The following is a 57,671-nucleotide window of genomic DNA, read 5'->3' as shown; positions in this document are numbered from 1 at the left end:
AAATGATCAGCGCGGAGAACAAAGTAATGTAAAGCGGCTGACGCGGCGACAAAGCAGCCTCGATTTCACGCAACCAACCCAGACCGGGTGTGCTGGAGAACCAATTAGCAATTGTCGCTGGCAACAGAATAATGGACGAAGCGAAGATCGGAGGGATCACGCCAGCCATGTTCAGTTTCAGCGGCAAATGCGAGCTTTGACCACCATAGATACGGTTACCTACTTGCCGTTTGGCGTAGTTGACCGTAATACGACGCTGACCACGCTCGACAAAGACGACGAAGTACGTGACGGCGGCTACTAAAACGAGGATAAACAGTGCCGATAGAATCGACATGGAATCCGTACGCACCAGATCAAGCATGCCGCCCAAAGCATTGGGCAAACCCGCTACGATACCGGCGAAGATCAGGATGGAAATACCATTACCCAATCCACGTTCAGTGATTTGTTCACCCAGCCACATGACGAACATGGTGCCAGTGACCAGTGTTACCACTGTCGTGAAGCGAAACAGCATCCCTGGGTCGATAACCAGACCGGGCTGCGATTCTAGAGCGATGGAAATCCCAACTCCCTGGAACAAAGCCAAAAAGACCGTTCCGTAACGGGTGTATTGCGTGATCTTGCGACGACCCGACTCACCCTCTTTCTTGATTGCTTCCAGCGTGGGCACCACAGCGGTCATCAATTGCATGATGATGGACGCAGAGATGTAGGGCATGATTCCCAGTGCGAACACTGAGAATCGCTCTAAAGCACCACCGGAGAACATGTTAAACAAACCCAGAATACCACTCTGGTTTTGAGTAAACAGTTCGGACAAGGCATCAGGATTGATGCCTGGTACCGGAATGTGCGTACCCAAGCGGTAGACAATCAGGGCGAGCAACAGGAAAACGAGACGACGTTTCAAATCGCCGTAGCGCGGACCCGACTTACTCTGTGCCTGAGCTTTTGCCACCGTGACCCCTTTTTATTCCAGCGAGCCGCCGGCTGCTTCGATCACGGCGCGAGCGCCGGCCGTTGCATTAATGCCTTTCAGCGCAACTTTACGGGAAAGTTCACCGGACTTGATGACTTTAGCGTAACGCACCATTTGGCCAACCACGCCAGCCTGCTTCAGTGCCTGGACGTCGATAACTTCGGCATCCATTTTTTGCAGTTCGGACAGACGTACTTCTGCGTACAGGTGGTCGTCCAGGGTGGTGAAACCACGCTTGGGCAAACGACGTTGCAAAGGCATTTGACCGCCTTCGAAACCGACTTTATGAAAACCACCCGAGCGGGATTTTTGGCCTTTATGACCACGTCCGCCGGTTTTGCCCAAGCCGGAACCGACACCGCGACCAACACGACGTGCTGCGTGTTTGGCGCCAGCGGCGGGCTTGAGATTGTTCAATTGCAATTCAGACATCCCGATTCCTTTCAGGCTTCCGAGACCGTAACCAGATAATCCACCTTGCGGATCATCCCACGAACCTCAGGAGTATCAACCAATACACGGCTGGTGTTGACTCGGCGCAGACCCAGGCCGCGAACGGTGTCGCGGTGGCTTTGCTTAGTACCGATGACCGAACGCACCAACGTAACTTTGATTTGTTTCTGTGCCATGACTTACCCCAGAATTTCTTCAACTGTCTTGCCGCGCTTGGCAGCAATGTCAGCCGGTGTCGAGCAAGCACGCAAGCCGTTCAAAGTAGCGCGAACCATGTTGTATGGGTTGCTGGAACCCAGGCTCTTGGCTACGACGTTGCGCACGCCCATCACTTCGAAGATAGCGCGCATTGGGCCACCGGCGATAACGCCAGTACCTTCAGCGGCGGGCGAGATCAGAACGGTAGCTGCACCGTGCTTACCCACTACGGTGTGATGCAAAGTGCCGTTTTTCAGAGGCACTTTGATCAGACCGCGACGGGCCTGTTCCATTGCCTTTTGAACAGCAACGGGTACTTCGCGGGCTTTGCCCTTACCCATGCCGATACGACCATCGCCATCACCGACTACGGCCAGCGAAGCAAAGCTCATGGTGCGACCACCTTTAACGACTTTGCTGACGCGGTTGACCGCAATCATCTTTTCTTTCAGGCCGTCATCGCGCTCTTGCTCTGGAGCCTGTCTGCCTTGTGCTTTAGCCATTTGATAATTCCTTTAGAATTTCAAGCCGGCTTCACGCGCGGCCTCGGCCAGCGCTTTCACGCGGCCATGGTAACGGAAGCCCGAGCGGTCAAAAGCAACCGTCTCGATGCCCGCAGCCTTCGCCTTTTCGGCGACGCGCTTGCCAACCAGGCTGGCTGCCGCTACGTTGCTGCCAACGGCCAATTCTTTGCGAACTTCGGTCTCGACAGTGGAAGCACTGACCAGAACGCGGTCGCCTTCGGGCGAGATGATGCTCGCGTAAATATGCGTATTCGTGCGATGCACCGACAGGCGGTGTACGCGCAGTTCGGCGATCTTGCGGCGAGTAGCCACTGCACGACGCATACGGGATTGTTTCTTGTCCATGATTCGTCCTTGCCTGCGGGCTTATTTCTTCTTGGTTTCCTTGAGGATGACGCGTTCGCCGACATAACGTACACCCTTGCCTTTGTAAGGCTCTGGTGGACGATAGCCACGAATTTCAGCGGCAACCTGACCAACCACCTGCTTGTTCGAACCCTTGATCACGACTTCCGTCGGAGTTGGGCACTCGGCTTTGATGCCTTCAGGCAGGTCGTGCACGATGTCGTGCGAGAAACCCAGTTGCAACTTCAAGGCATTACCCTGGACGGAGGCACGGAAACCCACGCCAACCAGACTCAGCTTGCGTTCGAAACCGGCGCTCACGCCAACAACCATGTTGTTGACCAGTTGGCGCACGGTGCCGGACATTGCGTTTGCGTGACGAGTTTCGTTCGCAGCAGCAAAAGACAGCTGACCGTCTTGAAGTTCAATGGTGACGTCGCCAGTCAGAGTTTGAACCAAAGTGCCCAGAGGGCCTTTGACCGTGATCTGATCAGCGGCAATAGTCGTTTCTACGCCCTTGGGCAGGGAAACGGGATACTTAGCGATACGTGACATATGATGTTCTCCTTATGCCACGTAGCACAGCACTTCGCCACCGACGCCAGCTGCACGCGCCTTGCGATCGGTCATCACGCCGCGAGACGTGGACACGATGGCAACACCCAAGCCGTTCATGACTTGAGGGATGCTTGTGCTGCCTTTGTAGATGCGCAGTCCAGGACGCGAAACGCGGTCGATGCGCTCGATGACTGGCTGGCCGGCATAGTATTTCAGGGTGACTTCCAGCTCTGGCTTGGCTTTTTCGCCAACGATGCGGAAATCTTCGATGTAGCCTTCGTCTTTCAGCACAGCAGCAATAGCTGCTTTCAGCTTCGAGGAGGGCATGCTAACCGATGTCTTGTTGACCATTTGCGCGTTACGCACGCGGGTCAACATATCGGCGATTGGATCGCTCATGCTCATGTGTATTTCTCCTACCAGCTGGCCTTGGTCATACCGGGGATCTCGCCGCGCATTGCCATTTCGCGCACTTTATGGCGAGTCAAACCGAATTTCTTGAAAACACCACGAGGGCGACCGGTGATAACGCAGCGGTTGCGTTGACGGGTCGGGTTCGCGTTGCGTGGCAATTGTTGCAACTGCAAACGAGCCTCGTAGCGCTCTTCGTCAGACTTGGACTGGTCGTCAATAGTCGCTTTCAGTGCTGCACGCTTGGCGGCGAATTTCTCAGCCAGCTTGGCGCGCTTGATGTCGCGATTGATGAGGGAAAGTTTAGCCACGTTGCGCCCCTTAGTTGCGGAACGGGAAGCTGAACGCGCTAAGCAGCGCCTTGGCCTCTTCGTCCGTCTTGGCAGAAGTAGTGATGCTGATGTTCAGACCACGCACTGCGTCGATTTTGTCGTACTCGATTTCAGGGAAAATGATTTGCTCTTTAACCCCCATGTTGTAGTTGCCACGGCCGTCAAACGCACGACCCGACACACCACGGAAGTCACGAACGCGTGGCAGAGCCACAGCGACCAGACGATCCAGGAATTCGTACATGCGTTGACCGCGCAGGGTCACCATACAACCGATCGGGTAATCTTCGCGAATCTTGAAACCGGCAATAGCTTTGCGGGTTTTCGTGATAACGGGCTTTTGACCAGCAATTTTGGTCATGTCCGATACCGCATTCTCGATAATCTTCTTGTCAGCAACCGCTTCCGAGACACCCATGTTCAGAGTGATCTTGGTGATGCGGGGTACTTCCATGATGCTCTTGTACTCGAACTGCTTTTGCAGGTCGGCAACCACTTTTTCGCGGTAGAACTCTTGTAAACGTGCCATGTTATCCGCCCCTTAAGCCTTGGCGCCAACGGCCTTGCCGCTGGAACGATAAACACGCGTTTTCTCGCCGTCGATCACCTGGATACCAACACGGTCGCCCTTGCCGGTTTCTGGGTTGAACAGCGCAACGTTCGAGATGTGGATAGGCATGGTCTTATCGACAATACCACCCTGCGTGCCAGCCATAGGATTGGCTTTAACGTGTTTTTTGACTACGTTGATGCCTTCCACGATAACGTGGTCTGCATCGACGCGTTGCAGCACTGTGCCACGGCGTTTTTTATCACGGCCAGTCAGCACAATAACTTCGTCGCCTTTACGAATTTTTTGCATTTTTTTCGCGCTCCTTACAGCACTTCGGGAGCCAAGGACACGATCTTCATGAACTTCTCGGTACGCAGTTCACGCGTAACGGGTCCGAAGATACGGGTGCCGATGGGTTCCAGCTTGGCATTGAGCAATACGGCGGCATTGCCACCGAAACGAATCAGCGAACCGTCTTTACGGCGCACGCCCTTAGCGGTACGAACCACTACAGCGTTGTAGATTTCGCCTTTTTTGACGCGTCCGCGCGGGGCCGCTTCTTTAACGGTAACTTTGATGATGTCACCAATTGCGGCATAACGGCGCTTCGAGCCGCCCAGCACCTTGATGCACATTACGGAACGCGCACCTGTGTTGTCGGCCACGTCCAGCGTGGTCTGCATTTGAATCATGATTTTTCCTGTTCCAACTTAATTGCAACGATCCAGCCAAAATGACTGGGTCACACAACCAGTTTTGGTCCCGTCAGATTCGGATCCAGCCAGTTCGATACCGTAAACCCGATCTCGATCTGGTCCGGCAAGCCGAACCCTAGGTTGAAATCTTGCGAGAGACAAAACGTTGTATTACCAACTTCAATCCGGATAGGCGTCTAAGCCTCTCCGGTCAAAATAAAGAGGTAAGCCACATATACTAGCAAATAAGCCCCAGAAAAACAAGGATTTATTTGCTAAGGCCTTGGCGTGACGGCGTTTTCGCGCAACAACGCATCCAACTGGGCGCTATTGCTGGTTCGCGTTACCCGCCGCAAACCAATCCCCAACTCCCGCAGGCTTTGCAGGAACGCGGTCAGCAAGTGCCGTCCTCCCACTTCAGTCTGCAAAGTTTGGGCTCGCTCATCGTCCAGGACAATATATTTGAGCGCCATCACATGGAGCCACAGAATCGATTCGGGCTGTTCCAGAACACGACGCAGACCAAATTGCACACCCAAGGGACGCAATGTATCCACAAAAGCGACCGTTTCGACATCGTATTCGCTCAGACAGTAAGCATCCAGTTCAATAATCAAACGTTGAGCCTTGTCACCAGCTTTGGCCAGAACCTCGGCCACCTGATCCGCAAAGCCGGGCTTGATCACCGAGGCCCAGGAGACGCGAACACTCAAACTGCCCTCATTGCTGGCCAGCCAGTCACTCGCCAGTTCCATCGTGCGCAAGTCACACAGCCCTGACAGACCCAGACGCACCGCCACCGGAATGAATAAATAGGCCGGTAAACTGGCCTGACCTTGCTGCTCAGGCAACAAATTCAAGGTTGCATCGTAAATCTGACCAGCCTGACCCCACACCTCGACGCCCGGTTTCACATTCAATTCAATGCGGCCTTGCTCCAGACCGCGCTCAATACGCGAATGCCATTCCTGCTCGCCAATGGACGATCCCGCCTCGGAATGGACGCCTTCGGAGGGACGGTACTCCACCTCCTGGTGCCCTGCCCCTTCAGCACGCATCAACGCATTGTCCAAACGCGTCATCACGGCGCTAAGCGTGTCCTGTCCTTCGTAGTTCGTCATCGCCATCGACCAGCGGCACAGACTGCCATCGGGCAGGGGCTGGCGCAGTTCCTGCAAAGCGTTACGCAACTCCTGCGCAAAACCCATCACCTGAGGACCCGTCTGGCCCTGGAGCAGCACAATAAAGTCAGAGCCATTCAGGCGGGCCAGATTGCCTGAGTCCATGCCATTTTTCTGCAATAGTTCAATACAGCGCTGGGTGATCAACTTCAACCAGGCATCCACCGCATCGCGCGACAAAGACGTATTCAATGGCAGTAAGTCCCGCTGACGGAACAGGAGCACATGGCCACCTTCTTCCTGCTGAAGAACCTGACGGAACAGGTTCACGAAATATTTGCGGTTAGCCAGGCCCGTTACCGGATCACAGTTCAACTCCAACTGCAGCTGCTCGATTCGGGCGTTTTGCTCCTGGCTACTGACACGGATGCGTCTTCGCACGGTGCTTAAGGTATGTGTCACGGCTTCCAGCTCGGGAATCGTGCGTACTTTTTTGCGGCTGGGTACAGATTCACTTTGATCCATCTGCTGCAACTCGAACTGCACGTGTTCGCGCAAGGCACGACGCAACCAGGCCATGACCATCAAGACAAACACACCCCAGGCTATTCCAGCGCCCAACACCAGCAAGGTCACGCGCACAAAGCTTTTCCACAAACTGGCACGGGCGTATTCGTCAGCGGGTTTTACCTCAATAGTGCCGATCTGGTTCCAGCCGTTGCTGACATGAGCCGAGGCCACAGGCACCTCAATCGGCAAGGAGTTGGCAAACCACGCAGGCGAAGATCCAGTGAGCTCCTTTTCTTGTTGAGTGCTACGCTCCACCAAGATCGTACCGGAGGTGTCAGCAAAACGAATACGCTCAAATTGCCCGGTATCGTACAGAGCAGCAATCAGCAGCTCTTGGGTCACCGGATCCTGGTTGCTGGGTTGGGACAAGGTCAAGGCCAGCGAAGTCGCGGCCGACTCACCCTGAGCCTGCAACTGACTGCTCAAGTATTGCCTTGCCGAGTCAACGCTGAACCACAGCGTGCCAATCAAGATAGCAAGAATCGCGCACGAGACACTTAGCAGGAGCTGTTTAAGTAAAGACATAACGCTTCCGTATATTCCATAAATTCTGGTCTAGCCCACCCAGCAAGGGTGTCCTGAGAGCTGTTTCCGATCAGGGTTCAAGCCCTGGGGCCGGTACATCATCAAGGAACAAACCCTTCCTTACGCATTTTTTCCAGCAAACCACGCCAGCGGCTGATACTGTCTACCGAACCTTTCTGGGCGTTACCCACATACACCCCTTGGGAATTGAAGCTGAACACGGGGGTCAAATCAGGACGCTGGCTGGCGGGACGAATCGAGCCACTTAAATTATCCAGCAATAAAGGCTCGGACTGCGGTGTGGGGTAGTAGCCCAGCACCATGTGCGCAATACTTTGGCCACCTACTTGTGCCCGTACATAAATCAATCTTAATTTTTCATTGGGCACACCCAGGTGTAACAAGGAAAAATATTTGCCAATCACAAAATCCTCGCAATCGGCCGCCATTTTGCCCAGCGTTTCAATCGGTGTTGCCCAATAATCCAACTGCCCCCAGATGTGAATATCCTCACCAGCCATCGCATTCGCGTTCCAGAAATCGTTGACGACATCCAGTTGGCGGCGCTCGCTTTGCCCGCGGGCGGAGTCCAGGTTAACGATCCAGCGATCTACAGCATTTCCAGCACGGGCGCCAAAGCGGGAGACGGCAGTCTGGCGAATCTTGCTTGCCTCGAATTGCAAGGCTGGCACCGACAAAGGCAGCCACACCAAAACAAGCAGCGCAATCAACGCTAGCAGCGCAACCCTAGATCGAAGAAAAAGGCGTAGCCAGGCAAAAGACAAGAGCACGTCAATCCCAAATAAGCAAACCCTTATAACGGCCTTATAGCGTGCCTATTTAGTAGGCGCTTGGCAATCGGCAAAGTGCCTGAATCCTCTATATAGAGAGCAGGCTGTTAAACAGTCTCGAATCACCATCCCTGCAAAAAGAAACAGCTGGTCTGCAAAACCGCAGAGCCACCGCCTACCAGCCCAGCTTGGCCAGCCGTCCTACCGCATGCACCCTCTTTCCAACGACACATCACGATCATAATCACAAATACCAAGCACCCACTATTGGCGCTGACGACAAGCTGCAAACATAAAAAAACCCCACAAACTCAAAAAGGTTTGTGGGGTTCGGACACTACCCACAGGTAGTGCCTATTCGGTGAACAGCTTAGAAATCAGAAGACTTCAAAGTACCGTCTTTCAGCGAGTTGGCGATCTGAGCGGCCTTCTCTGCGTCAAAGTCGATGTTGTCCAGAATGATCTTCTGATCGATCTGGCCATTCCCTTGAGAGCTGATACCGATTTCCATCTTGCCACTGTCGGACTCTTTTACGGACAAGTACTTGCTCAGGTTGGCATCGCTACCGTCATAACCACTTAACAGATCGCTAATGTCCAAGGTGTCTTCACCAGCCGCACCAAAGTCCATCACACGATCTACAGCAGGCTTGGCAACACTACCCTGGTCTCCGGCATTCCACTGGAAGGTGTCATTGCCAGCACCACCGAACAGGATGTCGTCACCAGCACCACCGATCAATGTGTCGTTACCACCCTGACCATACAAGATGTCGTTACCACTACCGCCATCCAGGGTGTCATTACCACCACGGGTGTCACCAGCCACATTGAAGGCTTCGTGATTTCCCTTGATGTAGGCGTACAAGTCGGTGTTGCTTGGAGCAGACCCATTCTTGAGTTCAAGGAATACCTCCAGCGCCTTCAAGCCGGCTCCATCGGGCAAGTCAGCAGGACGACCGCCTGGGATTTCATGCCATGGCAAGACATCACCATCGGTATTAATCGCATCACCAAAGATGATGTCGTTACCGTCACCACCCAATACAGTGTCATCACCCACATCCAGCAACTCGCTGCTGCTCGAACCACCCTGCAAGGCAGCAGCCAAGTCTTCAGCGGTATGCACGATGTCAGGTGTGCCGGCAGGGCCAGACACCCAGCGTCCCTGCCAGGACCACTTACCTTCTTGCACCCAGACATCCTTATCACCGATAGAAGATGTGTCATCGAAGAACTGCAGATAGTCTTGGGCCACACCGCTGCCAATACCGATACCATGCACCGCGCTCAAATCGCTTAAAGCCTCAAACGCGTCGATCGACTGCTCCATAATCGTAGCAGTTGTCGAACTGCCGCTTCCTTTAACCTGCTGACCATCCATGTAATACGTTGGATTGCCGTCGGTCAGGAAATAAGTCAGATTTTCAAACTGGGCACCAGTAGTCTGCTTAGCAGCTTGTTCATTAAACCATTTCACGGTTTCATTAAAGGCAGCCTCATAGTTCGTACCCTCATACGCGCTCAGATTGTTAAGAGCATTAATCAAAATATGCACATTATCTGTGGTGAGATTATCCAGCTTCACTACTGAGGTAGCTGTTTGGGCAAAATCAACCAACACCACATTTACGATGCCATCGTGGTCCTTCAAATCCTCGGCCAGATTCTTCAAGGCATTGATAGCCAACTGCATACGGGTCAGACCTGGAGTACCAGATTCATTTGCCATACTGCCGGACGTATCTACCACCAATGCAATGTTGTAGTTCTTACCGGGCTCAACATTCGTAACCGTGCCGCCTACGTCGGCCAGAATAATGTCATCACCCTGACTGCCCTGCAGCGTGCCACCACTGTTGTCACCATCATAGACTTCACCGTGGTGCAGCGTGAGGCTGACAGGAACCTGGACATCCTCAAAGTTTCCGTCCACCGCTACTACCTTGGCAGTCAGATCTTTAGTGCCATCGGTTGTCACCGTCACCGAACCTTTGCCATTTCTGTCCAGCGTTACCTCGTAGGCCTGACCGTCGATTTCTACCGTTGCCGTCGGGAAGGTAGTCTCAAAGTCATACTTGCTAGGATCAGGCGGATTCGAGGTTTCGATATCAAACACAACCTCGGATTCCATGCCAGGAATACTGGATGCATCATCATTGATCACCTCTTTGTAGGAGATGGAATGCACCAGATAATCATCAGTCGGTCCAGGTGCCGTGAACTCTGCTTTCGTAAAGTTTAGTCCACTGCCGGGTTCAAACGTGTATGCCAAATCGACTTTGTCTGAGCCGCCTGCTACCCGTTCGGTCTTGGTCACATCACCATTTGCATCGTAATACGTAACCAAGGCTTGGGTGTTGGAGCCACCACCAGAAATGATGGCCCAGCCAACTGAATTACCCGCTGCATCAAAGAACTCAACCTTCGCTTTTTCAGAATTGGCTCTCCAGGCAAACTGAACATCAAAGGACTTAACCTCATTGTTGAATTCAACCGTGAGAGTCTCCCCATAGCCAAGCTCTTTGTCGTCGCCATTCCCAGCCTGTCCAGACACACCAAAGCCATCATGGTCCGTACCTGTCACTGTAGAGACATTGGTCGCCTGGCCAGTTGTATCTGTAGCCGTCACGGTAAAGCTGTCAGTGTTCCCGACATTACCCACATCAATTGTCGAGGTCTTAGTGACCGTTGCCTTAATGCTGACCGTCGTTGGGTCAAAGTCATCCACAATGACGGTACTTGCAGAATCCTGAGTACCCACAGACAGATGATCAAACGCATCATTAGCGTCCACAACGCCCGTAATCTCTACCTGCAAGCCCTCATTAGGCTCTTTGTAAACGTCATCTACCGTATTAACAGTAAATTCTGTTTCGGACGTCCCGCCCTGAATAGTCACACTATCAGGCAAGGTGCCGGTATCGCCCGCATTGGCGGCAGCGCCACTCCAATCAAGAGTCACATCGATACTTTGACCTGCTGGCACTGTGACCGCATTGCCCGCACCATCGACTAACTGCACGGTATAACGCAGCTCCCCACCCTCAGATACGCTGTTTTGATCAACACTAATCACGGCGTAAACAAAGCTTGTATCGACGATCAGAGCGTCGGCCTCCAAGGTGCCTTCATGGGCATTGATCACCTCGGTGATCTCAACCGTGAAGTCCTCAGGACCTTCATAGACCTTGTCATCGGCCGTCACCACACGCAGCTGTAAGCCGCCGTTGGCAGGCACTTCATACTCCGCATTCGGATCCACATCGACCCAGTTGCCAGCAGCATCCTGAACCTGCAACGTACCCACGAAGTCATCCGCATCGGCCTTGCCGTCCAGGCTCAAGCCCAGCTTGACCTTGGCCACCTGATCCGTGTCACCACCGTCACGGCTGACCGTGAACGTACCGGCCTCACCTTCGGTGATGTCCGTCTGGTTAGCCACGATATTGACCGTCGCCAACTCATCATCATCCTTGCCGTCATTATTGCGGTCATCAACAATTGTGCCTGTACCTTCACCCTGGACTTTATCAACAGGGGTACCGTTCTGTGTCTCGCCTTCTTGCGTAACAGTCAAGGTGAAGTCTTCTTCACCTTCAAAAACATCATCGTCTTTAGTATCTACAGTTACCGTGACGTCAGTGACACCGGGAGGCAGTGTGAAACTGTATGTGCCATCACTATTTTGTGTGACAGGCACCGTATCACCATTGGGCAATTGCACAACAGGGGGCTGATCAAGAGCTATATCGCCATCGTCCGTGGAGCCATGCCCCAATTGCAGCGTAACCGTGGTCTCGTTGTCGACTGGTTTACCAAAATTCACGTTGAAGATACCCGAACCTCCCTCACTGATGACCGTGTCGGACACAGTAATCGCAGGTACATCGTTATCTTCAACGGTAGTCGTTACCGGATCGCCGTACTCAACCTTCTCGTAGTTGCCGCCCGTGCTGCTCTCAATCCCGACATTTTCCGGGATATTGCCTTGCACCGTCCCATCATCAGGACGAGCTGGATACGTGACAGAACCGCTAGTCTCACCTTCTTTGATGATAATTTCCTGACCATTAGTCAGTTTAATCACCAAGTCTCCGCCTTGCGGAGGATTTTCAACTGTTGCGGTAATGGTGATGTCCTCACCTTCTACAACCGTATCGGGGCCTTCCAAAGTAATTTTTGTAGCATCATCATCGTCCGTGATGGTGCTGCTGGATGTACTGCTCGTATCCAGATTCTCGTAGTTACCGCCCGTTGTCGTGCTGATACCAATATCCTCGGGACGATCGCCTTGTGTGTAAGCATCATCTGGATAAGGATTATCAACAAGCACCCGGCCTTCCGTACTGCCAACCGGAATCGTAATAGTGCTGCCATTGGTCAGCGTGATGATCAGATCTTGCCCAGTAACTGGGTTATCGACGCGCGCAATGATTTCAAATGGCTCGCCTTCCGTGACTCGCTCTGGTGTTTCCAATGTCACAGTCGATGTGCCTGCAACGAGAGTTGGGTCCGTCTCATCGCCACCACCACCGCCAAAACGAGGCAATTCTGTGCCTAATACGCCTGGTTTGGGATACTCCAGGGCTAATGGTCGGGTTGTCTCAACAATACTGACCAAACGCACAAAACTACTTCCGCCCTCTCCGCCACCCGTCAGCACAGCAGCGGTAGGATCTAACTGTTCAAATGGGTCATTACCCGCTTCCAGTGCTGCCAGTACTGCAGCAATCGCTGGATCATCAGGATTGGTCAGAACGGCCACAGCAGGATCGACATCCGTCTGGGCAATATCGTCACTCAGCAAGAATTCCCGATTATCAGAAATGGTCATAGGCGGCCCGCCAGGAATCTCGAGCTCGACAAATGCGCCTGTTTCGGTAGTGATCTCAGCGTTTACGGGAACACGCATTCCCTCTTTGAGCGCTACTTTTGAGCCATCGCTGGTACGCATCCATGCTGTACCTTCAACGCGTGTCACTAAAACAGTATCCAGTGCCATAATTGTCTGATTCCTAAAAAAGACCGTCGCAATGCGACCATCTGAAATTGGCTTTCTTTGGTATGAGAATAGCGAGTTGATCTGCTATGTGATATTGGCGCTGCCGCCAGTTCGCCGCTTTACTTGCGATTCTTTACGCAAGTTGACAATGCAGGACTGGACGGCCCAAACAGGCTTATGAAATGCCGTGTACTTTTAGCGCCAACATTAAACGATCAGTTACACCAAGCTTTTCAAAAATAGCTTGAAGGTGGGCACGCACTGTTCGTTCAGTAATGCCAAGATCCTGGGCAATCAATTGATTGGAGTGCCCCAACGAGGCGCGTTGCGCCACCTCGATTTCACGGCTGGTCAAGTTGCTTTCCCAACCCGTGCGAATTTCCAAGTGACGAGTCACGTCACTGAGCAGGCGACTCAGCAAAGACTCTCCCACCCAAACCTGGCCCGAGGCCACGTGCTCCAACACTTGCTCCAGCAGAGCCGACGAGCTGTACGCGTGAATATAAGCTCGGGCGCCCAACGCCAATACGGCTTGCCCTTCAGAGTCGACAGGCCGAGGGCTGGCGACCACCACCTTCATCCCTTTTACTGCCTGTACCCATTGCGGGTGATTCCATAACGCAAGCGCACTGTCAATGACGACAAGCTCACGATGTTGCTGTTTCCACCGTAACAAATCCTCCATACCTCGCCCTCGGGCAGGCAAGTAGGTTACGGAATTCTGGTGACTCCAATGCTGCCACAAGGCTTCATCGTTCGTCAGAAATAAAACCGAATTTACTTGTCGCATACCGCTTTTCCCTTACTGGTAACACGAGCTAAAAAGCCATCAGCTCTGAGGCTGACGTGGGATTATTTATCCTCTATCGTCAGCACTACTCCCCCCGTACAGGCCACCCCTGCCGCTTTAACGCTCTGTAAAGGCGTTAGAGCGGGCCCTGAGAATGGGTTTGAGTAAATACTGCATGACAGTGCGTTTACCCGTGAGGATATGAACCTCTGCCACCATGCCAGGCAAAATAGGCCGATTATCATCACCCACGTAAACGGTATCAGTGCGCACTTTGGCTATATAAAATGAATTACCCTTTTCATCGGTAATCGTATCGGCACTGGTTTGCTCCAACACTCCGGCAAGACCGCCGTAAATCGCAAAGTCATAGGCAGTAAACTTAACTTCAGCAGATTGACCCGGGTGAAGAAATCCGATGTCACGCGGCTGGATACGCACCTCCAACAACAAGGAGTCATCAGTCGGCACGATCTCCAAAATATCCTTACCAGGTTGCACAACCCCCCCCACCGTATTAGCGGCAAGAGTTTTAATCGTCCCACGTACTGGCGAGCGCACTTCAGCCAATCGGACACGATCCGCCAATGCGCGCTGCCCTTGCTCTAAAGAAGCCAATTTGGCGCGAGTTTCTGCCAGCTCTGTACGAGCCTGGTTACGGAATGTAATTTCAACATCACCGATCTTGTTCTGCGCCTCTTGTATGGAGGCCTCGATCCTGCTTATTTGCGCCGTAGCGGCTCGTTGTTCTCCGCAATAACGCGCTACATCGCGCTGCAAGCGCAACAAATCCACTTCAGAAACAGCCCCGCTTTTCAGCAAAGGCCGCGTCATTTTCAATTCTTGCGATGTCAGGCCACAGCTCGATGCCGCCTGATCCCGATTGGCCTGCGTTTCTCGTAGCTCTTGCTGGCGTTGATGCAGTTGCTCCTGAGCGACAGAGATATTGGAGCGCAGCTCCTCGGTACGAGCTTGCCAGACGCGACGCTCCATTTCAGCAAGATCCGGCGCCTTTTCCACAACCTCGGCAGGCATATCCAGGGTTTGATCAGCCGCAATGGCCTCAAGCCGGGCCGCCTTGGCCAACAACGACAAGGACTCTGCCTCATTCTCACCCAAGGAAGACGATGCTCGCGTGGGATCAATGCGCAATAGCACTTCGCCCTGCTCAACGGATTGCCCGGGCCTGACAAGAATTTCCTCAACAACACCACCATCGAGGCTTTGTATGATCTGTACCTGCCGAGAAGGCACCACCTTCCCTTCTCCACGCACAACCTCGTCAATGTTGGCCAGACTTGCCCAAACAATCAGCACGCAAATTGCCAACAGCGTCAACCAGATCAACAAACGCGAACCGCGAACCTCTTGCTGACGTGCCGTCCAAGCTGCATTTTTGAGAACACTTCGGCTTGGTGCAGGCCCAGCATCGGCCTTCAGCCTTGCCCGTATCCGGGAAAACAAACTTTTTTTCGTCATGTCGCGCTCCGGGCCTTGCCAATCTGCCCACTACGCAATGCTGTAATGACCTGCTCCTTGGGACCATCGGCCACAATTCGCCCCATATCCATGACAATCAAGCGATCAACCAAGTCCAGTAGCGCTGTACGATGCGTGACCAGCACCACCGTTTTGCCTTCACATTCAGTGCGCAAACTATTGCGCAAAGCGGATTCGCTTTGATTGTCCATGTTGCTGCTAGGCTCATCGAGCAACAGAATAGAGGGGTTTCCCATCAAGGCCCGGGCCACCGCAACCGCTTGACGCTGACCGCCAGAGAGCGAATCACCACGCTCGCCGATCATCATGTCGTAGCCATCTGGGTGCCGACGAGCAAAATCATCCACACCCGCCAACTTGGCGGCAGCCAACATCTGATCATCCGTAACGTAGGGCGAACCCATCGTCAGATTATGTTTCAAGGTGCCATAAAACAGCATCGGATCTTGTGAGACATAGCCCATAGAACGACGCACATCAGCTGGGTCAATCTGCTGATTATCGATACCGTCTAACACAATCGTGCCCGAGGTCGGTTTATACAAGCCCAGAATTAACTTGGACAACGTGGTCTTACCTGAACCTATACGCCCGATAATGGCCACTTTCTCCCCTGCCTTGAGGGAAAAACTAAGCTGATTGATCACATTCTGAGTTGCACCGGGATACGCGAAACTAACACCACGGAACTCGATGGCACCTTCAAGATAAGGCCGAGGCACAAAATTGCGATCATCAGGGTGTTCGACCGGCAACTCCATATACGTACCAATCGAATCCAGCGACGTACGCGCATTCTGATATTGCATCATCAGCCCGGCCACTTGCCCAAATGGGGCAAGACAACGGCCCGCAATCATGGAGGAAGCAATAATGCCCCCCATCGACAACTGCGCGTCCTGAATCAGATATACACCGATGATAATCACGCAGATCGTGACCACTTGGGTCAACATCTGCACGGTGCTTACCGTTACAGCCGAAGTCATCTTGATTCTGGCCCCTTGTCGAGCCAGGTACTCTGTAGACTGCTCCCAAGCGCGCTGGGCATTGCTCTGCGCATTCAATACCTTCAAGGTTTCAAGCCCAGCCAAGGACTCCACCAGGCCTGCGTTGCGCTGTGCAGCCGCTTGAAATGTTTGCTTGGTCAACCGCTCCATCCGAGCCTGGGCAAACCAGGACACGGCAAGAATAATGATGATAGCCACGACCGGCGGGATTAACATCCAAGGCGATATCCAGGCCAGTACCGCAAGAAACAGGACGACAAATGGCAAATCAACCAGCGTTGTCAGACTGGCAGAGGCAATAAAATCGCGCACAGACTCAAACGAGCGCAAATTGGCGGCAAAAGAGCCCACCGAAGGCGGCCGATTCTCCATGCGCAAATCCAATACCCGCTCCATAATCCGTGCTGATAACTGAATATCAACCCGCTTACTGGCCGCATCAACCACATACGCGCGTACGCTGGTCAACAGAAGGTTCAGCACGAGCACCAAACCAATCCCTATAGACAGTACCCACAACGTTTCTATCGCATTGTTAGGCACCACGCGGTCATACACATTCATGGTGTACAAGGGGATCGCCAAGGCAAACACGTTAATCAGAAACGCCGCTCCGAGCGCATCCCGATATAACTTCCAGTTTTGCGATACGGTCGCCCAGAACCAATGCTTGCCTTTCAGGGGCGTTATACCCTCTGTTGCTCGCACCTCGACCCGGAAGTCAGGTTGTACAACCGCGAGCAGGCCAGAATACAGCTCCTGCAATTGCTCCAGGTCAATTTCACTGGGGCTGCCGCTTTCTGGAAAATGCACAAGAGCACGATCATCCTCGAAGCCCAACAACACGCAAGCCCGACTATCGTTCAGCAGCAAAATGGCTGGCAACAGATTGGGATTGAGTTCGGCAAAAGAACGGCGCCAAATACGCGAGGTGCAATGCCCACGCGCTGCAGCCCGACTCAAAAGAGCGGGCGTCAGGCGTCCCTTCTGCAAGGGCAGACCCGTAGACAGATGCTGGGCCGTACATGGATTGCCGTGAATACGGGTAATCTCTACCAAACAATTCAGTAACGGATCATCATGAGTCAGATGAGGCGGGATACTGAATGTCTCGCTCTGTGGTGTTGGATTTTCAGATGAGTGGTTCGTCGTCATTAATCAAATCCAGCGAATCTCGCAGGCGCTGACGGGTTTGTTTGCGCTCGTTTAATTTAGCCAAGGCTTCAGGGGGCAAATCAGTCATGCGAAGAACGCCATTCGCAATCAAGGCGTCAATCAAGTCTTCCAGAACCCGAATAAAACTGGCATCCGAGACTGACAGCTCTTGTTTATAGCCCTCTTCTTCTGGACTCATATAGCCCCCTAACCTTCAAGTACGCTCAAGCAAAACCAATTAGTTCAGCCCAGCTGTTTTTTCACGCAAGACCGGCGGAGCCATATCGTCACGATAGTCAACTGTTATCGGAGTCAGATTGCTGGTATCCGGTACAGGTGCCATACATGCCTGAAAGGCCTCTTCGGGGAAATCCAGTTTGGCGGCTTCGTCAGGTTGCTCCGAGTAGGGCTGCGCCAAACCAACCGCTGATACCAGACGATGCGACAGCATCAACCAGCTGTACTCGGCCTGTTGCAGGTCATAGGTGGCATTGGCCAACGCACGACGGGCATCAAACAATTCGTTTTCAGTATCCAACAAGTCCAGCAAGGAACGCTGGCCAATCTGAAATTGCTGCATATAGGCCACACGAACTTTAGACGTAGCCAGCTCATGTTGTTGCAGGAAAGGCAACTGGGCACGCAAACGTTGAACGTTGTTCCACGCTACGGACAAGTCCTGTTGCACGTTGCGGCATGTATAGTCGCGAACATCCCGCGCGGCATACTGCTGGGCAGTGGTCTGACGAATGCGCGCCATATCTGCCCCACCCCGGAACAGGTTATAGGACAGCACTAACTGCACGTTGGAGTTTTGGGCATCACGGTAAGACGATCCGGGTGGATCATTTTTATCTTTACCTGTTGCCGCACGGAACTCAAGTTTTGGGGACATACGCCCTTGAGCCACATGCTTGCCAAACTCAGCCGCTTGATACAGAGCCTGTTTAGCCAAAATGGAAGGACTGTTGCGCAAAGAAGGCAAGAAATCGCTGGTTTTTGTGGGCAGGGATTCGCTCAAGGAAGGAGCAGGCTGCAACACCTCAGGAGCCGCTACCCCGACGATACGACGATAGCGCTGCAAAACGTCATTCAAGTTCCCGGCCTCGGTCATAACGTTACTTTGTGCCAAAGACTGGCGGCCATATGCCTGTTCCAGATCAACACCACGCCCGACGCCCGAGCTGGAGCGCTCCTCGATCTGCTTCAGGATATTCAAGTGCAGATTGTAATTTTCACGCGCCAACTTTTCCATTTCGCGGTATCGCAGCACGTCAATATGAGCATTCGCCGCCTCCAGCGCCAAGGAATCTACGGAAGCCAACAAATCATAGTAGGTGGCCAGTTTTTCGTAGCCCAACTGACGCACCTGATTAATCGACGAGAAACCATCAAAAATCAACTGGCGTAACTGCAAGCTATAGCCACTGCGAGACCAGTTCACAGACGATGCACTGGATGTGCTACCACGCCACTCCCGACCTACCCATCCTTCGGCATTGACTTCAGGCAATAACGCACCACGGCTGACATTCTGCCCTTCCAACGCAGACTGGAAGTCTTGGAAGCGAGCGCCAAGTTCGGGGTTGGACATGATTGCCCGCTCGATACTGTCTTTGAAGCTCAAGCTGTTTTCCTGCGCATGAACTGGCTGAGCCAGCACAAGCGCTGTCAGCAGCGAACTTACCGTTAGAGTTTTTTTACCACGCACGTCGGCCTCCGTAAGATCCTGTGCTGCGCCCACAACGGAGAACATCACCTCAGCGTTGTAACGCATTGCCAGATCAAATTTAAGTACAAAAATGAAAGAAGAATGGGTTCGGTGTGCCGCCTAAACAAAGCGAAAGAAACACCCCCCGAGGGCCCAACACCTATGTATTGCACATGGGCTTTACATCTAAGGCTGGTAAACACATCACCAGCCGCAGCAGTATGTTCATAATGGACCGGGGCAAGACAAGGCGGAGCTACAGGCTTCTGGCCTGTATTCTTGGAGCATAACCTTGTGTCTAATTGTGACTTTTTGCACGAAAACACACTATGATCGTCACACGAGTCACGGGACAAATTGTATCTTAGATTACAAGGGCTTTCGTCGATGACAATGTTAAAAATGATAAATAGCCTGTGACAAAAAGGGCAACAAAACTCTGAAATTAAACGATTTTAAGAAATCAGGGGCTTAACAAATAATAGCGTCATCATGCCCTACTTCTAGATTTCTCCGTAAGAATCTACAAAATCTTTCACCTTAATAAGTATTTAGGTTACATCAACACCCAACAAAATTTTTAACATGCAATAAAAATAATTTTCTTGTCATACCTCTCGGCAACACGCTTATTGCAAATGCCACATTTGTAACTTTTACTTATGACACTGCAATGACCCCTACCCGCCGTATCAAGCAAAATCTAAAAAGAAATTAATAATCAAAAACTTATAACAGTATTTGAATTTCTACCCAGGTTAACGGGCACACCCGAAGCAAAACCAATCTCACTCTACAGGCAGGAAAACGGGCTGATAAACAGCCCGTTTTCTTACCACTTCCCTACTCCTTGTCCAGATGGCCTACCACTGATAGCCTACCCCTGCCGCCGCCCCGAGGTCTCCTCGAGACGTACCGTTGGCATTGACCTTGTACACCCAAGTCCCACTTTCCGAGACACGGGAAATGCCCAAAGCGTAGCCCGATTCACCATTCCAGGTCCCCCCCGCCAAAGAGACCATATTGCGCCCTGGCAAGTACGCCTGCGGCAAGGCTGCAGTTGCCATGGCAGCAGCGACCCCGGCACTCAACTTGCGCTCCTGAGACTGCAGATCACGATCCAGACGCCGCACAGACTCACCAAAGCGTGTCTCGGCCGCCTGGCTTGCTGCCCTTAACTGAGCCACATTGACAGCATCTGTCTCCTCACTACCGGGAGCTAGCCCTGTCAACTGCCGACCACCCAGATTCACTTCGCCCTGAGAACGATGGACACCATCCAAGCCATAGGCAACATATTCCTGGGATGCTCCGCGCACAGCCTGCGACCCGGCCCCTAGTGCGACACTGCCTTGCACAGCCTTCGCTCCCGAACCCAGCGCCACACCGTCAGTACCCGCTACGGCACCCGCTCCCACTGCGACACTTCGATCTGCAACCGTACCGCGACCAGCCCCCGAGCCAATTGACACATTGTCATTGCCTTGAACGCCCCCACCGGCGCCAGCACCATGAGCAATATTGTTATCACCCGTCACATCACGGCCCGCCCCCAGACCTAATGCAGCGTTACCCTCACCTGTGACGCCATAACCCGAATAGGAACCCAACGCCATATTGTTGGAACCCTGTACATTCTGGCCGGCATTCTTACCCTGGGCCAAATTGCCATTACCCACTACCTGTTGACCGGCATTCTGGCCCATTGCCAAATTGCTATCACCTTGCACATTACGGCCGGCCTCCTGGCCCAAGGCGGTATTACCATTTCCGGTTACGTCACGCCCCGCATTGCTTCCATAGGCAGCATTGTTATTGCCCACCGTATTCGTGCCTGCCCAAAAGCCCATGGCATCGTTGTAGTCTCCCTTGACGTTTTGTCCCGCACTACGCCCAATCGACTGATTCCACCCCCCTTCGACATTGGTGCCGGCGTAATAACCAATAGCCTGATTGGCATTTTTGCCGCTGACATTAGAGCCGGCGCCTTCCCCAATACCCAAATTCCAGTTCGTCGACACATCATTGCCAGCGCCCTTGCCCACCGCAATATTCACGCTGCCTGAGACATCCTGGCCTGCGTTATTGCCAACCGCCACATTGTTCTTCCCGCCGACATTCTGCCCGGCTCCCTGACCATACCCGGCATTGCTGCCATCCCACACAGCAGGCGGAGCAGTCTGAGCCCGCACATCCATTGGCTGCAACACAGCCCCCAGCACGGCTGCCGTCAATACCCCATTCACGGCAGCGGCTACATACGTGTATTTCATGAATTTCTCACACTCAAAAAAGCAGCTCGACACGCCCGTAGCCTCAAAACTCCGGGCCTGTCTCGTTAGACCTTACAGTTGCACCGCCATAGCAGGATCGCTGACGCCATGCTTGCCCGTTTCCATACGACCGGCAAAACGGCGCTCAAAGCCTTCGGCCTGCACCGAAAAGTCGTACCAGTTCCCACTGTCTTTCACCGACCAACGCTGCTCAGTCACCTGTCCGGGCTCCACAAGCAGATCCCATGGACCATCTGTGCGATACATGTTCGACAGCACCGTCGCCTTCTGAGCACGATCACCCTGATTGAACAGTTTCAAATAGACATCACCTGCAGTCGGCTCGTAACAGACCTGCACTTCCAGCGATACACCTGTCTCGGTATTGCCCACAAATGTGCGCACAAACCCATTCGTGCTGTACACCCAGAACTCGTAATCCCCGTTGTCCTGTGTGACATCCCAGGTATCCGACAATAATTTTCCAGCCTCGACGGTGTAGCGACGTGGGATCAAGTCCAGATGCTTCTTGTCATAAACATGGAAAACAGCCCCTGCTTGCCCGGTATTGCTAAACAGCAGCTCGACAGAACCTTTCTTGTCTACTCGCGCACTGGTATGCAATTCATAGGGCAAGGCACGTGAATAACGAACACCGGCTTCCTGATACAGAGGCTGCGGTGTCGCAGGAGGTTCAGCGCGAGGCATCGTCTTTTGCTGTGCTTCCATCGCCTTGTAGTCGCTCATGTCAGGCAAGGTCGGGAAGGAAGGATCATTCGGGCTGGCAAAGTCAAAGGCCGAGGTCAAATCCCCACACACTGCGCGATGCCAAGGGCTAACGGCGTCAACGGTGATATCGAAACGTTTTTCCAGAAACTGGGCCACAGAGGTATGGTCAAACACCTCGGAATTGACCCAGCCGCCACGACTCCAGGGGGAAATAACGTACATCGGCACACGTGGGCCCAAGCCCCAAGGACGCAAATTGCCACTGATGGTGTCATCGGCCTTCAAGTACTTACGCGCAGGATCGGAGAAATACTCACCGTCAAGCGAAACAGTCGATTTGCCCATCAACTTGCCATCGACGTCATAAGAAGGGACAGCAGGTGGGGGCAAATGATCGAACAAGCCATCGTTCTCATCAAACGTAATGATGAAGGCTGTCTTACTCCAGACTTCCGGGTTCGCCGTCAAGGCATCGAGTACCTGCGAAATATAATCCGCACCTTGGGCTGGACTACCACCACCACTGGGGTGCTCAGAGACCGACGGCCAGGGCAGAATCCAGGACACCGCTGGCAAGGTCGCATCCAGCACATCTTGCTTGAGATCCTCCAAGCTGTGATTGCTCATGCCCTGCTCATACAAAGGCTCACCTGGCTTGGACTCACGGAATGACTCAAAGGCCAAGCCCCCGTGCATAGCCCCCGTCCAGTTATTGTTCGGATCCTGATAAATACGCCAGCTCACACCCGCGTCCTGCAAGACATCAGGCAGGGTTTTCCAGGTAAAAGCCGAGCCTTGATAGGTATAGCCCGGTGTCGGTAAGGCCCCTTTGACCCAGCAGCGCAGGTTAACGGGTTCCGAATCGGAGTCCGTGCAATTGACCCCCATACGGCCGAGTTTGGGATCGTAATTAGAGCCGGACCAGAAAATAATCCGGTTGGGATCGGTGCCTGTCGCAATCGAACAGAAGTTTGCATCACACATGGTGAACGATTCGGCCAGCGCGTACTGGAAGGGAATATCGTCGCGTTTGTAATAGCCCATCGAGTACGCTTTTTTGTACTTGGGCCACAAACCAAACTTGCCTTGCCCCCAGGCCGCCTGGGCATCTGGCATGTTGTGAGGCGTACCAGGAACAAACAACGCGTTCATCGTGGCCGAGTTCAAATGGTAAGGCAGCACTTCCTTCGTACCGTCAGACTCATGCCAAACGGATTTACCCGACTCCAAAGGAATCGGGAAACGATCGCCAAAACCACGAACTCCTTTCATCGTGCCGAAGTAGTGGTCGAACGAACGATTCTCTTGCATCAGGATGACAACATGCTTGACGTCCTTAATCGTTCCTGTATCCACCGTCGCTGGAATAGCCAACGCGCGTCGAATAGAAGCGGGCAACATAGCCATCGCCGACAAGGCGCCAGCAGTTTGAGCAGAAGTTCGGAAAAATTTGCGTCGACCCGGCTGGGACAGTTCGATACCGGCATCGTCTGGGGGCAGAATCTTGGTCATGGTGCTAATCACTCAAAAAAGAAAAACGTCATCAAGGAGCGCAGCGCAACTGCGGTGTCTCGGGAACCTCGGGTTGTTCAATATCGCCACCGCCACCAGGGGGCGGGGTAGCAGAGGAATCCGTATCAGAGCCACCGCCACAGGCAGCCAGTGTCAAACTCAGGGCAATAGCCGCAACAACGCTACGGCCCAGTACAAGGTACGAGGTCATGAATCACTCCAGATCGGGAAAACAGGGCCGGCAGAACCGGCAGGGACTTGATAGAACGGCAGCCCTTACGGGATGCCGCTACTTAGCTCAGGCGCTGACGCAAGCGGGCCGCTACCTGATCCAACAAAAAAACAGTGATAAAGATCACGACGAGAATGGTCCCGACGTGGGCGTATTGATACATGTCATAGCGTCCTTTCAGCTCTTGCCCAATACCGCCCGCACCGACCAAACCCACCACCGTCGCCATCCGGACGTTACGATCCAGGATATAGAGGGTGTAGCCAGTAAATTTAGGCATTACCTGAGGCAATACGGCATACGCCAAAACCCGCAACTTGCCCGCGCCGATCGCCGTCAGCGCCTCTTGTGGCTTCACATCAGCAGTCTCGATATCCTCGGCATAGAACTTGCCCAGAAACCCCATGGAGTGGATGGCCAATGCCAAGACACCAGCAATCGGGCCAAAGCCATACGCCAGCACCAGAAACAAGGCGGAGATCAGCTCTGGCATGGCTCTAAATAGGCTGACCAAGGCCCGTGCTGTGACATAAAACACGCGATGCGGTGTGTAATTGCGCGCACTCCAATAGGCCAATGGCGCACTCCCCACCATGGCTAACAGGGTGGCCCAAATGGCGATCTCGAAGGTTTCAACCATCTTGACGGCTACCCGCCACACATACCCCAACGGCTCAACCAAGTAAGTCTGCGTATAGACCTCTTCTTCCATCTGCAAGGTATGCGGGTTCAACGATTGCTCGACCACATCAACCGTTTCCACATAGGCAAACAAAGGGAGTTTCTGCGGGTCAAAACCTTCGATACGGCTCACTTGAGTGCGATATGACACCTGCAAGGGAAACATGTTGTCTGCCAAGGCGCTCAGACCCGAAGTCACCTGCGACTGATCCTTAATACCAACCGTCGCCAAGACCCCATCTGCACTCAATGCTGCCATACGATCCATCTCTACCCGCTTGCCGGTATACAACAGCGCAATAAGCACCACGATCGCTATCAAAACGGCCCGCACACCGTAAGGTGGATCCAAATGCCAAGCGGCTGCACTTTCAGGCTTATTCATGACACGCCCTCCACCAACACAGTGCCCGGTCTGACCGTCGAACCGCCTGGCGATGCAGTGGCACGGCCAGGCGTCATGACCGCCCCAGACCATGCCTCCACGGGACTTCCTGGCGTCCCGGCCTGGTACAAGGCTGTGGCTGCGGCCTCATCGAATGCACTGGCTGGCCCATCAAAAACCACAACACCCTGGCGCACCGCCACAATCCGATCCGCAAACTCACGGGCCAGCTCTACCTGATGCAAACTGCACAGAACAGTCGCCGCCCGATCACGCGCCTGGCTACGCAACAAACTCAAAATGTCACGGCTGATGCGCGGGTCCAAGCTGGCCACCGGTTCATCAGCCAGCAGCACCGCAGGCTCCAGCATGAATGCACGGGCGATACCAACCCGCTGCTGCTGCCCGCCCGACAGTTCACTGACGCGCCGATGCAAATGCTCCGGCTGTAGTCCGACCTCACGCACCAAGCGGCAAGCCCGCTCGCGTAGTGAGGCTGGAAACCGCATCAAAAACGCTCGCCACGCAGGCAAACCGGGCAAGGCTCCTGACAGCACGTTCGTCGCGACGGTGGCACGCGAGACCAAATTAAAGTGCTGATGCACCATCCCAATTCCCGGTCGCACCGCTTTCAAGCTGCTGCGCTGCACACGCTGGCCATCGACCCAAACTGCCCCCTGCGTAGGAACAGTGAGCCCATTAGCCATACGTAACAAGGTCGATTTGCCTGCTCCAGAGGCCCCCAGCAGCACACAGAACTGTCCTCGAGGCACACTCAAAGACACCGATTTGAGCGCAGTCGTGCCATCGGGATATCGCATCCCCACAGATTCAAAACGCAACATGGCAGCGATCTCGTTCATCACACTCACCGCTGTGCAGCCTTGGCCAGAATCTCGCCTTTGACCTCGTCAGTGAGCAATGACATCTTGGATGCGGGGCCACTGAACTGCTCTTCCGAGAATGCCGTGTCGTAGCGATCCAATTTGGCACCGCCATAGCCACGCACCATGTCTGGAGTCACGCCTGGAGCTTGATGAACCGTCGAGAATGCTTCTTTCAAGGTCTTTTTCAGCCCCTCAGGCAGTTTGGTGTTCATCGCCAGCGGGGGATAAGGAATTGGCTCGCTCTTGAAGATAACCTTGACCGATTGAGGATCAACAGCGCCTTGGCGAACAGCTTTGTCAAAAGAGTCAAAAGACAAGGCGGCTGCATCGACCTGCCCTTGCACCAAAGCAGCCAAACTGCTGGCATGGCTACCGGTCAAATGCAACTCGGCCAAATCCTGGGCGGGATTCATGCCATCGTTAATCATAGAAGCCATCTGAAACGTGAAACTGGATGCCGAATTGACATCACCAAATGCGGCACGTTTACCTTTCAGGTCCTTCAAAGAGGTCACAGAGGATTCTTTCGGGGCAAACATGGCGGCGTAATAGGAAGACTGCCCCTTTTGCACACCCACCGCTAACAACTGAGCGCAACCCCGGTCATGTGCCTGCACATAAGAGACAGGTCCCAGAAAGGCAACTTCAGCCAATTGGTTGCACATCCCTTCCACCACAGCTCCATAGGACTGCCCAACCGTCAAATCAAAATGCAGACCCGTGCTGCTTGTGATCGCGTTGAAGATGGGTTGGTAGTCTGCCTTGGTACCGGACTCTGTACCGCCATCAGCAGGGATCAACAACACGCGCAAGGGGTGCTGTTGTGAACCATCCGCCAATGCCTGTGCCTGTGCAGCAGCGAACGGAGTCAGCATGAAAGCCAGGGCCAATGCGGAAAGATGAAAGCGGTGCGTCTTCATTTCGATAATCCTTGTCGTGAAAAGGTGTGCGTCATGACATGGGTACTTGTCTGACATCGAAACGAAGATTAGCTGCCTTATATGACAAAAAAATGAAAATAGCTCAAAACAACAAAAATGATTTTTGAATAATGTTCAGTTAGAATTTGAGCCATTCCAGCGCGCAGAGCCGGCATTGCGGCCAGTTCGACGCGGTCCTTTTTTGACACTCTGTATCTCGTTTATGACCTCCTTGCTCTCTGCTGCGCCACCCAGCTCCCAACCCGATGCTCCATCGGATGCATCATGGCTCTCTCAGTCCCTAGGTTTGATTCTGGATTTAGATGGCACACTCATCCGTGGCGATGAAGTACTACCCGGCGCCAAGGAATTACTACATTACTGGGAGGGTCGGTATATCGTGGTTTCCAACAACTCTACCCATACCGCACAAACGCTGGCCCCCCAACTGCAAGCATTGGGGTTACCAGTGCCACCGGCCAACTTGGTGCTGGCAGGAGAACAAGCCATACATCACATTGCCTGCCGCTACCCACACAACCCGCTTATGCTGTGCGCCTCTCAAGCGCTGCGGACACTGGCCATGGAGCTGGGTTTGACTCTGGTAGAGCGAAATGCCGACATTGTTCTGCTGACGCGAGATCGCCATTTCAGCTATGACACTTTGCAGCAAGTCATCCGTGAACTCAGCCAAGGCGCCACGCTTCTGGTCAGCAATGCTGACCTGACCCACCCTGGCCCGCAAGGTCTACTCACCCCGGAAACAGGCGCACTATTACAGGCGGTATTAGCCTGCATACCTGGGGCGCAAGCGGAAATTCTGGGTAAACCGCAATCGATGCTATTTAGGGAAGGCTTGCAACGTCTGGGCTTGCACAATGAGCATGTGACCGTTATCGGGGACAATGCCGCCACAGATGCCTTGGGTGCAGTCAGCCTCGGATTAGGCTATCTACTGGTCGGCCCATCCTCGCAAGCCGACGCGCCAGACGTAGGCGCCTTGATGCTCCGAAACATCCCCGTGCGACGTCATCTCCACGAAGTCAGCCAAGGTTAATAACGCTTGTTGGATAGCACTTCAAAGGTGCTGCGCAAGGTCTGCACCGATTTATCATAGTCAGCTAAGGCCAGGCAGGCGATCAAGGTATCAATAATAGCCAGTTGAGCCAAACGACTGGTCATCGCCTCGGTGCGAAAATGGGTTTCGCGGGACATGGTGTGCAAGACGACATCGGCATAGCCTTGAATCGGAGACTTGCCAAAATTGGTAATACATATCGTGCTGGCGCCCGCCTCTTTAGCCAGACGAGTGGCCAGTACGGTTTCATGTGTACTGCCCGAATGAGAAATTGTCAGCACAACCACCTGCGGCCCGGTTAGCGAAGCGCTGATAGCCTGTACGTGTGAATCCGTGACCGCTGTTGCCTGCAAACCAATACGCAACATCCGGTAGTGGGCATCGTGCGCAATCACCGACGAACTACCAATACCGTAAATTTCAATACGCTGCGCCTGACGGATCAACGCAACCGCCTTGGCCAAGGCAGCCGGATCGAGTACCGACTCTGTCTCTTGCAAGGTTTGAATATTGCTGTGAAAGATCTTGCTCACAACCTGATCGATTGAGTCACCCGACTCCAGATCCTCGTGTATGTACTGGACGGGTTGCACAATTTGCTGGGCCAGCGAGATTTTCAATTGCTGAAAACCTGTTGCACCCAGCAGTTTGCAAAATCCAACTACGCTTCCCTCACTGCATTGCGTGCGCTCAGCCACTTCACTGACCGACATGTGGACCACATCTGCCGGATAGTTAATGACAAATTCACCAATGCGCTGTGAGGCCGCCCCCATGGTCGGTAACAAACTCCGAATGCGCGCCAGCATGGCCTGAGGAGTGCTGCGAGGAGACTCTGCCTCCGGTGAGATACGGCGTGTACGTTTCGTGGTGACCATGACAGGAATTGGATTTCAGACAGGAGAGTTTTACTATGAGTCAAAGACGGCCATACAGGATGATCCTGCCATTTTAACGAGCCGACATGACAATGGGAGCATAGGCCGCATAAACGGCCAATGCTCATCAGGCCCTCGCGACCGGCCCTGTCCCTTCGGTGCGCTGCATTCGATCTGCACAGTCTACTCTGGAGAAAAGCACATGTATCAACATCTGGCCCTCTATATCAATGGCCAATTCCTGGACGGGCAAGGTCGTCAGACCCAAGCCGTCATCAACCCAGCCGATGGCAGTACCTTGGGCCAACTGCCCCTGGCATCCCAGGCAGATCTGGATGCGGCTCTGCATGCCGCTCAAGCCGCGTTCCAAAGCTGGCGTCATAGCTCGCCCATGGATCGCAGCGCGATCTTGCGCAAGGTGGCGGAACTATCCCGCGAACGCGCCCAGGAAATTGGCCGTAACCTGACGCTGGACCAAGGCAAACCGCTGGCCGAGGCCGTGGGTGAAATCATGTCCTGCGCCGATCATGCAGACTGGCACGCCGAAGAATGCCGTCGCATCTATGGTCGCGTTATTCCCGCACGCAACCCCAAAGTGCAACAACTGGTCTTGCGCGAACCCATTGGGGTTTGCGCCGCCTTTACGCCATGGAACTTCCCCTATAACCAAGCCATTCGTAAAATCTGCGCGGCAATTGGTGCAGGTTGCACGATCATTCTCAAAGGCCCCGAGGACTCCCCCAGCGCAGTCATGGCCATTGCTCAAGCCTTCCACGACGCCGGTCTGCCGCCAGGCGTGCTGAATATTGTGTGGGGTGTGCCACACGAGGTCTCGGACTACCTGATCCGTTCGCCCATCGTGCGCAAAGTCTCCTTTACCGGCTCTGTACCAGTAGGCAAACAACTGGCTGCGCTAGCCGGCGCTCATATGAAACGCATCACCATGGAATTGGGCGGTCATTCTCCCGTGCTGGTCCTGCCCGATGCCGATGTAGCCCGCGCCGCCCGTCAATTGGCTCGTTTCAAGATCCGTAACGCGGGACAGGTTTGCATTTCGCCCACGCGCTTTTACATCCACGACGATATTTACACCGCGTTTGTGGATCGCTTCACCCAAGAGCTGGCCAATGTCAAAGTGGGTGATGGACTGGACCCGGATACGCAAATGGGCCCCTTGGCTCACGAGCGCCGCATCCCCATGATGCAAAAGTTTGTCGACAATGCCCGCTCTCTGGGCGGCAAAGTGCTGTTGGGTGGTGAGCAGATCAAGCGCGACGGTTTCTTTTTCTCGCCCACTGTACTGACGGATTTGCCAGACGATGCGCTGGTCATGACCGAGGAGCCTTTCGGCCCTATCGCCCCCCTGACTCGCTACAGCGACCTGGACGATGCCATCGCCCGTGCCAACAGCCTGCCTTTTGGTTTGTCGGCCTATGCCTTTACGCAATCCTTGCAAGACGCACATCGACTGGGCACCGAGCTGGAATCCGGTATGGTCAATATCAACCACTTTGGCAGTTCCCTGCCCGAAACGCCGTTTGGTGGCGTCAAGGACAGTGGTATTGGCAGCGAAGGCGGTGCGGAAACCTTTGACGGATATTTAGTCACCAAATTTGTGACTCAAATCTAAAGCTGGCTCCTGGCCCTGCTTTGCAGGGCTAGGGTGAACCCCTACTGTACTAACCGCCTATTCCCGCTACATTATTCAAACACTCGTTTGAAATTAGGAAATAACGGTGAAACGCTCTGATAGGACACAGTCCGCCATTCTCGATGCAGCCGAACATCTGTTCGCGCTGTATGGTCACGAAAATACCTCCATGCGCCAGATTACGGCGCAGGCCAAGGTAAACCTGTCGGCTGTTAATTACCACTTTGGCAGTAAAGACGGACTGACACAGGCCGTATTTCAGCGCCGCTTGAACAGTATCAATCAAGAACGCCTGGAAAAGCTGGCTTTTTATCGCCAACAAGCCGGTGAGGGTCCGTTGAAAGCATCACAGGTAGTAGATGCCTTTTTTGGGCCACTAATCCGCTTGGCGGGTTCTGGCAATGGCACACCACGCTCGTTTATTCCTTTGCCCGGGCAAGACCGCCCGGCACCGCAAGACTTCATCCAATCCATTTGTTGGGACGAGCAAGTCGCCATCTTCCTGCCTTTCAAGCAGGCTTTGCACGAAGCCCTGCCCACCGTGCCCGAAGAAGAAATCATCTGGCGATTTCATTTCATGCTGGGTGCCACCTCTTACGCCTTGATGGGCACCCAATCACTACGTCGGGCCTTGCAATTACCCCTTAGCGACAGCCCCGAAAGTGAGCAACAACTGCAACAGCGTCTGATGAGTTTCCTGCTGGGTGGATTACGAGCGCCTTTACCCGCCAGCACCTGAGCTGAACGGTCCTGACCACCAAGCTACACCAAGGTGAACCACGCCCCTCTTTTAGGGGCAGCAAGTCGAAGGTGCAGCGTGGGGGTATTTTTTACCGCCGGGCCGCCCCAAGGCAAAAAGCTCCCCCTTGGGGGGCAGCAAGCCAAAGGCGCAGCGTGGGGGCATTTTTTTCTTTTCTTAGCTAGTCCGGAGTTGCCATGTTTGTGACCTTGCTATTGATAGTGCTAGTGCTTGGCTGCGTCTACGTTCTCAAAAACCGGAATCTACGCACCAAGTGGATAAGCCGCCCAATCTACCGCGCTTTTTCCAGTGTTTTGCCTGCCATGTCCCAAACCGAGCGCGATGCGCTGGAAGCGGGTACGGTCTGGTGGGAAAGTGAACTGTTTCGCGGCAAACCCAACTGGAATACCCTGAGCTCTTATCCAGCCTACCGGCTGACCGATGAAGAGCGCCAGTTCATGGACAATGAAGTCAATGTGGCTTGCGCCATGATTGACGACTGGCAAGTCAGCCAGGAAGACTTCGACATGCCTGCCGAGGTCTGGAATTACCTGAAAGAAAACCGCTTCTTCAGCCTGATTATTCCCAAGGAATACGGCGGTCGCGGTTTTTCGGCGCAAGCGCACTCGGCAGTCGTGGCAAAGCTCTCCACCCGCAACTCGGCTTTGTCCGTATCGGTGATGGTGCCCAACTCGCTAGGCCCGGCTGAACTGCTGCTGCACTACGGCACCGACGAACAAAAGCAACACTACCTGCCCCGTCTGGCCGATGGCCGTGACATTCCCGCTTTCGCACTGACTAGCCCTTGGGCCGGTTCCGATGCCGCCTCCATTCCTGACGTAGGTATTGTTTGCAAAGGCGAATGGGAAGGTCAGGAAGTGCTGGGTATGCGCGTCACCTGGGACAAGCGCTATATCACGCTGGCTCCGGTGTGCACCTTGCTGGGTCTGGCCTTCCGCCTCTATGACCCGGACGGTTTGCTGGGTGGCGAAAAAGACATTGGCATTACCTGCGCCCTGGTCCCTAGCGACCACCCTGGTGTCGATACCGGTCGCCGTCACTTCCCCTTGAATGCCATGTTCATGAACGGCCCCACCCGTGGCAAAGACGTGTTCATGCCGCTGAAATTCATTATTGGTGGTCCCGACATGGCTGGCCAAGGCTGGCGCATGTTGATGGAATGTCTGGCTGCCGGCCGCTCCATCTCCCTACCCTCCTCCTTTACCGGCATGGCCAAACTGACCAGCCGCGCCGTGGGTGGTTACTCCGCTGTGCGTACCCAGTTCCGCAGCGCCATCAGCAAGTTTGAAGGTGTGGAAGAAGCACTGGCTCGCATTGCTGGCCATACCTATGCCATGGATGCCGCCCGCACCATGACGGCTGCTGCCGTGGACCTGGGCGAGAAACCTTCCGTGGTCTCGGCCATCGTCAAATATCACGTCACCGAACGTGGTCGTATTGTGGTGAACGACGGTATGGACGTGATTGGCGGTAAAGGTATTTGTCTTGGCCCCTCCAACTTTCTGGGCCGGGCTTATCAACAGATCCCCGTCGGTATTACAGTGGAAGGCGCCAATATTCTGACGCGTAGCCTGATCATCTTTGGTCAAGGCGCGATCCGTTGCCATCCTTTCATTCTGGAAGAAATGACAGCCGCGCTGGATCCTGATCGTGAAGCCGGTTTGCGTAAGTTTGATCAGGCATTTTGGGCACACATTCGCTACACCCTGGCTAACACGGGCCGTTCCTTCTGGCTGGGCCTGGGTGGCTGGCGCTTGCTAAGTGGCCCTACCGGCACCGCCAAGGCCATGCACACCTACTACAGCCAGGCCAGCCGTTACAGCGCCGCCTTCTCCTTGCTGGCCGACGCGTCCATGCTGGTGCTGGGAGGATCCCTGAAAATGCGTGAGCGTCTGTCCTCGCGTCTGGGGGATGTGCTGTCCGAGCTGTACATGCTAAGTGCCGTACTCAAACGCTATCAGGACGAAGGTCGTCAACAAGAAGATGCTCCTTTGGCTCACTGGGCGGCTCAAGACGCCCTGATGCGCGCTCAACACGCCCTGGACAAGGTGCTGGAAAACTTCCCGAACCGTCCTTTGGCGGCCGTGCTGCGCTTCCTGGTCTTCCCTCTGGGCCAGCGCCGTCTGGGTCCCGATGACAAACTGGATCACACCGTTGCCAAACTGTTGACCAAACCCGGTGCCACTCGTGATCGCCTGACCTACGACACTTACTTGCCTGACGACGATATGGAACCCGTCGGTGCGATTGAAGCCGCCTTGCTGGCGACGCTGAACACTCGTGATATTGACGCCAAAATCCGTCAGTTCGAGAAAAGTGGTCAATTGCAGGACAACCCCAAAGCCAACGTGCGCGATCTGGCCGAAGCCGTCTTCCAGGCCGGTGGCATCACCGCCCAGGAATATGAACAAATCCAGGCCCGCGATATCGTGCGCGACCGCGTTATTGCCGTGGATGATTTCCCCTTCGATCTGCGTCGGGAAAATCCTGCCGCTGAAGCCGCCAGTGGGAGCCAAGTATGAGTTTTCAACCGGTCTATATTATTGACGGCGCACGCAGCCCGTTTCTGAAAGCGCGTAATGCGCCCGGCCCTTTCTCCGCTGGAGATCTGGCCGTGCAAACTGGACGCGAGTTGCTGCTGCGCCAACCCTTTGAGGCCCCGCAACTCAGCGAGGTCATTCTGGGTTGCGCCGCCCCCTCGCCCGATGAAACCAATATCGGCCGGATTCTGGGTCTGCGTCTGGGCACAGGTCACAAAGTGCCCGGCTGGACGGTCATGCGAAACTGCGCCTCGGGCATGCAGGCTCTGGATTCTGGCGTACAGGCCATTCAAACTGGCCGTTCGGATCTGGTGCTGGCCGGTGGCGTTGATGCGCTGTCCCATGCCCCCATCTTGTTCAGCGATGACATGGTGCACTGGCTAGCCACCTGGGGCAAAGCCCGTAGTGTCGGCGCCCGCCTGAAAGCCCTACGCAGTTTGCGTCTGTCCTACTTGAAACCTGTCATCGGCCTGCTCAAAGGGCTGACCGACCCCGTGGTTGGGTTGTCCATGGGCCAGACCGCTGAAAATCTGGCGCATGAATTTGGTATTACCCGTCAGGATATGGACGAGTTTGCAGCCCGCAGCCATCGTCTGACGCTACGCGCACAACAAGAAAACGCGTTTGAAGAAATCGTGCCGTTGAGCGACACGCGCGGCAATAACTACCCGCAAGATGATGGCGTGCGCGAAGACTCCACGCCCGAAAAACTAGCCAAGCTGCGCCCGGTCTTTGACCCGCCCTGGGGCAATATCACAGCCGGTAACAGCTCTCAGGTAACTGACGGTGCGGCCTTGTTGATTCTGGCCAGTGAAGCAGCCGTCAAAGAACATCAGCTCAAACCCATTGGCCGCATTGTGGATGCGCAATGGGCTGGGCTGGACCCGGCCACCATGGGCCTGGGCCCTGTTTTTGCTGCGACGCCTATTTTGGAGCGCAACCGCCTGGCCCTAAATGGCCCGGACTTGTGGGAAATCAACGAGGCTTTTGCAGCACAGGTACTGGCATGTCGTGCTGCATGGGACGATCAGCAGTGGTGCCAACAACACCTGGGCCGTGATGCGTTGGGACTGCTGGATATGGACAAGCTCAATGTAGACGGTGGCGCTATTGCAATTGGTCATCCGGTGGGTGCCTCCGGTGCCCGAATTGTGCTGCATTGCTTGAATGCCCTGCGTCGTCGCAACTTGCGTCTGGGCATGGCCGCTATTTGTATTGGCGGCGGTCAAGGCGGCGCCATGCTGATCGAATCGCTGCAAGGAACTGAATCATGATGCCCGTCGCTACCTTGGATTTGCAAAACTTCACGCTGTACACGGACGATCAGCACATTGCCTGGCTGAAAATCGATTGCGTGGGCAGCTCGGTCAACCGGCTCTCGGCAGCCGTCCTGCAGGAACTGAATCAGACGCTGGACTACCTGAACAGCCATCCTCCTAAAGCACTGATTATTTACTCCGGCAAAGCGGCCGGTTTTATTGCCGGTGCCGATATCGATGAGTTCTCCGAACACGGCAACAACCCGGAAAAAGGGCTGGCACTGGTCACACGCGGCTGGACCGTTTTCAACAAGCTGGCCAAGCAAAGCTACCCCACGCTGGCCCTGGTACAAGGGCACTGCCTGGGCGGTGGGCTGGAACTGGCCCTGGCCTGCCGCTATTGCCTGACCGTGGATCAAGACGACACACGGCTGGCTCTGCCCGAAGTGATGTTGGGTATTTTCCCCGGCTGGGGTGGCATGTTGCGCCTGCCTGAATATATAGGCCCTGCCGCTGCCATGGACTTGATGCTCAGTGGCAAGAGCGTAGATGCCCGCAAGGCTGCTCGCCTGGGCATGGTCGATGCCTGCGTTCCCGTGCGTCTGGCCAAGCAAGCCGCCGTCAAACAAGTACTGAGTGGCAAAAAACCACGTCGTGCCAAAGGTCTGCCACGCCTGATGAACAGCAAGCTGTTACGCCCCCTGGTGGCGGGCCAAGTACGCAAGCAGCTAGAAAAGCGCGATCCCTATCAGCACTATCAGGCCCCACGTGCCATTTTGGAAATCTGGGAGAAGCACAACGGCAATGCCTTGAAGGCTCCCGAGCTGATCGAGCAAATTACCCGTTCCAACACCGCCGCTAATCTGCTGCGTGTCTTCCATCTGCAAGAACGACTAAAAAGCATAGGCAAACATTCATCGACTCAAGAGATCAGCCATATCCATGTAGTCGGTGCAGGCGTCATGGGAGGCGATATTGCGGCCGTATGTGCACTGAAAGGCATACGTGTGACCTTGCAAGACCAGGACCGCAAACGCATCGCCCAGGCTCAAGGCCGTGCTGCCAAGCTGTTCCAGCGTCGTCTCAAAGACCGCAGGCTGGTACAGGCCGCCCTGGATCGCTTGATTCCAGACCCAGACGGCCACGGCATCCCTTCTGCAGATCTGGTTCTGGAAGCGATCTTTGAGAACGCTGATGCCAAGCGCAGCCTGTACACCCGCATTGAGCCCCTGCTAAAACCCGGTGCTGTGCTGGCAAGCAATACCTCCAGCCTGCCCCTGTCCGAGCTCAGCCTGAATCTGATCAATCCGGAACGGCTGGTAGGGATTCACTTCTTTAACCCGGTATCTCGTATGCCATTGGTTGAAGTGGTGGAAAGTGAACTGCTGGCTCCGGACGTACGCAGCGCCGCCTATGCCTTTGTGAATCAGATTGGCAAACTGCCCTTGCCCGTTAAAGACAGCCCTGGTTTTCTGGTTAATGCCGTCCTGGCTCCCTATATGTTGGAAGCCATGCGCTGCGTGGACGAAGGGCTGGATCCGGCCACCGTGGACAAAGCTATGTTGCAGTTCGGCATGCCGATGGGCCCGCTTGAGTTGGCCGACACCGTAGGCCTGGATATTGCCCGTGATGCCGGTGCCCAACTTAGCCAGCAGGCGGCCATGCCCGCTTGCCTGAAAACCCATTTGGACCGTCAGGAACTGGGTCGAAAAACCGGCCAAGGTTTTTATACCTGGAAAGAGGGTAAAGCACAGAAATCTCCTGCGGGAACGGTTCCAAACGGTCTGGCAGACCGCTTGATCAAACCGCTGGTCGAACAGACCGAACACCAGGTTCGCATTGGTGTTGTGGAGGACGACGATCTGGCCGATGCAGGTGTCATTTTCGGTACCGGCTTTGCCCCATTCAGGGGAGGTCCTCTGCACTACAAAGCAACACAAAAACAACGCAATTAGTTCGAATTGGCACAAACACCTATACGCCGATTGGCCTAGGTCATGCACCATAGAAAACAAACAGGTGTTTTAAAACCTGTCCCAAGCCTCTGTCAGACGTCGCACCTATACCTTGGAGAAGAGACATGAAAAAGACGGTTGTAGCTTTGCGTACCATCCCCGCCTTGCTGATTCCTCTGGGAATGAGCATGGGAATGGGTCAAGCCCAAGCGGCTGGTTTTAACTTGCTAGAACAGAATGCGAGCGGCCTGGGTAATGCCTACGCGGGCTCGGCCGCCATTGGTGACAATGCCAGCACGATCTACTTCAACCCGGCTGGCATGACCTTGTTGCCCGAGACGAACTTCTCGGCAGGTTTTAACGCGATCAAACCTACGTTCAAGTTCACCGATAAAGGCAGTACCGACCCCCTGGCCCTGACGGGTGGCGCCAGCCGTCCCGCCACCGGCGGTTCGGGTGGTGACGCCGGTAAAGTCGCCGCTGTTCCCAATATTTATCTCTCCCACCAGCTCTCGCCCAAATGGTGGGTGGGTTTGGGTATTGGCGTCCCGTTTGGTCTGACGACTGAATACGACGAAGGCTGGGTTGGTCGTTACCACTCCGAAAAGTTCGCCATTGAAACCATCAACGTCAACCCGTCGGTAGCCTACAAGGTCAACGATCAGCTGTCCTTCGGTGTGGGTGTGAACTGGCTGCACATCGACGCAGACTATCGTCTGGCAACACCCGTTGGTTACCATCCCGCACTGGGCCCACTGGACATGAGCACCCGCGTCAAGATGAAAGGCGATGCTTGGGGTTGGAACGCTGGTTTGCTCTATCAAATTACCCCCAGCACTCGACTGGGCGTCTCCTATCGCTCGCAAATCAAGGTCACGGCTGACGGCGATACCAAATTGCGCAATCGCAACATCCCTGCCGGCATTCCCGCTCCCAACATCAACTGGGATGCCGAAGCCACCATCAAGCTACCTGACACCGCCATTGTCAGCTTGGTACACGACTTGAACTCGCGCTGGCAACTGCTGGCCGACGTGTCCTGGACAGGCTGGAGCAGCATTCCACGCCTGACCATTGAAAACAGCGGCCCCGGCGCCAAAGATTCCGGCCTGGAGCTGAAGTTCAAAGACGCTTGGCGTGTCGCCTTCGGTGCCAACTACCACTACAACGAACAATGGACGTTCAAGGGTGGTGTAGCGTGGGACCAATCGCCCGTACGCGACAAGAACTACCGTCCAACCGCCCTGCCTGACAGCGACCGTTACTGGGTTTCCCTGGGTGCCCAATACCGTCCCAGCAAAAACGCCACGTGGGACATCGGCTACACCCACTTGTTCCTGAAAAACACCGATATGAATAACAACACCGATGTCGGCGCTCGTGGTTTGACACGCGGTACCTACAAAAACAGTGGTGACATTCTGGGCGTGCAGTTCAGCTATCGCTTCTAAGGATGCATTATGGCCCGCAGTCGCCGCATGGAGCTGCTCGCACGCCTGCCCCCCGCATGGCGTGCCCGCTTTTTGCAGCTGGGCTTTAACTGGCACCCCGCCTTCCGGGCAACCGGCGGGCGGGTCCACAAAGTTTCAGCGAACTTGCAACACATCGTCGTACGCCTGCCATTGCGTCGACGCACTCGCAACATCAATGGTTCTTTATTTGGTGGTTCCCTGTTTGCCATCACCGACGGCGTGCACGCCACGATGCTTCTGGCTGGCTTGCAACGTCATGTCATTGTCTGGGACAAGAATGCAGAGATTCAGTATCGCCGTCCAGGCTACCAGACACTGTATGCCAACTTTCAAATCAATCCAGACGAACTGGACGCCATACGAGGACAGCTAGACCAATACCACGAGGCTGAAGCCACATTTACCGTGCAGATCCAGGACCCTGAAGGCCAGATCTACACCACGGTGGAACGCACCATCTATATTGCCGACGCCCACTTCTACCAGCAGAAATCACAATCACGCTAATTTGTCGGAGGATCGCTTCATGTTCACCCCCCGCTGTGCCGCCCTGATTTTAAGTCTGTCCCTAGGGCTAACCGCCGCTCAGGCGGCTACTGTTGCAAATGTCACCGTACCAGACATGGTCACCGTCCAGCAGCAAAGCCTGAAACTGAATGGGGCAGGCCTGCGTAAGAAAGTTGTTTTTAATGTGTACGTTGCCGCCCTATATACCGCGTCTCCTTCCCAGGATGCCGACACCATCATCCAGGCTCCCGGCCCGCATCAAGTACGGATGGTTCTTAAACGCGACCTGGACGCCCAAACCCTGATCGATGCCCTGAAAGACGGCATTCACAGCAACCTGACAGATCCAGAAAAACAGGAATTGGCCCCCGTTATCAAGCAATTTGAAGACTTGATGCGGCAAGTTGGCCAAGCCAAAGAAGGCGACATCATCGTGCTGGACATGAATACCCCCCAGGTCACGATTCTGTTTAACGACAAGGTTTTAGGTCAGCTCTCCCACCCTAATCTGCCCCCTGCTTTGTTGAAAATCTGGTTAGGCAAAAAACCTGCCCAAGAATCGCTCAAAAAGGCCCTGCTGGGATTGTCTTGAACCTACTCGCCCTGGAGCGCTTCATGGATAAAGTCTGGCTGCAGAACTACCCCGCCGGTATTCCTGCCACTATCGAAGATCAGGCCCAGCAGTACTCGTCCTTGCTGGATGTATTTGAACAAAGTTGCACCGAGTTCGCACAGCGCACGGCCTACATCAGTATGGGTAAACGCATGAGCTACCGCGAACTGTCGGCCAATGCCTTAGCCCTGGCCAGTTGGCTGCAAAGCCAAGGCGTGAAAAAAGGCGACCGCATCGCCTTGATGATGCCCAATATGCTGCAATACCCCATCAGCCTGTATGGGGTGTTGCGCAGTGGGGCCACCATCATCAACACCAACCCGCTGTATACCGCCCGTGAGCTGCGTCACCAGTTGCAAGACAGCGGTGCTGAAACCATCATCATTGCGGAAAATTTTGCCCACGTGCTGCAAGAGGTTTTACACGAAACACCTATCAAGCGAATCATTGTGACCAGCGTGGGCGATTGCCTGGGTGGCTTCAAAGGCTGGCTGGTCAATCAGGTGGTGCGCCACATTAAAAAAGGCGTGCCTGCCTGGTCCTTGCCTAACTCCGTCTCGTTCAAGACAGTGCTGGCACAAGGGCGCGGCCGCGCACCTGCTCCCGTCACACTGACCCACGATGACATTGCCTGCCTGCAATACACGGGGGGCACCACGGGCGTGGCCAAAGGGGCCATCCTGACCCACGGCAATCTGGTCTCAAACCTGAGCCAGGCTCTGGCCTGGATTCGCCCCAATCTGAAAGAAGGCCAGATCGACTGCATTGTCACTGCTTTGCCGCTCTACCATATCTTCGCCTTCACCGCGAACCTGCTGGTATTCCTGCGCCTGGGCGCAGAAAACCTGCTGATCATCAATGCTCGCGACATTCCGGCCATGATCAAGGACATGTCCAAAATACGGTTTACCGCCATTACCGGGGTGAACACCTTGTTCAATGCCATGCTGAACAATGCCGAATTCCGTAAGCTGGATTTCTCCTCCCTGCGCTTTACACTGGGCGGCGGCATGGCGGTGCAGGAAGTGGTCGCCCAGCGCTGGCTGGAGGCCACAGGCAAACCTTTGGCCCAGGCGTATGGTCTGACTGAGACCTCCCCCGCCGCCACCATCAATCCGCTGGATAAACAAGAGTTCACCGGCTCCATTGGTCTGCCCATTCCATCGACCGACATACGCATACGCGACGAAGACCAGAACGACTTGCCCCTGGGCGAGACGGGCGAGTTGTGCATTCGTGGTCCGCAAGTCACCCCGGGTTACTGGCAGCGCCCCGATGAAACCGCCAAGGTTTTTGATCGCGATGGCTTTTTACGCACGGGCGATATCGGCTATATGGACGAGCAAGGCTATGTCTTCCTGCTGGATCGCAAAAAGGACATGATTTTGGTCTCGGGCTTTAACGTCTATCCCAATGAAGTCGAAGCCGTGGCCGCCCAGCATCCGGATATCGTCGAGGCCGCTGCCGTCGGTGTTCCCGATGAAAAAGCAGGTGAAGTCGTCAAACTGTATGTCATCAGCCGTAATCCTGACCTGACAGAACAAGACGTGATCGCCTTTTGCCGCAAGAACCTGACCGGCTACAAGGCCCCACGCAGTGTCGAATTCCGCGACGATTTGCCGCGTACCAATGTGGGCAAAATCCTGCGTCGGGAGCTGCGTCCGTAGCACGTCTGGTGCACACGCTTAGACCAGGATGAAAGGGGCTTATGCCCCTTTTTCATTAACCGACGTATTCATAAACAAATAAGAATCGGATCGTTCGTCGCCCTGATACCGCTCTTTAGAATGGGGCAAACTATTGATATAAGCGAGTGTCAGAATGCACGCCCTGTCCCGCCTCTCGGAGGCCAATCGCACCGCGATTGCCCACATTACCGACGAGCTCGATCCGCTTTCCCTGAACTGGCTATCCGGCTATCTCGCCGGTGTCGCTCAAGTACGCCACACCGGCCTTCCCGCTCAAGCGCCTGTTTCCCCTGAACTGTCTTTGGTGCCCGCCGCCGCTGCGCCCGCCCAACGACCTGCCACCATTGTGTTTGGCAGTCAGACAGGCAATGCCCAACGCGTCGCCGAAGCCTTTGCCCAACGCTGCGAAGCCGCCGGTATCCCCGTGCGCCTGCTGCGCGCCGACCGTTACCCCACGCGCGAGCTGAAAGAAGAGCGTCTGCTGTACGTCATTATCAGCACCCAGGGTGAAGGCGATCCGCCAGACGACTCCATCGCGTTCTTCGAATTCCTGTCCGGTGCCCGTGCTCCCAAACTGCCCGAGCTGAAATTCGGTGTGTTGGGCTTGGGTGATTCCAGCTACCCCCTGTTCTGTGGGATCGCGGAAAAGATTGATCAACGTCTGCTGGCTCTGGGGGCGGAACGCATTCTGGACGCAGGCCTGGCCGATCTGGATATTGATACCGTTGCCGCCCCCTGGCAGGACAAGGCCTTCGGTTTTCTGGAAACGGATCACCAGGCTCACGCTGCGGCAACAGTTCCTGCCGCCCAGTCCAGCAACGTTACAGTGCTGGAAACCCAGGCTCGCAGCACCTTCACTCGCGACAATCCCTTTCAGGCCACCGTACTGCAAAGCCAAAGCATTACGGGCCGTGATAGCACCCGCAATATCTATCACTACGAGTTGTCGCTGGAAGGCAGTGGCCTGAAGTATCAGCCCGGTGATGCACTCGGTGTTTGGCCTACTCAAAATGCCAAGCTGGTCGAAGCGGTCATTCAGACTTTGAAACTGGACCCACAAGAGACCGTCACCATTCAGGACAAGTCGCATACGCTGCAAGCGTGGCTTAGCCACTACCGTGAGCTGACACAACTGACCAAGCCTTTCCTGGTGGAACTGGCCAAGCGCAACAACGATGCCGTGCTGCAAACCGCTGTAGGCCCGGATGGTTTGAGCACCTTGCAAGAGCTGCTAAAGACCCATCAAGTGCTGGACGTACTAGAACGCTTCCCGGCCACCTGGAGCGCTGCCGAGCTTGTGCAAGCCTTGCGCCCCCTGGCACCCCGCATGTACTCCATCGCCTCCAGCCAGTCCGAGGTAGATGAAGAAGTGCATCTGACCGTGGCTAATGTCCACTACCAGTTCAATGAACAAGATCGTTGGGGCGTGGCTTCCGACTATCTGGCCCGCCTGAACGAAGGCGATACCGTGCCGGTGTTTATCGACCCCAACACACGTTTCCGCCTGCCTGAAGACACCAACCGTGACGTGATCATGATTGGTCCCGGCACCGGCGTGGCCCCCTTCCGTGCCTTTGTACAAGAGCGCAGCGTTCAGGGTGGCGAAGGTCGCAACTGGCTGTTCTTTGGCAACCCACACTTTCACTCCGACTTCCTCTACCAGACCGAATGGCAACGCGCCTTGCAGGACGGCCAGTTGCAACACCTGGATCTGGCCTTCTCGCGCGATCAGGAAAACAAGGTTTACGTACAACACCGCTTGCTGGAAAAAGCAGCCGATGTTTACGCCTGGATTCAGGGCGGCGCCCACATTTATGTATGCGGTGATGCCAATCAAATGGCCAAGGACGTACACCAGACCCTGCAGGAAATCGCCCGCCAGGAAGGTGGATTGGACGCAGACCAGGCACGACGCTGGTTGGAAGAACTCTCGGCGCAGGGCCGCTACGCCCGCGACGTTTACTGAGAAGCAAGAACATGACAACTAAGAAAATCGCCGCTATCGAGCAAGTCAAAATTGATAGCCGCTATCTGCGCGGGGGCATCACCGAGGGTCTGGCCGACCCCATTACCGGCGCCATCAGCGAAGACGACAACAAGCTGCTGAAGTTTCACGGCAGCTATCAGCAAGACGACCGCGACCAACGCGAAGAGCGTCGCAAACAAAAGCTGGAACCGGCGTTCAGCTTCATGATTCGCGCCCGCTTGCCCGGTGGTGTGGTCACGCCCGCCCAGTGGTTGGCCTTTGACCAGATCGCCTGTGACTGGGCCCAGTTTGGCCTGCGCATCACCACCCGTCAGACCTTTCAATGGCACGGCGTGCGCAAGCCCTTTTTAAAACCCACCCTGCAAGCCATCAACAAGGCCATGTCCACGACATTGGCTACCTGCGGCGACGTGAACCGTCAGGTGGTCAGCGCCACCAATCCCTTGCTGTCCGAGCAGCACGGTCTGGTTCAAGAGTGGGCTGACAAGATTTCCGAAACCTTCTTGCCCAAAACCCGCGCCTATGCCGAGATCTGGCTGGACGGCAAAAAAGTCGAAGACGCCATTGATGGCGAAGACTTTGAACCGATTTACGGCAAAACGTACCTACCCCGCAAATTCAAGATCGGTATTGCCGTGCCTCCCTTAAATGATGTGGACGTATTTGCGCAGGACATCGGCCTGATCGCGATTATTGAAAACAACCAGTTGCTGGGCTTTAACGTCGCCATTGGCGGCGGCATGGGTGCCACTCATGGCGACGACACCACCTACCCGCGACTGGGCAGTGTGATCGGCTTTGTGCGCCCCGAGCAACTGCTGGCCGTTTGCGAAGCCGTTATCACCACGCAACGCGACCACGGCAACCGCGACGAACGCCGTCATGCCCGCCTGAAATACACCGTGGATAAGTTGGGTGTGGACTGGTTCCTGGAAGAAGTGCAAAACCGCAGTGGCCAAACGCTGGAGCCTTCGCGCCCCTATCACTTTGACCACAATGGCGACCGCTTCGGCTGGACCCAAGGCAGCAATGGCCGCTGGCACCTGAGCCTGCGTATCGATTCGGGCCGCATCATGGATACCGAAGTCGGTCCCTGGCTGACGGGTATGCGTGAAATTGCCAAGATTCACCAAGGGCAGTTCCGCCTGACCTGCAACCAGAACCTGATCATTGCCGATGTGCCTGAAGAAGATAAGGCCAAGATCGACAAGCTGGTCGCCGATCACAAGCTGGATGTGTACCAGACACAAAGCGGCATACGCAGCAGCACGATTGCCTGTGTTTCTCTGCCAACTTGCGGTCTGGCCATGGCCGAGAGCGAACGCTACGCCCCCATCCTGCTGCCCAAGCTGGAAACCTTGCTGGACAAGTATCAACTGCGTGACGAACGCATTGTGCTGCGTATTTCCGGCTGCCCCAACGGCTGCGCCCGTCCTTACCTGGGTGAAATCGCTCTGGTGGGCCGTGCCCTGGGTCGCTATGACTTGCGTTTGGGGGCGAACTTCAGCGGCGAACGCCTGAACGTCATCTACCGCCAGAATATTGATGAACCTGAGATTCTGAGCATTCTGGACGAGCTGTTTGGCCGCTTTGCGGCCGAGCGTCTGGAAGGCGAACATTTTGGTGATTTCCTGGTTCGCGCTGGCGTCGTTGCCGAGCCTTCAAGCCGCTTGATTCCTTTGGTTTTACAACCGGCCTGATATGAACCTTTTTCCTTTATTCGCCAACTTGAAGCAGCGCGCCGTACTGGTGATCGGCGGTGGAGAAATCGCCGAACGCAAAGTACGTCTGGTTCTGGCTGCCGGTGCCCAGGTGACACTGGTCGCCCCCTATGTAGTGGACAGTCTGCAAGAGCTGGCCAAACAAGGGCGCATCACCCTGATTCGGGAGCGCTATCAGGCCCCACATCTGCAAGGGGCCTGGCTGATTATTGCCGCCACTGACAAGCGAGACGTAAACCAGGTGATTGCCCAGGACGCACAAGAAGCGCGCATTCTGGTCAATGTGGTGGACGACCCCGAATTATCCAGTTTTCAGGTACCTGCCATTGTGGATCGCTCACCGCTGATTATTGCGATTTCCTCAGCGGGATCAGCCCCCATGTTGGCACGGCGAGTACGGGAGCAATTGGAAACCATGTTGGACCACAGCCTGGGTGCGATCAGCCGTCTGGCACAGGAGTACCGCAGTGCCATTCGACGCGCCCGCCCCGAGCTGGGTGCGCGCCGCCGTTTCTACGACTGGCTGCTGGATGGCCCGGTGGGTGCAGCACTACGCAGCCACCAGAATGAACAGGCACGCCTTAGCCTGGAAAGCGCACTGCAACAGCCTGAATCGCCCCGTGCCACACAAGGCCGTGTGATTCTGGTGGGAGCCGGTCCTGGAGATCCTGGTCTGCTGACGCTGCACGCCTTGCGCGCACTGAATCGTGCCGATGTAATTCTGTACGATAGGCTGGTATCCGATCAGGTGATGGAACTGGCCCGTCGTGATGCTCACCGCATTTTTGTCGGCAAACAACTGGGCGAAGACCATCATCAAACCCAGAACCGCATTCATCAGCTGATGATTGAACACGCTCGTGCCGGCCAAACCGTAGTGCGCCTGAAAGGCGGCGATGGCTTTATTTTTGGTCGCGGCGGTGAAGAGCTGGAATATCTGGCTAAGCACGGTATCGCGTTTGAAGTAGTACCCGGTATTACGGCTGCCATCGCATGCGCGGCTTACAGCGGCATTCCCCTGACACACCGCGATCACGCCCAGTCCGTGCAGTTCGTGACAGCACACCGCAAAAGCGGTCACGGTATCGACGATTGGAACCCGCTGCTCGATACCAGCCAGACAGTGGCTGTGTACATGGGTTTGCAGCAAATCCTGGGCTTTAGCCATGAGCTGGTGCAGCGTGGCCGTAGTGCCACTACGCCCTGCGCCTTGATTGAAAATGGCTCACGCCCTGAACAACGCACCTTGCTGTCCACACTGGAAAATATTGCCCAGGATGCACAGCAGCATCAGTTTGCCAGTCCCTGCATTTTGGTAATTGGCCAGGTCGCCACCTTGGGCACGACTTTGTCCTGGTATGGCGAGTTGATTGATCAGCTCAGTCCACGTGCCGCGATTGAACAGGATGCGGATAGTACGCTAGTCGCTGCCTGAACCCGCCGTCCCTAGAGTAATAGCTGCACCAAGATGAACATGAAAAGGCCCTCAACATGTCTTGTTGAGGGCCTTTCTATTCGGTATTCCGGTGCTTCTGCAACAGCCGCCAGACACGCACACCACCGTTAACGAGCGATGCAGCAAAAGTGTGAAACGGCAGGTTCCGTGGTCATTTTCCTACCCTGCACTTCTTGAAAGCACTGAGCAGTCAACTGCCTCACCCTCCATGAGGTCGAAGGGCAAGCGTATGTTTTTAACGCTGTCCAAAAGCCGCAAACAAGGCTCGCAAAGCACTATCCAGCAGATAGCCAATCAGACCAATCAGGACAATTACGGCCATCAATTCGGAATACGCCATGCGATCACGCGTATCCAGAATCAGGTAACCCAAACCGGCTGATACGCCCAGCATTTCACAAGGCACCAGCACAATCCATAAGACACCAATCGCCAGTCGGCTACCTGTCAGCACCGAGCCAACAATGCCGGGCAGAATCAAATACAAAAGCGTTTCCAACTTGGTGGCTGCCAGACTGCGACCCAGCATCAGCCAGCGCGGATTCAAATGACGTACTCCCGAAGCCGTATTCAGCAAGACAGGCCAAACACCGGCCACACCCAGCAGAAAATAAATCGGTGCATCCCCAATCCCGAAGGCCATGACGGCAATGGGCATCCATGACAGGGGCGAGATCATGCGCAAGAACTGGAACAAGGGAGTTAAAGCAGCATGAGCCCGATTAGACAGGCCCAGCAGCAAGCCAGCGGGCACGCCGACACCCAAAGAGATCGCCAAGCCTACAAAAATACGCTGCAAGCTAGCACCGACGTGCATCCAGGTCTCCGACCAGCCCAGTATTTCCAGCAGGCTATGAAACGCGGCTGCAGGCCCAAACTGTTGCATCAAGGGGCTGCTGGACCAGACTGTGGCCAAGTACCACAGCACGACTCCCGTCAACAAACCGCCCAAACCCCACAGGGTGCTGGCAATCCAGGCATTCATTTTGGGGCGTCGCAAAGACGCAGCCGATCGCGACTCGGACTGCGTCACAGGCGTCGCACGGGAAGAAGTAGCAGACGCGCTCAAACTCATACAACAATGCTCTCGTTGCGGGTGTACTGCTCGGACAAGCCAAACTGCGCCAGGCCACCCTGCTTTTCCAAAGCGGCACGCACAAAACGATCATCCACCAGATCACTGGCTACGTGTTCAGGAGACAATCCTTCCAGAAAACCACGCTCGCCCTGGATCAAGGTCCCTTGCAGCATTTTCACCAAAGACTCGGTGTAGCTGGGGAAGGGATAGGGTTGAAAATCAATGCGCTGGTCGTCCCAGTCCGGGTGACGAATCACACCAGACTTCACGTATTGAGCGCGATCAGCCGGGTCCGGGGACAGCACTTTCAAAAGATTTTCCTGAGTGTGCGGGGTATAACGGTTGCCTCCTTCACGTGACAAGATTTGAGCCGCCTCGGCACGGTTGCTCCGTATCCAGATCTGCGCCTTGACCAGACCCTCCACCACACCTTGCGACCATTGGGGGCGAGTCTGCAAATCCTGCTCGTGCATGAAGGCCACGCAACAGGCGTGATCGCGCCAAACGTCGCCGGTAAAACGCAAAATGCGGCCCATTCCCTGGGTTTCTGCCAAGGCATTGAAAGGTTCAGCCACAGTAAAACCGGCAATCCGCCCCGACGCCAAAGCCGGGGGCATATCGGCAGGAGCCATCACCACCAGATTGACCTCATTGGGTGCCAGCGCACCGGCGTTTTTCACGACCGGCGTCAGGCCATGTGCTTTGAGCACATGCTGCAAGACCACGTTATGAATGGAATACCAGAAAGGAATGGCCACCGTCTGCCCACCCAATTGTTCGGCCGAGCTGATGTTCTGCGCCACCGTGATGGCAGAGCCACTCATGTGATTCCAGGCCACCACTTTGGCAGGCACTTTGCTGCCGTAGCGTGCCCACACCGTCATGGGCGAGAGCAAGTGCACCAGATTGACCTGCCCGGAGATAAAGGCCTCCACCAGTTGCGCCCAGCTGCGCACCATCACAGGCTTTTCCACCGCAATGCCTGCTTGTTCAAAGTATCCATTGTGATGTGCCACCAACATGGCGGTAGCATCAGTAATCGGCAAATAGCCGATACGCAAAGGCGCATTCGACTCGCTTTGTGCACGGGCAGCGCCTTGAGCTAGCAAGGGCGCGGCTCCCGCTACCGTCAGCAAGGACGCCAGTTTCAGCAAGTCGCGACGGGCACGAGACGTAGGAGATTCAATCATAAAGAGCACCTTACGAAACAGAGGCGTGAACCGCCTGGGAGAGGCTTTGCTCCAGATTGGCCACAATTTCCAGGCGTATGGTCTGAAGCCAGTTGTCCAGATGAGATCGGGGATGGGCCGGGCAGCTCCATTCCCGCTGCAAACTGGCAGGACGGCCCCCTAAAAGCAGGGCACGGTCTGCCAGCAAGAGCGCCTCATCAATATCGTGAGTGACCAGCACAATGGCGCAGCCGGTCTGATCGCGTATCGACAGAATCAGCTCTTGCATCTGACGGCGGGTCACCTCGTCCAGCGCACCAAAAGGCTCATCCATCAACAAGACTTGCGGACGTCGAGCCAGACAACGCGCAATGGCAACACGCTGTGCCATCCCGCCCGACAAGGCACCGGGACGCTGGTGGCGGCTTTCATATAAACCGACCTGACGCAGCGCCTGTTCAACGCGCTGGCGGCGCTCTGCGGCGGATACGCAAGGCTGACGAGCAAAGCCCAGGCCAAAGCCGGTATTGGCCTGCACATTCAGCCACGGCAAGAGAATGGCTTCTTGAAACGCCATCGCCAAAGCAGGATGAACTCCGCGTACGGCCTGTCCCAAAAAAGACACCTCGCCCTGAGTGGGCGCTTGCAAACCAGCCAGTACCCGCAGCAAGGAGGATTTACCTACTCCGCTGGGGCCCAGCAGCGCTACGATCTCACCCGCAGCCACATTCAAGTCCAGGTTCTGCAAGATAGTCTGGCCACCGTAGGCCAGGCTGATCCCCCGTGCGGACAAAAGCCCGGCCTCTTCAGAATCGGTATGCAGGGGGGCGGCGGAACTCATACAGCATCCTGCCCAAGTTCAGCTTTCAGTTGCGCCACAGTGGGCGAAATCAAAGGCACCAGCATGGCTTCCCGATAACGGCGCAACAGTTGGGGATGCTTGCCTTGCATATAGGTGGCCCCACCAATGGCGGAGCTTTCCAAAGCCACGGCCTGCGACGCCAGACTGCTTAGCTCGATACGGACGTTGAACAGATCAGGCGGCGTGGCCGAGCCGGGTTTACGTACGGCATCAACCAGCACATCCGACAATTCCTGCACACGATCCAGCAAGCGGCGAGCGGGCTGTTCCTGTACCCATTGGCAGCGTGGCGCCGCCAGCACTTGCTTCAAGGAACGACATGCCAGCCCCATGGCCATGCCGCATTGCAGTGCCATGAAACGAGGGCGCACCGAGCGCACAAAGTGACCCGCATCGGGATGCAGCAAACGCTCCTGTCCCAGACGCACGGTATTGAACGTCAAGGCTGCGGTATTGCTGCCACGCAGTCCGACCAGATCCAGATCCGCCGAACGCTCCAATCCTGGATCGCCCAGCTCTGCCACCCAAATGCCGGCCTGATCCTCGGGCATGGCGGCCACAATGGCGACCAGGCAATGATCGGGGCGCAGATTAGTAATCCAGGGCAAACGGCCTTCAAACTGCCATTGCCCTTGTTCGGGCTGGGCACGCACTTGCAGCTCTTCAATACCACCCAAAAACTTGATGGCATTGGACAGGCCCGTCGCACCGGCAATACTGCCGTCCAGCAAACCCGGCAAATAGCGCTCACGCATGGCAGGGTCCTGAACGTCGCGCAGGTATTCAATGAACGTACGCTGACTCCACAGGACAAAACCCGCTGTCAGCGAATGCTCGGCCACTTCCACGATAGATTGAACGGCATCACCGAAGTCAGAAAAGTCTGCTTTCAGGCCCAGACCCAACAAACCGTCTTGTGCCAGGCGAGGCAGCAAGGCCTGTGCCTGGGACGCATCGCTGTCCAGTGACAGGGCATGCTCTTCCAGCCACTGTGCCAAGCCGCGCGACAAAACAGGACGCTCTGAGGCCAGCGCAGGCTGCTCAGCACGCTTTAGGGCGTTTCCCATGCGTAGGCCTCCAGCTGGCTATTGAGCGGCGTACGGGCCAGATTATTGGCAAAGTTGCAGATCGTCGCCAAACCAATGCCGGTAATCACTTCCAACGCCTGCTGGTCACCGTAACCGGCTGCGCGGAAATCGGCCAGAGCCTGATCCGACACCTGACCACGGGTATCAATCACCGCACGGCTAAACAAAGCCAGAGCCTGCAGGCGCTCGTCGTTGATCTGGTCAAAGCCACGCGCACGCAAGGCAGCCAGGATTTCCGGGTCCAGCTTGGCTTTATTGGTCGCAATGGCGGTGTGACCGGCCACGCAGAAGCGGCAACCATGAGTGGTGCCAGCGACCAGTTGCACCACCTCGCGCTCGACCAGCGACAGGCTGGCGGTGGCGTTCAGGGCGGACATATCCTGATAGGCTTGCAGGGCAACGGGCGCATTGGCCAAAATAGCCAGCAGATTGGACAAAAAGCCGCTACCACGTACCGCTTTTTCAAGGGCTGGTTTGACCACCTCTGGTGCGGAGTCCACAGTATGCAAGGTTAAGCGGGTCATGATGGCGACAATTCCTTAGTTAATCCGAGAAGGTTTCATTGTCGATTGCCTGACGCCTTATCTCCATGTGCGAACATAGCGGTATTCATATTAAAAATATCCACGAAAAGAAATAAGCATATTTTCTGCATGAGCCACTCTGCCTTTCCTGACAGCCATTGCGCCGTTGATTCCAAAGACACCGGACACCCTGTGGAGGATCTGCTCTTGTCCGGGCTGGAGATCTCCGCCAGCCTGTTTCACCTGGGGCAATACTGCAATCAATGGGAAAGCAGCTTGCACGGACATCAACGGGCAGGCTTTCATGTGGTCTTGCATGGGCCGTGCTGGCTACATATTCAGCATCAGGAAGCCTTGGCCTTGCAGGCGGGTGATGCGGTGTTCTTCTTGCGTGATGTGCCCCATCGCCTAAGCTCTTCACCCACGCCGCCGAACTGGAATGTGGCCATACAGCGGCAAGCCATGCAGAATCTGGAGCCACAAGTGCCACAGAGCACGGGCTTGCTCTGTGGCTTCCTGGATCTAGGCCGTGGTTTGAGCGAGTTGCTACTGGCAACGGTGCCGGATGTCTTGCTGATTGATGGTTCGCAGGCGGATGCGGATTCGGGGCGTCCCTTGCTGGACTTGATTCAGGCCGAGATGCGACGTCAGCCACAAGCTAATTCCAGCCTGCTGGAGAAGCTGGTGGAGCTGTTGTTGTTCTATACCTTGCGTCAGCAAATCGGGCAGGCACCCGCCCACGGAGCCCTGCCTGCCGGCTTGATTCATCTGGCTAGCGATCCTGCGTTTGGTGGCTTGATCGAGCAACTACTGCGTGAGCCTGCCAAAGCCTGGTCGGTGGACGATATGGCCGCCTACCTGAATATGTCACGCGCGGCCTTTCACCGACGCTTTACCCTGCTCTGCGGGATGGCACCGGCCCAGGTTCTGTTGCAGCTACGCATGCAGTTGGCCAAACGCCAGTTGGAGCAAGGGCTGACCATGGAGCAGATTGCCGAACGTATCGGCTACAGCTCTGCAGCAGCCTTTAGCGCTGCGTTCAGGCGCAGTGTCGGTGTCAGCCCGGCACAATGGCGCAAACAGGAACCACGTGGCTAAGTCTCGAGTACGACTTACGGCGGCAACTAGCCTCTGTTTTCAGCCCAATCATCCACGCGGGTAAATGGCTCGAACCAGAGGGTCGAGTCAATGTCCTGTGCAAGATGCCCTGCTGCCCAGGCAGGAGTGAATCCCACGGGCACTCAAAAACACACGCTAGTTCCAGCCTTCATGCCAGCACCACGCACACCATACGGTCATCCTGATCTTCCAGCACTCGTCGGCAAACAGCCGGGCATAAAAAAACCCCAATCTGTAAACAGATCGGGGTTTTTTGACTTACCAGAGCCAGACCGGAGCCTGGCATCTGAGCAAGCGTTTAGATCACGCGGGCTGCTTCGATCAAACGCACAACAGTCCAGGACTTGCTGCGGCTGATAGGACGACCTTCGGTAATCTCAACGGTATCGCCTTCGTTGCACTGGTTGGTCTCGTCATGCGCTTTGTACTTATTGGAGCGCACGATGATCTTGCCATACAAAGGATGTTTAACGCGGCGTTCAACCAGAACGACGACAGTTTTGTCCATCTTGTTGCTGACAACTTGACCGATCAGGGTACGTTGACGTTTTTCGGTAGTTTGAGTTTCGCTCATCTTACTTTCCTGCGGTCTCAGCCATGACAGTACGGACGCGAGCGATGTCGCGACGTACTTTGCCCAATTGGCTGGTGTTGGAAAGCTGTTGAGTAGCACGCTGCATGCGCAGGTTAAATTGTGCTTTCAACAGGCTCTCGAGCTCTTTCTGGAGCTCGGCGGCATCTTTAGTACGGAGTTCGCTGGCTTTCATGACGTCTCCTTAAGCACCGATCTGACGCGTTACGAACGTCGTCGAGATAGGCAGCTTGGCAGCGGCCAGACGGAATGCCTCGCGTGCCAGCTCTTCGCTAACACCTTCCATTTCGTACAGGACCTTGCCTGGTTGAATCTCAGCGACCCAGAACTCTGGATTACCCTTACCGTTACCCATACGAACTTCGGCAGGTTTCTGCGAAATTGGCTTATCGGGGAAGATACGGATCCAGATGCGGCCACCACGTTTGATGTGACGGTTAATTGCACGACGTGCTGCTTCGATCTGGCGAGCAGTCAGACGGCCACGATCAGTGGCTTTCAGACCAAATTCGCCAAACGAAACTTGCGCACCGCGAGTTGCCAGACCGGTATTACGGCCTTTGTGCTCTTTGCGGTACTTTCTGCGAGAAGGTTGCAGCATGTTTTATTCTCCTTCGGACGCAGCAGGAGCAGCGTCTTTACGAGGACCGCGGCCACGACCACCTGGACGGCGGTTTTCAGGGCGGTCACCACGTGGACGACGTGGGCGGCGCTCTTCAGGGGCTACGGTGTCAACAGGCATTTCGCCGTTAGGCAGCATGTCGCCCTTGTAGACCCAGACCTTGATACCGATGATCCCGTACGTCGTGTGCGCTTCGGAAGTGCCGTAATCGATGTTAGCGCGCAGGGTGTGCAGAGGCACACGGCCTTCGCGGTACCATTCGGTACGAGCGATTTCGATGCCGTTCAAGCGACCCGAGCTCATGATCTTGATGCCTTGGGCACCCAGACGCATGGCGTTTTGCATGGAACGCTTCATCGCACGACGGAACATGATGCGCTTTTCCAATTGCTGAGCAATGGAGTCGGCGATCAGTTGAGCGTCGGTTTCAGGTTTGCGAATTTCTTCGATGTTAACGTGCACGGGCACGCCCAACAGTCGCTGCAGGTCAGCCTTCAGGCTTTCGATGTCCTCGCCGCGCTTGCCGATCACTACACCAGGACGAGCCGAGTAAATAGTGATGCGAGCATTTTTGGCAGGACGCTCGATGACCACACGGCCAACGGACGCGCTTTTCAGCTTGCGTTTCAGGTATTCGCGCACACGGATGTCATCAGCCAACATCGTACCGAACTCAGCACCGTCAGCGTACCAACGCGAGCTCCAGTTACGGTTAACAGCCAGGCGGAACCCAATTGGGTGGATTTTCTGTCCCATTGTGACTCCTTAAGCGCCGACTTTGACCACAATGTGGCAAGTCTGCTTCTCAATACGGTTACCGCGGCCTTTGGCTCGTGCAGAAAAACGCTTCAACGACTGAGCCTTGTCCACGTAAATGGAGGTGACTTTCAGTTCGTCGATATCGGCGCCGTCATTGTGCTCAGCGTTGGCAATAGCCGATTCCAGAGCTTTCTTGATGATGCCAGCGGCTTTCTTAGGAGTGAAAGTCAGCGTATTCAGAGCGTGAGCGACGGACTTGCCGCGGACCATGTCCGCAACCAGACGTGCTTTTTGCGCCGAAATATGGACTCCACGAATAATTGCTGTAGTTTCCATCACTTATCTCCGGGCCTTTTTGTCCGCAGCGTGACCCTTGAACGTACGGGTCAAAGCGAACTCGCCGAGCTTGTGGCCAACCATGTTCTCGTTGATGTAAACGGGAATGTGTTGACGGCCATTGTGAACGGCAATCGTCAGCCCAATGAACTCGGGCAGGATGGTAGAGCGGCGCGACCAGGTTTTGATTGGTCGCTTGTCGTTACCCACAACGGCTGCGTCAACCTTTTTGATCAGGTGAGCATCAACGAATGGGCCTTTTTTAATCGAACGTGACATAGTGTTCGCCCCTTACTTGCGCTTACGGCGCGAAACAATCATGTTGTCTGTGCGCTTGTTACGACGGGTGCGGTAGCCCTTGGCAGGCGTACCCCATGGGCTGACTGGCTCACGGCCTTCACCCGTACGACCTTCACCACCACCGTGCGGGTGATCGACTGGGTTCATCGCCACACCGCGAACGGTAGGACGAATACCACGCCAGCGAACAGCACCGGCTTTACCGATTTGACGCAGGCTGTGATCGTGGTTGCTGACTTCGCCAATCGTGGCGCGGCAGTCGATGTGGATGCGGCGAACTTCACCGGAACGCAGACGTACTTGAGCGTACGTGCCTTCACGAGCCAGCAACACAGCGGAACCACCAGCGGAACGAGCGATTTGAGCACCCTTACCAGGCAGCATCTCGATGCAGTGAATGGTTTGACCCACAGGAATGTTGCGGATAGGCAAAGTGTTGCCGGAACGGATAGGAGCTTCCGCGCCAGAGACAACCGTTGCACCCACTGCCAGACCACGAGGGGCGATGATGTAACGACGCTCGCCGTCTGCGTAGCACACCAATGCGATGTGAGCGCTGCGGTTAGGGTCGTATTCCAGACGTTCTACTTTCGCAGGAATACCGTCTTTGTTGCGACGGAAGTCGACAATACGGTAGTGCTGCTTGTGACCGCCGCCACGGTGACGAACCGTGATGTGGCCGTTGTTGTTACGGCCAGCACTGCTGGATTTCTTTTCCAGCAAAGCCGCGTAAGGAGCGCCTTTGTGCAGTTCAGGGTGAACTACTTTGATCATGCCACGGCGACCTGGCGACGTTGGTTTTACTTTTACCAATGCCATATTAGTTCACCTCAGAAAAGTCGAGTTCCTGACCGGGCTTGAGCGAGACATATGCCTTGCGCACACTGCGGCGGCGACCCATGAAACGGCCAAAGCGCTTTTCTTTGCCCTTCTGATTGAGCACCTGCACCGACTCAACTTCTACCTTGAACAGCAGTTCAATAGCAGCTTTGATTTCAGGCTTGGTAGCATCAGGAGCGACGCGGAAAGCGATTTGCTGATTTTTTTCGGCAACGTACGTGGCTTTTTCAGTCACGACAGGAGCCAGAATGACTTGCAATAGACGTTCGGCGTTCATCCCAACATCTCCTCAAACTGAGCGACAGCCGCTTTGGTGACCAACACTTTTTTGTAGTGGATCAGGGACAGCGGGTCAGCGTAGCGTGGCTCAACCACAGCAACGTGAGGCAGGTTACGCGTAGCCAAGTACACGTTCTCGTCCAGCGCGTCGGTGATGATCAGCACGGATTCCAGGCCCAGGTCTTTCAGCTTGTTGGCTGCCAGACGAGTCTTGGGTGCTTCCAGAGTGAAGGAATCAACAACCAACAGACGCTCGTCACGGACCAACTGAGACAGAATCGCGCTGATACCGGCGCGGTACATCTTCTTGTTGACCTTGTGCGTGTAGTTTTCTTCACCGGTGTTGGGGAATGCACGACCGCCTCCACGCCACACGGGCGAGGATGTCATACCAGCACGAGCACGGCCAGTGCCTTTTTGGCGCCATGGCTTTTTGGTGCTGTGGTTGACTTCGGCACGAGTCAATTGCTTGCTGTTACCGCTGCGAGCATTGGACTGGTATGCAACAACGATCTGGTGAACCAGAGCTTCGTTGAATTCACGACCGAAAACGGTTTCGTTGGCCTGCAATGTGGATGCAGCTTGGCCTTGTTCGTTCAGGAGCTTCAGTTCCATGGATTAGGCTCCTTTCACAGCAGGGCGCACAACGATATTGGCATTCTTGTGACCTGGGACAGCGCCCCGGACCAACAACAAGCCACGCTCGGCGTCGACGCGGATCACGTCAAGATTCTGAACCGTACGGGTAACATCACCCATATGGCCCGACATTTTTTTACCTTTGAACACACGGCCTGGATCCTGGGCTTGACCAATGGAACCGGGTACGCGGTGCGAGCGCGAGTTACCGTGGCTGTTACGCTGGCCGCCAAAATTGTGGCGTTTGATGGTACCGGCAAAGCCTTTACCGATCGTGGTGCCCGTAACGTCAACCTTCTGACCCGCTTCGAAAATGCTTTCCACAGCAACTACGGAACCGGCGGAAAGCTCGGCGATAGCAGCAGGGTCGAGGCGGAATTCTTTCAGGATGCTGCCAGCTTCAACGCCAGCTTTTGCATAGTGCCCTGCCTGGGGCTTGGTAACGCGTGTTGCACGGCGGGTGCCAAAGGCAACCTGTACAGCGGCGTAACCGTCAACTGCGGGCGTCTTGACCTGGGTGATGCGGTTGTTGGACACGTCCAGCACGGTCACAGGGATGGACTCGCCTTCCTCTGTAAACACACGGGTCATGCCAACTTTACGCCCAACAAGGCCCAGCCGCCACGCGGCAGGCGTAGGTGTCGAGTTCGACATCGTTTTCTCCATTCCTGACTACGATTGGTCAGGGCTAACTGAGAGTACACGCAATGATTTGCGCGACGACCATAGCCAAAACTTTTTGGCTAAGCTAGTAAATATAGCACGCGGCTGTAAAGCCAAGCAAGATTTACTGCAAAAATCTGCCCTAAACTGCTTGATTGACAACAGTTTTTTCGGATTTGGCCGTCGTGGCTATGCGATCACGATCAGAAAAATTGATTCATGATCAATTTTCTATTGATGTGCCTTATTCACAAAACGGGCGACGTATTCGTTCACTGGTTCATCACGAATTTGAGCCGGAGTACCGCTTTGTTCCACCCTGCCCTCGCGCAACACCACAATATGCTGACCCAAGCGCAATGCCTCATCAATATCATGCGTAATA

56 protein-coding genes (2 of these 56 running past the window's edge) are annotated in these 57,671 nt (G+C 55.0%); 14 read left to right on the top strand and 42 right to left on the bottom strand.

What is annotated here, in order from left to right:
• From secY to AC6I6N_RS14620, 25 genes are all read right to left on the bottom strand, one after another.
• Window positions 1–964: the 5' portion of a preprotein translocase subunit SecY gene (gene secY / locus AC6I6N_RS14740; protein WP_003805363.1), read on the bottom strand. The gene continues 362 nt to the left of window position 1, outside the view; only the first 964 of its 1,326 coding nucleotides appear in the window; the start codon lies at window positions 962–964; its stop codon lies beyond the left edge, outside the window.
• Window positions 965–976: 12 nt separating this feature from the next.
• Window positions 977–1,417: a 50S ribosomal protein L15 gene (gene rplO / locus AC6I6N_RS14735; RefSeq protein WP_094198139.1), complete on the bottom strand. Its 441-nt coding sequence runs from the start codon at window positions 1,415–1,417 to the stop codon at window positions 977–979.
• A gap of 11 nt (window positions 1,418–1,428) precedes the next feature.
• Window positions 1,429–1,614 (bottom strand): 50S ribosomal protein L30, encoded by a 186-nt coding sequence (gene rpmD / locus AC6I6N_RS14730; protein ID WP_003805366.1) that lies wholly within the window; start codon window positions 1,612–1,614, stop codon window positions 1,429–1,431.
• A gap of 3 nt (window positions 1,615–1,617) precedes the next feature.
• On the bottom strand, window positions 1,618–2,139 hold the full coding sequence (gene rpsE / locus AC6I6N_RS14725) for a 30S ribosomal protein S5 (RefSeq protein ID WP_003805367.1): 522 nt from the start codon (window positions 2,137–2,139) through the stop codon (window positions 1,618–1,620).
• Window positions 2,140–2,151: 12 nt separating this feature from the next.
• Window positions 2,152–2,505: a 50S ribosomal protein L18 gene (rplR, locus tag AC6I6N_RS14720; protein WP_009459977.1), complete on the bottom strand. Its 354-nt coding sequence runs from the start codon at window positions 2,503–2,505 to the stop codon at window positions 2,152–2,154.
• A 21-nt stretch (window positions 2,506–2,526) separates the two neighbouring features.
• A complete protein-coding gene (gene rplF, locus AC6I6N_RS14715; protein ID WP_094198140.1) occupies window positions 2,527–3,060 on the bottom strand; it encodes a 50S ribosomal protein L6 in 534 nt (177 codons plus the stop codon).
• A 12-nt stretch (window positions 3,061–3,072) separates the two neighbouring features.
• A complete protein-coding gene (rpsH, locus tag AC6I6N_RS14710) occupies window positions 3,073–3,468 on the bottom strand; it encodes a 30S ribosomal protein S8 (RefSeq protein WP_094198141.1) in 396 nt (131 codons plus the stop codon).
• An 11-nt stretch (window positions 3,469–3,479) separates the two neighbouring features.
• Window positions 3,480–3,785, bottom strand: coding sequence for a 30S ribosomal protein S14 (rpsN, locus tag AC6I6N_RS14705; protein WP_042489405.1), 306 nt, complete (start codon window positions 3,783–3,785; stop codon window positions 3,480–3,482).
• A gap of 10 nt (window positions 3,786–3,795) precedes the next feature.
• Entirely contained in the window at window positions 3,796–4,335 is a 540-nt protein-coding gene (gene rplE, locus AC6I6N_RS14700; RefSeq protein ID WP_009459981.1) for a 50S ribosomal protein L5, read from the bottom strand.
• A 12-nt stretch (window positions 4,336–4,347) separates the two neighbouring features.
• Window positions 4,348–4,668, bottom strand: coding sequence for a 50S ribosomal protein L24 (rplX, locus tag AC6I6N_RS14695; RefSeq protein WP_094198142.1), 321 nt, complete (start codon window positions 4,666–4,668; stop codon window positions 4,348–4,350).
• A gap of 14 nt (window positions 4,669–4,682) precedes the next feature.
• Complete coding sequence (gene rplN / locus AC6I6N_RS14690) at window positions 4,683–5,051, bottom strand: 50S ribosomal protein L14 (protein WP_003805375.1); 369 nt, start codon at window positions 5,049–5,051, stop codon at window positions 4,683–4,685.
• 278 nt (window positions 5,052–5,329) lie between these two features.
• Window positions 5,330–7,270 (bottom strand): bifunctional diguanylate cyclase/phosphodiesterase, encoded by a 1,941-nt coding sequence (locus AC6I6N_RS14685; protein ID WP_094198143.1) that lies wholly within the window; start codon window positions 7,268–7,270, stop codon window positions 5,330–5,332.
• 101 nt (window positions 7,271–7,371) lie between these two features.
• Window positions 7,372–8,010 carry a transglutaminase-like cysteine peptidase gene (locus tag AC6I6N_RS14680; protein WP_395013983.1) on the bottom strand — a complete coding sequence of 213 codons (639 nt, stop codon included), beginning with the start codon at window positions 8,008–8,010 and terminating at the stop codon, window positions 7,372–7,374.
• A gap of 421 nt (window positions 8,011–8,431) precedes the next feature.
• Complete coding sequence (locus AC6I6N_RS14675) at window positions 8,432–13,066, bottom strand: retention module-containing protein (protein WP_497943590.1); 4,635 nt, start codon at window positions 13,064–13,066, stop codon at window positions 8,432–8,434.
• Window positions 13,067–13,241: 175 nt separating this feature from the next.
• On the bottom strand, window positions 13,242–13,856 hold the full coding sequence (locus tag AC6I6N_RS14670) for a response regulator transcription factor (RefSeq protein WP_094198146.1): 615 nt from the start codon (window positions 13,854–13,856) through the stop codon (window positions 13,242–13,244).
• A 117-nt stretch (window positions 13,857–13,973) separates the two neighbouring features.
• Complete coding sequence (locus AC6I6N_RS14665; RefSeq protein WP_094198147.1) at window positions 13,974–15,335, bottom strand: HlyD family type I secretion periplasmic adaptor subunit; 1,362 nt, start codon at window positions 15,333–15,335, stop codon at window positions 13,974–13,976.
• Window positions 15,332–17,521 (bottom strand): type I secretion system permease/ATPase, encoded by a 2,190-nt coding sequence (locus AC6I6N_RS14660; RefSeq protein WP_094198148.1) that lies wholly within the window; start codon window positions 17,519–17,521, stop codon window positions 15,332–15,334. The genes AC6I6N_RS14665 and AC6I6N_RS14660 overlap by 4 nt, the downstream gene beginning before the upstream one ends.
• Window positions 17,499–17,720: a hypothetical protein gene (locus AC6I6N_RS14655; protein ID WP_094198149.1), complete on the bottom strand. Its 222-nt coding sequence runs from the start codon at window positions 17,718–17,720 to the stop codon at window positions 17,499–17,501. Before AC6I6N_RS14655 ends, AC6I6N_RS14660 begins: the two co-directional genes overlap by 23 nt.
• A gap of 39 nt (window positions 17,721–17,759) precedes the next feature.
• Complete coding sequence (locus AC6I6N_RS14650; RefSeq protein ID WP_230019571.1) at window positions 17,760–19,298, bottom strand: TolC family outer membrane protein; 1,539 nt, start codon at window positions 19,296–19,298, stop codon at window positions 17,760–17,762.
• A 797-nt stretch (window positions 19,299–20,095) separates the two neighbouring features.
• Window positions 20,096–21,505: a YadA family autotransporter adhesin gene (locus AC6I6N_RS14645; protein ID WP_346549135.1), complete on the bottom strand. Its 1,410-nt coding sequence runs from the start codon at window positions 21,503–21,505 to the stop codon at window positions 20,096–20,098.
• Window positions 21,506–21,577: 72 nt separating this feature from the next.
• Window positions 21,578–23,746, bottom strand: a complete 2,169-nt coding sequence (locus AC6I6N_RS14640; protein ID WP_346549136.1) for a phosphocholine-specific phospholipase C — start codon at window positions 23,744–23,746, stop codon at window positions 21,578–21,580.
• Between the two features lie 31 nt (window positions 23,747–23,777).
• Complete coding sequence (locus AC6I6N_RS14635; protein WP_230019568.1) at window positions 23,778–23,957, bottom strand: hypothetical protein; 180 nt, start codon at window positions 23,955–23,957, stop codon at window positions 23,778–23,780.
• Window positions 23,958–24,039: 82 nt separating this feature from the next.
• Window positions 24,040–25,044 (bottom strand): phosphonate ABC transporter, permease protein PhnE, encoded by a 1,005-nt coding sequence (phnE, locus tag AC6I6N_RS14630; protein WP_108728319.1) that lies wholly within the window; start codon window positions 25,042–25,044, stop codon window positions 24,040–24,042.
• Window positions 25,041–25,907 carry a phosphonate ABC transporter ATP-binding protein gene (locus tag AC6I6N_RS14625; RefSeq protein ID WP_346549137.1) on the bottom strand — a complete coding sequence of 289 codons (867 nt, stop codon included), beginning with the start codon at window positions 25,905–25,907 and terminating at the stop codon, window positions 25,041–25,043. Before AC6I6N_RS14625 ends, phnE begins: the two co-directional genes overlap by 4 nt.
• A 5-nt stretch (window positions 25,908–25,912) precedes the next feature.
• The gene (locus AC6I6N_RS14620; RefSeq protein ID WP_094198154.1) at window positions 25,913–26,851 is read right to left on the bottom strand and encodes a phosphate/phosphite/phosphonate ABC transporter substrate-binding protein; all 939 of its coding nucleotides are present in this window, start codon (window positions 26,849–26,851) and stop codon (window positions 25,913–25,915) included.
• Between the two features lie 223 nt (window positions 26,852–27,074).
• On the opposite strand from AC6I6N_RS14620, the gene AC6I6N_RS14615 reads away from it, so the two are divergent.
• The gene (locus AC6I6N_RS14615) at window positions 27,075–27,908 is read left to right on the top strand and encodes an HAD-IIA family hydrolase (protein ID WP_346549138.1); all 834 of its coding nucleotides are present in this window, start codon (window positions 27,075–27,077) and stop codon (window positions 27,906–27,908) included.
• On the opposite strand, the gene AC6I6N_RS14610 is transcribed toward AC6I6N_RS14615, so the two are convergent.
• A complete protein-coding gene (locus AC6I6N_RS14610; protein ID WP_230019566.1) occupies window positions 27,905–28,807 on the bottom strand; it encodes a MurR/RpiR family transcriptional regulator in 903 nt (300 codons plus the stop codon). The genes AC6I6N_RS14615 and AC6I6N_RS14610 overlap by 4 nt on opposite strands.
• Window positions 28,808–29,009: 202 nt before the next feature.
• Between AC6I6N_RS14610 and AC6I6N_RS14605 the strand changes: the two genes are divergently transcribed.
• The 12 genes from AC6I6N_RS14605 (at window position 29,010) to cysG (ending at window position 46,395) form a co-directional block, all read left to right on the top strand.
• Entirely contained in the window at window positions 29,010–30,437 is a 1,428-nt protein-coding gene (locus AC6I6N_RS14605; RefSeq protein WP_094198157.1) for an NAD-dependent succinate-semialdehyde dehydrogenase, read from the top strand.
• A 106-nt stretch (window positions 30,438–30,543) separates the two neighbouring features.
• The gene (locus tag AC6I6N_RS14600; RefSeq protein WP_094198158.1) at window positions 30,544–31,197 is read left to right on the top strand and encodes a TetR/AcrR family transcriptional regulator; all 654 of its coding nucleotides are present in this window, start codon (window positions 30,544–30,546) and stop codon (window positions 31,195–31,197) included.
• A gap of 197 nt (window positions 31,198–31,394) precedes the next feature.
• Window positions 31,395–33,740 carry an acyl-CoA dehydrogenase gene (locus AC6I6N_RS14595; protein ID WP_346549139.1) on the top strand — a complete coding sequence of 782 codons (2,346 nt, stop codon included), beginning with the start codon at window positions 31,395–31,397 and terminating at the stop codon, window positions 33,738–33,740.
• Window positions 33,737–35,032, top strand: coding sequence for an acetyl-CoA C-acetyltransferase (locus AC6I6N_RS14590; RefSeq protein WP_346549140.1), 1,296 nt, complete (start codon window positions 33,737–33,739; stop codon window positions 35,030–35,032). The genes AC6I6N_RS14595 and AC6I6N_RS14590 overlap by 4 nt, the downstream gene beginning before the upstream one ends.
• The gene (locus tag AC6I6N_RS14585; RefSeq protein ID WP_094198161.1) at window positions 35,029–36,972 is read left to right on the top strand and encodes a 3-hydroxyacyl-CoA dehydrogenase NAD-binding domain-containing protein; all 1,944 of its coding nucleotides are present in this window, start codon (window positions 35,029–35,031) and stop codon (window positions 36,970–36,972) included. The genes AC6I6N_RS14590 and AC6I6N_RS14585 overlap by 4 nt, the downstream gene beginning before the upstream one ends.
• Before the next feature lie 125 nt (window positions 36,973–37,097).
• Window positions 37,098–38,423 (top strand): OmpP1/FadL family transporter, encoded by a 1,326-nt coding sequence (locus tag AC6I6N_RS14580; protein WP_108728313.1) that lies wholly within the window; start codon window positions 37,098–37,100, stop codon window positions 38,421–38,423.
• Window positions 38,424–38,432: 9 nt separating this feature from the next.
• Window positions 38,433–38,951 (top strand): DUF4442 domain-containing protein, encoded by a 519-nt coding sequence (locus AC6I6N_RS14575; RefSeq protein WP_094198163.1) that lies wholly within the window; start codon window positions 38,433–38,435, stop codon window positions 38,949–38,951.
• Window positions 38,952–38,970: 19 nt separating this feature from the next.
• Complete coding sequence (locus AC6I6N_RS14570; RefSeq protein WP_108728312.1) at window positions 38,971–39,543, top strand: chalcone isomerase family protein; 573 nt, start codon at window positions 38,971–38,973, stop codon at window positions 39,541–39,543.
• A 23-nt stretch (window positions 39,544–39,566) separates the two neighbouring features.
• Window positions 39,567–41,231 (top strand): AMP-binding protein, encoded by a 1,665-nt coding sequence (locus AC6I6N_RS14565; RefSeq protein ID WP_108728311.1) that lies wholly within the window; start codon window positions 39,567–39,569, stop codon window positions 41,229–41,231.
• Between the two features lie 154 nt (window positions 41,232–41,385).
• Entirely contained in the window at window positions 41,386–43,218 is a 1,833-nt protein-coding gene (locus tag AC6I6N_RS14560; protein WP_346549141.1) for an assimilatory sulfite reductase (NADPH) flavoprotein subunit, read from the top strand.
• An 11-nt stretch (window positions 43,219–43,229) separates the two neighbouring features.
• A complete protein-coding gene (gene cysI / locus AC6I6N_RS14555; RefSeq protein ID WP_108728309.1) occupies window positions 43,230–44,939 on the top strand; it encodes an assimilatory sulfite reductase (NADPH) hemoprotein subunit in 1,710 nt (569 codons plus the stop codon).
• A gap of 1 nt (window position 44,940) precedes the next feature.
• Window positions 44,941–46,395 (top strand): siroheme synthase CysG, encoded by a 1,455-nt coding sequence (gene cysG, locus AC6I6N_RS14550; RefSeq protein ID WP_321265477.1) that lies wholly within the window; start codon window positions 44,941–44,943, stop codon window positions 46,393–46,395.
• 256 nt (window positions 46,396–46,651) lie between these two features.
• Here cysG and AC6I6N_RS14545 read toward each other — a convergent pair whose 3' ends face one another.
• The 5 genes from AC6I6N_RS14545 to AC6I6N_RS14525 form a co-directional block, all read right to left on the bottom strand.
• Entirely contained in the window at window positions 46,652–47,401 is a 750-nt protein-coding gene (locus AC6I6N_RS14545; protein ID WP_321265493.1) for an ABC transporter permease, read from the bottom strand.
• An 86-nt stretch (window positions 47,402–47,487) separates the two neighbouring features.
• The gene (locus tag AC6I6N_RS14540) at window positions 47,488–48,684 is read right to left on the bottom strand and encodes an ABC transporter substrate-binding protein (RefSeq protein ID WP_321265475.1); all 1,197 of its coding nucleotides are present in this window, start codon (window positions 48,682–48,684) and stop codon (window positions 47,488–47,490) included.
• Between the two features lie 10 nt (window positions 48,685–48,694).
• Complete coding sequence (locus tag AC6I6N_RS14535; protein ID WP_230019560.1) at window positions 48,695–49,504, bottom strand: ABC transporter ATP-binding protein; 810 nt, start codon at window positions 49,502–49,504, stop codon at window positions 48,695–48,697.
• Window positions 49,501–50,592, bottom strand: a complete 1,092-nt coding sequence (locus AC6I6N_RS14530) for an acyl-CoA dehydrogenase family protein (RefSeq protein WP_321265471.1) — start codon at window positions 50,590–50,592, stop codon at window positions 49,501–49,503. The genes AC6I6N_RS14535 and AC6I6N_RS14530 overlap by 4 nt, the downstream gene beginning before the upstream one ends.
• Window positions 50,577–51,137 carry a carboxymuconolactone decarboxylase family protein gene (locus AC6I6N_RS14525; protein WP_094198173.1) on the bottom strand — a complete coding sequence of 187 codons (561 nt, stop codon included), beginning with the start codon at window positions 51,135–51,137 and terminating at the stop codon, window positions 50,577–50,579. Before AC6I6N_RS14525 ends, AC6I6N_RS14530 begins: the two co-directional genes overlap by 16 nt.
• A 129-nt stretch (window positions 51,138–51,266) precedes the next feature.
• On the opposite strand from AC6I6N_RS14525, the gene AC6I6N_RS14520 reads away from it, so the two are divergent.
• Window positions 51,267–52,235 carry an AraC family transcriptional regulator gene (locus tag AC6I6N_RS14520; RefSeq protein ID WP_264672236.1) on the top strand — a complete coding sequence of 323 codons (969 nt, stop codon included), beginning with the start codon at window positions 51,267–51,269 and terminating at the stop codon, window positions 52,233–52,235.
• Between the two features lie 319 nt (window positions 52,236–52,554).
• On the opposite strand, the gene rpsQ is transcribed toward AC6I6N_RS14520, so the two are convergent.
• The 11 genes from rpsQ to AC6I6N_RS14465 all read right to left on the bottom strand — a co-directional run.
• Window positions 52,555–52,830, bottom strand: a complete 276-nt coding sequence (gene rpsQ, locus AC6I6N_RS14515) for a 30S ribosomal protein S17 (protein ID WP_094198175.1) — start codon at window positions 52,828–52,830, stop codon at window positions 52,555–52,557.
• 1 nt (window position 52,831) lies between these two features.
• Entirely contained in the window at window positions 52,832–53,023 is a 192-nt protein-coding gene (gene rpmC, locus AC6I6N_RS14510; RefSeq protein ID WP_003803032.1) for a 50S ribosomal protein L29, read from the bottom strand.
• Between the two features lie 9 nt (window positions 53,024–53,032).
• Window positions 53,033–53,449, bottom strand: a complete 417-nt coding sequence (gene rplP, locus AC6I6N_RS14505) for a 50S ribosomal protein L16 (protein ID WP_003803033.1) — start codon at window positions 53,447–53,449, stop codon at window positions 53,033–53,035.
• 3 nt (window positions 53,450–53,452) lie between these two features.
• Entirely contained in the window at window positions 53,453–54,226 is a 774-nt protein-coding gene (gene rpsC, locus AC6I6N_RS14500) for a 30S ribosomal protein S3 (protein WP_003803035.1), read from the bottom strand.
• Between the two features lie 9 nt (window positions 54,227–54,235).
• Window positions 54,236–54,565, bottom strand: a complete 330-nt coding sequence (gene rplV / locus AC6I6N_RS14495; RefSeq protein ID WP_009462426.1) for a 50S ribosomal protein L22 — start codon at window positions 54,563–54,565, stop codon at window positions 54,236–54,238.
• A 3-nt stretch (window positions 54,566–54,568) separates the two neighbouring features.
• On the bottom strand, window positions 54,569–54,844 hold the full coding sequence (gene rpsS / locus AC6I6N_RS14490) for a 30S ribosomal protein S19 (protein WP_003803039.1): 276 nt from the start codon (window positions 54,842–54,844) through the stop codon (window positions 54,569–54,571).
• Between the two features lie 12 nt (window positions 54,845–54,856).
• Window positions 54,857–55,684, bottom strand: coding sequence for a 50S ribosomal protein L2 (gene rplB / locus AC6I6N_RS14485; protein ID WP_042489246.1), 828 nt, complete (start codon window positions 55,682–55,684; stop codon window positions 54,857–54,859).
• Between the two features lies 1 nt (window position 55,685).
• Entirely contained in the window at window positions 55,686–55,982 is a 297-nt protein-coding gene (rplW, locus tag AC6I6N_RS14480) for a 50S ribosomal protein L23 (protein ID WP_003803043.1), read from the bottom strand.
• Window positions 55,979–56,599 (bottom strand): 50S ribosomal protein L4, encoded by a 621-nt coding sequence (gene rplD, locus AC6I6N_RS14475; protein WP_094198176.1) that lies wholly within the window; start codon window positions 56,597–56,599, stop codon window positions 55,979–55,981. Before rplD ends, rplW begins: the two co-directional genes overlap by 4 nt.
• Window positions 56,600–56,602: 3 nt before the next feature.
• Complete coding sequence (rplC, locus tag AC6I6N_RS14470) at window positions 56,603–57,277, bottom strand: 50S ribosomal protein L3 (protein WP_003803046.1); 675 nt, start codon at window positions 57,275–57,277, stop codon at window positions 56,603–56,605.
• 240 nt (window positions 57,278–57,517) lie between these two features.
• Window positions 57,518–57,671, bottom strand: the 3' portion of a protein-coding gene (locus AC6I6N_RS14465; RefSeq protein WP_108728302.1) for a quaternary amine ABC transporter ATP-binding protein. It continues 689 nt past the right edge of the window; 154 of the gene's 843 nt are visible here — the last part of the coding sequence; the start codon falls outside the window, past its right edge; it ends in the stop codon at window positions 57,518–57,520.

This window comes from Alcaligenes sp. LTN-3, assembly GCF_059735605.1.
Note: the sequence above shows the minus strand (reverse complement) of the source record. Positions and strands in the feature narration are given on the sequence as shown.

What these genes read in the sequence shown, in the direction of transcription:
- rplO (WP_094198139.1), bottom strand. Translation starts at nt 1,417, where the DNA reads ATGTCTGAATTGCAATTGAACAATCTCAAGCCCGCCGCTGGCGCCAAA.
- rpmD (WP_003805366.1), bottom strand. Translation starts at nt 1,614, where the DNA reads ATGGCACAGAAACAAATCAAAGTTACGTTGGTGCGTTCGGTCATCGGT.
- rpsE (WP_003805367.1), bottom strand. Translation starts at nt 2,139, where the DNA reads ATGGCTAAAGCACAAGGCAGACAGGCTCCAGAGCAAGAGCGCGATGAC.
- rplR (WP_009459977.1), bottom strand. Translation starts at nt 2,505, where the DNA reads ATGGACAAGAAACAATCCCGTATGCGTCGTGCAGTGGCTACTCGCCGC.
- rplF (WP_094198140.1), bottom strand. Translation starts at nt 3,060, where the DNA reads ATGTCACGTATCGCTAAGTATCCCGTTTCCCTGCCCAAGGGCGTAGAA.
- rpsH (WP_094198141.1), bottom strand. Translation starts at nt 3,468, where the DNA reads ATGAGCATGAGCGATCCAATCGCCGATATGTTGACCCGCGTGCGTAAC.
- rplE (WP_009459981.1), bottom strand. Translation starts at nt 4,335, where the DNA reads ATGGCACGTTTACAAGAGTTCTACCGCGAAAAAGTGGTTGCCGACCTG.
- rplX (WP_094198142.1), bottom strand. Translation starts at nt 4,668, where the DNA reads ATGCAAAAAATTCGTAAAGGCGACGAAGTTATTGTGCTGACTGGCCGT.
- rplN (WP_003805375.1), bottom strand. Translation starts at nt 5,051, where the DNA reads ATGATTCAAATGCAGACCACGCTGGACGTGGCCGACAACACAGGTGCG.
- AC6I6N_RS14685 (WP_094198143.1), bottom strand. Translation starts at nt 7,270, where the DNA reads ATGTCTTTACTTAAACAGCTCCTGCTAAGTGTCTCGTGCGCGATTCTT.
- AC6I6N_RS14675 (WP_497943590.1), bottom strand. Translation starts at nt 13,066, where the DNA reads ATGGCACTGGATACTGTTTTAGTGACACGCGTTGAAGGTACAGCATGG.
- AC6I6N_RS14670 (WP_094198146.1), bottom strand. Translation starts at nt 13,856, where the DNA reads ATGCGACAAGTAAATTCGGTTTTATTTCTGACGAACGATGAAGCCTTG.
- AC6I6N_RS14665 (WP_094198147.1), bottom strand. Translation starts at nt 15,335, where the DNA reads ATGACGAAAAAAAGTTTGTTTTCCCGGATACGGGCAAGGCTGAAGGCC.
- AC6I6N_RS14660 (WP_094198148.1), bottom strand. Translation starts at nt 17,521, where the DNA reads ATGACGACGAACCACTCATCTGAAAATCCAACACCACAGAGCGAGACA.
- AC6I6N_RS14655 (WP_094198149.1), bottom strand. Translation starts at nt 17,720, where the DNA reads ATGAGTCCAGAAGAAGAGGGCTATAAACAAGAGCTGTCAGTCTCGGAT.
- AC6I6N_RS14650 (WP_230019571.1), bottom strand. Translation starts at nt 19,298, where the DNA reads ATGCGTTACAACGCTGAGGTGATGTTCTCCGTTGTGGGCGCAGCACAG.
- AC6I6N_RS14645 (WP_346549135.1), bottom strand. Translation starts at nt 21,505, where the DNA reads ATGAAATACACGTATGTAGCCGCTGCCGTGAATGGGGTATTGACGGCA.
- AC6I6N_RS14640 (WP_346549136.1), bottom strand. Translation starts at nt 23,746, where the DNA reads ATGACCAAGATTCTGCCCCCAGACGATGCCGGTATCGAACTGTCCCAG.
- AC6I6N_RS14635 (WP_230019568.1), bottom strand. Translation starts at nt 23,957, where the DNA reads ATGACCTCGTACCTTGTACTGGGCCGTAGCGTTGTTGCGGCTATTGCC.
- phnE (WP_108728319.1), bottom strand. Translation starts at nt 25,044, where the DNA reads ATGAATAAGCCTGAAAGTGCAGCCGCTTGGCATTTGGATCCACCTTAC.
- AC6I6N_RS14625 (WP_346549137.1), bottom strand. Translation starts at nt 25,907, where the DNA reads ATGAACGAGATCGCTGCCATGTTGCGTTTTGAATCTGTGGGGATGCGA.
- AC6I6N_RS14620 (WP_094198154.1), bottom strand. Translation starts at nt 26,851, where the DNA reads ATGAAGACGCACCGCTTTCATCTTTCCGCATTGGCCCTGGCTTTCATG.
- AC6I6N_RS14615 (WP_346549138.1), top strand. Translation starts at nt 27,075, where the DNA reads ATGACCTCCTTGCTCTCTGCTGCGCCACCCAGCTCCCAACCCGATGCT.
- AC6I6N_RS14610 (WP_230019566.1), bottom strand. Translation starts at nt 28,807, where the DNA reads ATGGTCACCACGAAACGTACACGCCGTATCTCACCGGAGGCAGAGTCT.
- AC6I6N_RS14605 (WP_094198157.1), top strand. Translation starts at nt 29,010, where the DNA reads ATGTATCAACATCTGGCCCTCTATATCAATGGCCAATTCCTGGACGGG.
- AC6I6N_RS14595 (WP_346549139.1), top strand. Translation starts at nt 31,395, where the DNA reads ATGTTTGTGACCTTGCTATTGATAGTGCTAGTGCTTGGCTGCGTCTAC.
- AC6I6N_RS14590 (WP_346549140.1), top strand. Translation starts at nt 33,737, where the DNA reads ATGAGTTTTCAACCGGTCTATATTATTGACGGCGCACGCAGCCCGTTT.
- AC6I6N_RS14585 (WP_094198161.1), top strand. Translation starts at nt 35,029, where the DNA reads ATGATGCCCGTCGCTACCTTGGATTTGCAAAACTTCACGCTGTACACG.
- AC6I6N_RS14580 (WP_108728313.1), top strand. Translation starts at nt 37,098, where the DNA reads ATGAAAAAGACGGTTGTAGCTTTGCGTACCATCCCCGCCTTGCTGATT.
- AC6I6N_RS14575 (WP_094198163.1), top strand. Translation starts at nt 38,433, where the DNA reads ATGGCCCGCAGTCGCCGCATGGAGCTGCTCGCACGCCTGCCCCCCGCA.
- AC6I6N_RS14570 (WP_108728312.1), top strand. Translation starts at nt 38,971, where the DNA reads ATGTTCACCCCCCGCTGTGCCGCCCTGATTTTAAGTCTGTCCCTAGGG.
- AC6I6N_RS14565 (WP_108728311.1), top strand. Translation starts at nt 39,567, where the DNA reads ATGGATAAAGTCTGGCTGCAGAACTACCCCGCCGGTATTCCTGCCACT.
- AC6I6N_RS14560 (WP_346549141.1), top strand. Translation starts at nt 41,386, where the DNA reads ATGCACGCCCTGTCCCGCCTCTCGGAGGCCAATCGCACCGCGATTGCC.
- cysI (WP_108728309.1), top strand. Translation starts at nt 43,230, where the DNA reads ATGACAACTAAGAAAATCGCCGCTATCGAGCAAGTCAAAATTGATAGC.
- cysG (WP_321265477.1), top strand. Translation starts at nt 44,941, where the DNA reads ATGAACCTTTTTCCTTTATTCGCCAACTTGAAGCAGCGCGCCGTACTG.
- AC6I6N_RS14545 (WP_321265493.1), bottom strand. Translation starts at nt 47,401, where the DNA reads ATGAATGCCTGGATTGCCAGCACCCTGTGGGGTTTGGGCGGTTTGTTG.
- AC6I6N_RS14540 (WP_321265475.1), bottom strand. Translation starts at nt 48,684, where the DNA reads ATGATTGAATCTCCTACGTCTCGTGCCCGTCGCGACTTGCTGAAACTG.
- AC6I6N_RS14535 (WP_230019560.1), bottom strand. Translation starts at nt 49,504, where the DNA reads ATGAGTTCCGCCGCCCCCCTGCATACCGATTCTGAAGAGGCCGGGCTT.
- AC6I6N_RS14530 (WP_321265471.1), bottom strand. Translation starts at nt 50,592, where the DNA reads ATGGGAAACGCCCTAAAGCGTGCTGAGCAGCCTGCGCTGGCCTCAGAG.
- AC6I6N_RS14525 (WP_094198173.1), bottom strand. Translation starts at nt 51,137, where the DNA reads ATGACCCGCTTAACCTTGCATACTGTGGACTCCGCACCAGAGGTGGTC.
- AC6I6N_RS14520 (WP_264672236.1), top strand. Translation starts at nt 51,267, where the DNA reads ATGAGCCACTCTGCCTTTCCTGACAGCCATTGCGCCGTTGATTCCAAA.
- rpsQ (WP_094198175.1), bottom strand. Translation starts at nt 52,830, where the DNA reads ATGAGCGAAACTCAAACTACCGAAAAACGTCAACGTACCCTGATCGGT.
- rpmC (WP_003803032.1), bottom strand. Translation starts at nt 53,023, where the DNA reads ATGAAAGCCAGCGAACTCCGTACTAAAGATGCCGCCGAGCTCCAGAAA.
- rplP (WP_003803033.1), bottom strand. Translation starts at nt 53,449, where the DNA reads ATGCTGCAACCTTCTCGCAGAAAGTACCGCAAAGAGCACAAAGGCCGT.
- rpsC (WP_003803035.1), bottom strand. Translation starts at nt 54,226, where the DNA reads ATGGGACAGAAAATCCACCCAATTGGGTTCCGCCTGGCTGTTAACCGT.
- rplV (WP_009462426.1), bottom strand. Translation starts at nt 54,565, where the DNA reads ATGGAAACTACAGCAATTATTCGTGGAGTCCATATTTCGGCGCAAAAA.
- rpsS (WP_003803039.1), bottom strand. Translation starts at nt 54,844, where the DNA reads ATGTCACGTTCGATTAAAAAAGGCCCATTCGTTGATGCTCACCTGATC.
- rplB (WP_042489246.1), bottom strand. Translation starts at nt 55,684, where the DNA reads ATGGCATTGGTAAAAGTAAAACCAACGTCGCCAGGTCGCCGTGGCATG.
- rplW (WP_003803043.1), bottom strand. Translation starts at nt 55,982, where the DNA reads ATGAACGCCGAACGTCTATTGCAAGTCATTCTGGCTCCTGTCGTGACT.
- rplD (WP_094198176.1), bottom strand. Translation starts at nt 56,599, where the DNA reads ATGGAACTGAAGCTCCTGAACGAACAAGGCCAAGCTGCATCCACATTG.
- rplC (WP_003803046.1), bottom strand. Translation starts at nt 57,277, where the DNA reads ATGTCGAACTCGACACCTACGCCTGCCGCGTGGCGGCTGGGCCTTGTT.